The organism is Nocardiopsis rhodophaea, assembly GCF_039530945.1.
Taxonomy (GTDB): Bacteria; Actinomycetota; Actinomycetes; order Streptosporangiales; family Streptosporangiaceae; genus Nocardiopsis_C; species Nocardiopsis_C rhodophaea.
The window spans coordinates 1-55,250 of the sequence record NZ_BAAAPC010000009.1 but is presented as its reverse complement, the minus strand read 5'-3'; the positions used below and the strand labels follow the sequence as shown (position 1 = coordinate 55,250).

Annotated in this window: 53 protein-coding genes and 2 pseudogenes; 26 read left to right on the top strand and 29 right to left on the bottom strand. The window is 68.7% G+C overall.

What is annotated here, in order from left to right; all coding sequences use genetic code 11:
* Positions 1 to 190 precede the first annotated feature (190 nt).
* Together ABD259_RS11795 and ABD259_RS11790 are read right to left on the bottom strand one after the other, a co-directional pair.
* The gene (locus ABD259_RS11795; protein WP_344109349.1) at positions 191 to 391 is read right to left on the bottom strand and encodes a hypothetical protein; all 201 of its coding nucleotides are present in this window, start codon (positions 389 to 391) and stop codon (positions 191 to 193) included.
* Positions 392 to 583: 192 nt separating this feature from the next.
* A complete protein-coding gene (locus ABD259_RS11790) occupies positions 584 to 1,477 on the bottom strand; it encodes a DMT family transporter (RefSeq protein ID WP_344162251.1) in 894 nt (297 codons plus the stop codon).
* Between ABD259_RS11790 and ABD259_RS11785 the strand changes: the two genes are divergently transcribed.
* Positions 1,476 to 2,936, top strand: coding sequence for an aminotransferase-like domain-containing protein (locus ABD259_RS11785; protein ID WP_344109353.1), 1,461 nt, complete (start codon positions 1,476 to 1,478; stop codon positions 2,934 to 2,936). The two genes, ABD259_RS11790 and ABD259_RS11785, sit on opposite strands and share 2 nt — an antisense overlap.
* Positions 2,937 to 2,979: 43 nt before the next feature.
* Here the strand turns inward: ABD259_RS11785 and ABD259_RS11780 are convergent, their stop codons facing one another.
* The 3 genes from ABD259_RS11780 to ABD259_RS11770 all read right to left on the bottom strand — a co-directional run bounded on the left by ABD259_RS11780 (position 2,980) and on the right by ABD259_RS11770 (position 5,530).
* Entirely contained in the window at positions 2,980 to 3,141 is a 162-nt protein-coding gene (locus tag ABD259_RS11780; protein WP_344109355.1) for a hypothetical protein, read from the bottom strand.
* 53 nt (positions 3,142 to 3,194) lie between these two features.
* Entirely contained in the window at positions 3,195 to 3,830 is a 636-nt protein-coding gene (locus ABD259_RS11775) for a TetR/AcrR family transcriptional regulator (protein ID WP_344162248.1), read from the bottom strand.
* 146 nt (positions 3,831 to 3,976) lie between these two features.
* A complete protein-coding gene (locus tag ABD259_RS11770; RefSeq protein ID WP_344108832.1) occupies positions 3,977 to 5,530 on the bottom strand; it encodes an FAD-dependent monooxygenase in 1,554 nt (517 codons plus the stop codon).
* Positions 5,531 to 5,679: 149 nt separating this feature from the next.
* On the opposite strand from ABD259_RS11770, the gene ABD259_RS11765 reads away from it, so the two are divergent.
* The 4 genes from ABD259_RS11765 (at position 5,680) to ABD259_RS11750 (ending at position 9,826) form a co-directional block, all read left to right on the top strand.
* Positions 5,680 to 6,336 (top strand): TetR/AcrR family transcriptional regulator, encoded by a 657-nt coding sequence (locus tag ABD259_RS11765; protein WP_344108834.1) that lies wholly within the window; start codon positions 5,680 to 5,682, stop codon positions 6,334 to 6,336.
* A gap of 292 nt (positions 6,337 to 6,628) precedes the next feature.
* Positions 6,629 to 7,789 carry a macrolide family glycosyltransferase gene (locus tag ABD259_RS11760; protein WP_425573515.1) on the top strand — a complete coding sequence of 387 codons (1,161 nt, stop codon included), beginning with the start codon at positions 6,629 to 6,631 and terminating at the stop codon, positions 7,787 to 7,789.
* A gap of 376 nt (positions 7,790 to 8,165) precedes the next feature.
* Positions 8,166 to 9,689, top strand: coding sequence for a sodium-dependent transporter (locus tag ABD259_RS11755; RefSeq protein ID WP_344108839.1), 1,524 nt, complete (start codon positions 8,166 to 8,168; stop codon positions 9,687 to 9,689).
* The gene (locus ABD259_RS11750) at positions 9,689 to 9,826 is read left to right on the top strand and encodes a methionine/alanine import family NSS transporter small subunit (protein WP_344108841.1); all 138 of its coding nucleotides are present in this window, start codon (positions 9,689 to 9,691) and stop codon (positions 9,824 to 9,826) included. Before ABD259_RS11755 ends, ABD259_RS11750 begins: the two co-directional genes overlap by 1 nt.
* Positions 9,827 to 9,898: 72 nt before the next feature.
* On the opposite strand, the gene ABD259_RS11745 is transcribed toward ABD259_RS11750, so the two are convergent.
* The gene (locus tag ABD259_RS11745) at positions 9,899 to 11,344 is read right to left on the bottom strand and encodes an AMP-binding protein (protein WP_344162242.1); all 1,446 of its coding nucleotides are present in this window, start codon (positions 11,342 to 11,344) and stop codon (positions 9,899 to 9,901) included.
* Between the two features lie 686 nt (positions 11,345 to 12,030).
* Between ABD259_RS11745 and mtlA the strand changes: the two genes are divergently transcribed.
* Both mtlA and ABD259_RS11735 read left to right on the top strand, forming a co-directional pair.
* Entirely contained in the window at positions 12,031 to 13,107 is a 1,077-nt protein-coding gene (mtlA, locus tag ABD259_RS11740) for a mannitol-specific PTS transporter subunit IIC (protein WP_344108846.1), read from the top strand.
* On the top strand, positions 13,104 to 13,412 hold the full coding sequence (locus tag ABD259_RS11735; RefSeq protein ID WP_344108848.1) for a PTS sugar transporter subunit IIBC family protein: 309 nt from the start codon (positions 13,104 to 13,106) through the stop codon (positions 13,410 to 13,412). Before mtlA ends, ABD259_RS11735 begins: the two co-directional genes overlap by 4 nt.
* 55 nt (positions 13,413 to 13,467) lie before the next feature.
* Here the strand turns inward: ABD259_RS11735 and ABD259_RS11730 are convergent, their stop codons facing one another.
* Positions 13,468 to 14,415: a ribonuclease Z gene (locus ABD259_RS11730; protein ID WP_344108850.1), complete on the bottom strand. Its 948-nt coding sequence runs from the start codon at positions 14,413 to 14,415 to the stop codon at positions 13,468 to 13,470.
* A 332-nt stretch (positions 14,416 to 14,747) separates the two neighbouring features.
* Between ABD259_RS11730 and ABD259_RS11725 the strand changes: the two genes are divergently transcribed.
* Positions 14,748 to 15,845, top strand: coding sequence for a hypothetical protein (locus tag ABD259_RS11725; protein ID WP_344108852.1), 1,098 nt, complete (start codon positions 14,748 to 14,750; stop codon positions 15,843 to 15,845).
* 267 nt (positions 15,846 to 16,112) lie between these two features.
* Here the strand turns inward: ABD259_RS11725 and ABD259_RS11720 are convergent, their stop codons facing one another.
* Both ABD259_RS11720 and ABD259_RS11715 read right to left on the bottom strand, forming a co-directional pair.
* Positions 16,113 to 16,835 (bottom strand): zf-HC2 domain-containing protein, encoded by a 723-nt coding sequence (locus ABD259_RS11720; protein ID WP_344162239.1) that lies wholly within the window; start codon positions 16,833 to 16,835, stop codon positions 16,113 to 16,115.
* Entirely contained in the window at positions 16,832 to 17,380 is a 549-nt protein-coding gene (locus ABD259_RS11715) for a sigma-70 family RNA polymerase sigma factor (protein ID WP_344108859.1), read from the bottom strand. The genes ABD259_RS11720 and ABD259_RS11715 overlap by 4 nt, the downstream gene beginning before the upstream one ends.
* Positions 17,381 to 18,159: 779 nt before the next feature.
* Between ABD259_RS11715 and ABD259_RS11710 the strand changes: the two genes are divergently transcribed.
* Complete coding sequence (locus ABD259_RS11710; RefSeq protein ID WP_344162236.1) at positions 18,160 to 19,419, top strand: cytochrome P450 family protein; 1,260 nt, start codon at positions 18,160 to 18,162, stop codon at positions 19,417 to 19,419.
* 66 nt (positions 19,420 to 19,485) lie between these two features.
* Here the strand turns inward: ABD259_RS11710 and ABD259_RS11705 are convergent, their stop codons facing one another.
* The gene (locus ABD259_RS11705; RefSeq protein WP_344162233.1) at positions 19,486 to 19,797 is read right to left on the bottom strand and encodes a hypothetical protein; all 312 of its coding nucleotides are present in this window, start codon (positions 19,795 to 19,797) and stop codon (positions 19,486 to 19,488) included.
* A gap of 99 nt (positions 19,798 to 19,896) precedes the next feature.
* Between ABD259_RS11705 and ABD259_RS11700 the strand changes: the two genes are divergently transcribed.
* Both ABD259_RS11700 and ABD259_RS11695 read left to right on the top strand, forming a co-directional pair.
* Positions 19,897 to 20,766: a helix-turn-helix domain-containing protein gene (locus ABD259_RS11700; RefSeq protein WP_344162230.1), complete on the top strand. Its 870-nt coding sequence runs from the start codon at positions 19,897 to 19,899 to the stop codon at positions 20,764 to 20,766.
* Positions 20,763 to 20,963, top strand: a complete 201-nt coding sequence (locus ABD259_RS11695) for a DUF397 domain-containing protein (protein ID WP_344162227.1) — start codon at positions 20,763 to 20,765, stop codon at positions 20,961 to 20,963. Before ABD259_RS11700 ends, ABD259_RS11695 begins: the two co-directional genes overlap by 4 nt.
* Here the strand turns inward: ABD259_RS11695 and ABD259_RS11690 are convergent.
* Both ABD259_RS11690 and ABD259_RS11685 read right to left on the bottom strand, forming a co-directional pair.
* Positions 20,923 to 22,209 carry an MFS transporter gene (locus ABD259_RS11690; protein WP_344162224.1) on the bottom strand — a complete coding sequence of 429 codons (1,287 nt, stop codon included), beginning with the start codon at positions 22,207 to 22,209 and terminating at the stop codon, positions 20,923 to 20,925. The two genes, ABD259_RS11695 and ABD259_RS11690, sit on opposite strands and share 41 nt — an antisense overlap.
* 28 nt (positions 22,210 to 22,237) lie before the next feature.
* Entirely contained in the window at positions 22,238 to 22,882 is a 645-nt protein-coding gene (locus ABD259_RS11685) for an ArsR/SmtB family transcription factor (RefSeq protein ID WP_344162221.1), read from the bottom strand.
* 148 nt (positions 22,883 to 23,030) lie between these two features.
* Here ABD259_RS11685 and ABD259_RS11680 point away from each other — a divergent pair, with 148 nt between their 5' ends.
* A complete protein-coding gene (locus ABD259_RS11680) occupies positions 23,031 to 23,699 on the top strand; it encodes a class I SAM-dependent methyltransferase (RefSeq protein WP_344162218.1) in 669 nt (222 codons plus the stop codon).
* A 164-nt stretch (positions 23,700 to 23,863) separates the two neighbouring features.
* Here the strand turns inward: ABD259_RS11680 and ABD259_RS25855 are convergent.
* The 4 genes and pseudogenes from ABD259_RS25855 to ABD259_RS11665 all read right to left on the bottom strand — a co-directional run.
* Positions 23,864 to 24,061: pseudogene (locus ABD259_RS25855) on the bottom strand (DUF4158 domain-containing protein); the annotation flags it as partial.
* A 277-nt stretch (positions 24,062 to 24,338) separates the two neighbouring features.
* Positions 24,339 to 24,578, bottom strand: a complete 240-nt coding sequence (locus ABD259_RS11675) for a PadR family transcriptional regulator (RefSeq protein ID WP_344162215.1) — start codon at positions 24,576 to 24,578, stop codon at positions 24,339 to 24,341.
* A gap of 359 nt (positions 24,579 to 24,937) precedes the next feature.
* Positions 24,938 to 26,416, bottom strand: a complete 1,479-nt coding sequence (locus ABD259_RS11670; RefSeq protein ID WP_344162212.1) for an MFS transporter — start codon at positions 26,414 to 26,416, stop codon at positions 24,938 to 24,940.
* Positions 26,417 to 26,713: 297 nt separating this feature from the next.
* A complete protein-coding gene (locus ABD259_RS11665) occupies positions 26,714 to 27,058 on the bottom strand; it encodes a hypothetical protein (RefSeq protein WP_344162209.1) in 345 nt (114 codons plus the stop codon).
* Here ABD259_RS11665 and ABD259_RS11660 point away from each other — a divergent pair.
* The gene (locus tag ABD259_RS11660) at positions 27,057 to 27,239 is read left to right on the top strand and encodes a hypothetical protein (protein WP_344162206.1); all 183 of its coding nucleotides are present in this window, start codon (positions 27,057 to 27,059) and stop codon (positions 27,237 to 27,239) included. The two genes, ABD259_RS11665 and ABD259_RS11660, sit on opposite strands and share 2 nt — an antisense overlap.
* Here the strand turns inward: ABD259_RS11660 and ABD259_RS11655 are convergent.
* The 3 genes from ABD259_RS11655 to ABD259_RS11645 all read right to left on the bottom strand — a co-directional run bounded on the left by ABD259_RS11655 (position 27,214) and on the right by ABD259_RS11645 (position 29,278).
* The gene (locus ABD259_RS11655) at positions 27,214 to 27,561 is read right to left on the bottom strand and encodes a hypothetical protein (protein WP_344162203.1); all 348 of its coding nucleotides are present in this window, start codon (positions 27,559 to 27,561) and stop codon (positions 27,214 to 27,216) included. The genes ABD259_RS11660 and ABD259_RS11655 overlap by 26 nt on opposite strands.
* A gap of 35 nt (positions 27,562 to 27,596) precedes the next feature.
* The gene (locus ABD259_RS11650) at positions 27,597 to 28,370 is read right to left on the bottom strand and encodes a BTAD domain-containing putative transcriptional regulator (RefSeq protein WP_344162200.1); all 774 of its coding nucleotides are present in this window, start codon (positions 28,368 to 28,370) and stop codon (positions 27,597 to 27,599) included.
* A gap of 86 nt (positions 28,371 to 28,456) precedes the next feature.
* Positions 28,457 to 29,278, bottom strand: coding sequence for an alpha/beta fold hydrolase (locus tag ABD259_RS11645; RefSeq protein ID WP_344162197.1), 822 nt, complete (start codon positions 29,276 to 29,278; stop codon positions 28,457 to 28,459).
* Positions 29,279 to 29,369: 91 nt separating this feature from the next.
* On the opposite strand from ABD259_RS11645, the gene ABD259_RS11640 reads away from it, so the two are divergent.
* From ABD259_RS11640 to ABD259_RS11630, 3 genes are all read left to right on the top strand, one after another.
* Positions 29,370 to 29,924 carry a CGNR zinc finger domain-containing protein gene (locus tag ABD259_RS11640; protein WP_344162194.1) on the top strand — a complete coding sequence of 185 codons (555 nt, stop codon included), beginning with the start codon at positions 29,370 to 29,372 and terminating at the stop codon, positions 29,922 to 29,924.
* Between the two features lie 42 nt (positions 29,925 to 29,966).
* Complete coding sequence (locus ABD259_RS11635) at positions 29,967 to 30,557, top strand: AAA family ATPase (RefSeq protein ID WP_344162191.1); 591 nt, start codon at positions 29,967 to 29,969, stop codon at positions 30,555 to 30,557.
* 64 nt (positions 30,558 to 30,621) lie between these two features.
* On the top strand, positions 30,622 to 31,116 hold the full coding sequence (locus tag ABD259_RS11630) for an anthrone oxygenase family protein (protein WP_344162188.1): 495 nt from the start codon (positions 30,622 to 30,624) through the stop codon (positions 31,114 to 31,116).
* 142 nt (positions 31,117 to 31,258) lie between these two features.
* Here ABD259_RS11630 and ABD259_RS11625 read toward each other — a convergent pair whose 3' ends face one another.
* From ABD259_RS11625 to ABD259_RS11615, 3 genes are all read right to left on the bottom strand, one after another.
* A complete protein-coding gene (locus tag ABD259_RS11625; RefSeq protein WP_344162185.1) occupies positions 31,259 to 32,269 on the bottom strand; it encodes a helix-turn-helix transcriptional regulator in 1,011 nt (336 codons plus the stop codon).
* Between the two features lie 177 nt (positions 32,270 to 32,446).
* On the bottom strand, positions 32,447 to 34,084 hold the full coding sequence (locus ABD259_RS11620; protein ID WP_344162183.1) for a cation:proton antiporter: 1,638 nt from the start codon (positions 34,082 to 34,084) through the stop codon (positions 32,447 to 32,449).
* Positions 34,085 to 34,166: 82 nt separating this feature from the next.
* Positions 34,167 to 34,502 (bottom strand): hypothetical protein, encoded by a 336-nt coding sequence (locus ABD259_RS11615; RefSeq protein ID WP_344162180.1) that lies wholly within the window; start codon positions 34,500 to 34,502, stop codon positions 34,167 to 34,169.
* Positions 34,503 to 34,849: 347 nt separating this feature from the next.
* Between ABD259_RS11615 and ABD259_RS11610 the strand changes: the two genes are divergently transcribed.
* Both ABD259_RS11610 and ABD259_RS11605 read left to right on the top strand, forming a co-directional pair.
* Positions 34,850 to 36,277 carry an FAD-binding oxidoreductase gene (locus ABD259_RS11610; RefSeq protein ID WP_344162177.1) on the top strand — a complete coding sequence of 476 codons (1,428 nt, stop codon included), beginning with the start codon at positions 34,850 to 34,852 and terminating at the stop codon, positions 36,275 to 36,277.
* Positions 36,278 to 36,343: 66 nt separating this feature from the next.
* A pseudogene (locus tag ABD259_RS11605) lies at positions 36,344 to 36,744 on the top strand (zinc ribbon domain-containing protein); the annotation flags it as partial.
* A 59-nt stretch (positions 36,745 to 36,803) separates the two neighbouring features.
* Here the strand turns inward: ABD259_RS11605 and ABD259_RS11600 are convergent.
* Positions 36,804 to 37,346 (bottom strand): PaaI family thioesterase, encoded by a 543-nt coding sequence (locus tag ABD259_RS11600; protein WP_344162174.1) that lies wholly within the window; start codon positions 37,344 to 37,346, stop codon positions 36,804 to 36,806.
* 70 nt (positions 37,347 to 37,416) lie between these two features.
* On the opposite strand from ABD259_RS11600, the gene ABD259_RS11595 reads away from it, so the two are divergent.
* Complete coding sequence (locus ABD259_RS11595) at positions 37,417 to 37,875, top strand: winged helix-turn-helix transcriptional regulator (RefSeq protein ID WP_344162171.1); 459 nt, start codon at positions 37,417 to 37,419, stop codon at positions 37,873 to 37,875.
* A gap of 96 nt (positions 37,876 to 37,971) precedes the next feature.
* On the opposite strand, the gene ABD259_RS11590 is transcribed toward ABD259_RS11595, so the two are convergent.
* Both ABD259_RS11590 and ABD259_RS11585 read right to left on the bottom strand, forming a co-directional pair.
* The gene (locus tag ABD259_RS11590; protein ID WP_344162168.1) at positions 37,972 to 39,702 is read right to left on the bottom strand and encodes a DEAD/DEAH box helicase; all 1,731 of its coding nucleotides are present in this window, start codon (positions 39,700 to 39,702) and stop codon (positions 37,972 to 37,974) included.
* Positions 39,703 to 40,812: 1,110 nt separating this feature from the next.
* Complete coding sequence (locus tag ABD259_RS11585; RefSeq protein WP_344162165.1) at positions 40,813 to 42,111, bottom strand: purple acid phosphatase family protein; 1,299 nt, start codon at positions 42,109 to 42,111, stop codon at positions 40,813 to 40,815.
* Positions 42,112 to 42,886: 775 nt separating this feature from the next.
* On the opposite strand from ABD259_RS11585, the gene ABD259_RS11580 reads away from it, so the two are divergent.
* The 3 genes from ABD259_RS11580 to ABD259_RS11570 all read left to right on the top strand — a co-directional run bounded on the left by ABD259_RS11580 (position 42,887) and on the right by ABD259_RS11570 (position 45,949).
* Complete coding sequence (locus tag ABD259_RS11580) at positions 42,887 to 43,375, top strand: MarR family winged helix-turn-helix transcriptional regulator (protein ID WP_344162162.1); 489 nt, start codon at positions 42,887 to 42,889, stop codon at positions 43,373 to 43,375.
* A 6-nt stretch (positions 43,376 to 43,381) separates the two neighbouring features.
* Entirely contained in the window at positions 43,382 to 44,590 is a 1,209-nt protein-coding gene (locus tag ABD259_RS11575) for an MFS transporter (protein ID WP_344162159.1), read from the top strand.
* A gap of 1,101 nt (positions 44,591 to 45,691) precedes the next feature.
* Entirely contained in the window at positions 45,692 to 45,949 is a 258-nt protein-coding gene (locus tag ABD259_RS11570) for a Prokaryotic metallothionein (RefSeq protein ID WP_344109306.1), read from the top strand.
* A 295-nt stretch (positions 45,950 to 46,244) separates the two neighbouring features.
* Here the strand turns inward: ABD259_RS11570 and ABD259_RS11565 are convergent, their stop codons facing one another.
* The gene (locus ABD259_RS11565; RefSeq protein WP_344162156.1) at positions 46,245 to 47,696 is read right to left on the bottom strand and encodes an amidase; all 1,452 of its coding nucleotides are present in this window, start codon (positions 47,694 to 47,696) and stop codon (positions 46,245 to 46,247) included.
* A gap of 651 nt (positions 47,697 to 48,347) precedes the next feature.
* Between ABD259_RS11565 and ABD259_RS11560 the strand changes: the two genes are divergently transcribed.
* The gene (locus tag ABD259_RS11560; protein WP_344162153.1) at positions 48,348 to 49,088 is read left to right on the top strand and encodes a class I SAM-dependent methyltransferase; all 741 of its coding nucleotides are present in this window, start codon (positions 48,348 to 48,350) and stop codon (positions 49,086 to 49,088) included.
* Between the two features lie 466 nt (positions 49,089 to 49,554).
* On the opposite strand, the gene ABD259_RS11555 is transcribed toward ABD259_RS11560, so the two are convergent.
* On the bottom strand, positions 49,555 to 50,382 hold the full coding sequence (locus tag ABD259_RS11555) for an MOSC domain-containing protein (RefSeq protein ID WP_344162150.1): 828 nt from the start codon (positions 50,380 to 50,382) through the stop codon (positions 49,555 to 49,557).
* 454 nt (positions 50,383 to 50,836) lie between these two features.
* On the opposite strand from ABD259_RS11555, the gene ABD259_RS11550 reads away from it, so the two are divergent.
* Positions 50,837 to 51,448 carry a hypothetical protein gene (locus ABD259_RS11550; protein ID WP_344162147.1) on the top strand — a complete coding sequence of 204 codons (612 nt, stop codon included), beginning with the start codon at positions 50,837 to 50,839 and terminating at the stop codon, positions 51,446 to 51,448.
* Between the two features lie 38 nt (positions 51,449 to 51,486).
* On the opposite strand, the gene ABD259_RS11545 is transcribed toward ABD259_RS11550, so the two are convergent.
* Positions 51,487 to 52,128 (bottom strand): DJ-1/PfpI family protein, encoded by a 642-nt coding sequence (locus tag ABD259_RS11545; protein ID WP_344162144.1) that lies wholly within the window; start codon positions 52,126 to 52,128, stop codon positions 51,487 to 51,489.
* Between the two features lie 92 nt (positions 52,129 to 52,220).
* Positions 52,221 to 53,225: a GlxA family transcriptional regulator gene (locus ABD259_RS11540; RefSeq protein ID WP_344162141.1), complete on the bottom strand. Its 1,005-nt coding sequence runs from the start codon at positions 53,223 to 53,225 to the stop codon at positions 52,221 to 52,223.
* 204 nt (positions 53,226 to 53,429) lie between these two features.
* Here ABD259_RS11540 and ABD259_RS11535 point away from each other — a divergent pair, with 204 nt between their 5' ends.
* Both ABD259_RS11535 and ABD259_RS11530 read left to right on the top strand, forming a co-directional pair.
* On the top strand, positions 53,430 to 54,275 hold the full coding sequence (locus ABD259_RS11535) for a class I SAM-dependent methyltransferase (protein WP_344162138.1): 846 nt from the start codon (positions 53,430 to 53,432) through the stop codon (positions 54,273 to 54,275).
* Between the two features lie 83 nt (positions 54,276 to 54,358).
* The gene (locus ABD259_RS11530) at positions 54,359 to 55,213 is read left to right on the top strand and encodes an adenosine deaminase family protein (RefSeq protein WP_344162135.1); all 855 of its coding nucleotides are present in this window, start codon (positions 54,359 to 54,361) and stop codon (positions 55,211 to 55,213) included.
* The last annotated feature ends 37 nt before the right edge of the window (positions 55,214 to 55,250 follow it).

Sequence of the window (55,250 nt, the reverse complement as noted above, 5' to 3'; positions counted from 1 at the left end):
CAGCTGGGGGTCGCGTGCTCACCACTGCCATCATCGACCGTGTCCGAGTTTGTGCCATGAGTACAGGTACCCATGCTGATCTGCGTCTTCGCCCGGAACGGCGTGAGTAGGAGCCCCCTGGCCCGGAGCGGAGGGGGCAGAACACGCGCGTGGCGCCGGGCAGACGGCGCAGGAGGTGGGCGGCGCCCCATCACACGGGCAGGGCGACCAGAGCGGCCACGGTGAACTTCGCGCTGGCGATGGCCTCCCAGCCGCGGAGGGGCATACCGACTCCGACGAGTACCACGGCGTGCAGGACGTACACGGCATAGGCGTTGGCCGAGAGGAATCTCCCGACGCGTGCCTGGTGGTTGGCGCGCGACCGGAACAGCCCGAGCAGGGCGAAGATCATGCCGACGGAGAAGGCCGTCTCCCATGCCGCGACGGCCAGCTGGCGCCGTCACCGTCGGATGCGTGGAACGCGCTGGCCAGAGCGGTGCTTGGGGAACCCCGAGGAACCGCAGGCACGGACGGCGCCTGCTCGCGCATAGCCGCGGCCCGGCCGCGGACGTGGTCGGCCGGGCCACAGGAGTTCCCTCACCCATCAGCGGGCGCGCTGGGTGACGACGATGCAGCCCAGCACCACCATGGCCGTCAACGGCGCGGCGATCGACGGTTCCTCCCCCACCAGCAATACCGCCCAGAGGAGGGTCAGCAGTGGCTGGGCGAGCTGCAGTTGGCTGGCCTTCGCAACGCCGACCAGCGCCATGCCCCGGTACCACGCCACAAACCCGGCGAACTGGGTGATGACCGCGAGGTAGCCCACTCCGGCCAGGCTCGGCACCGTCAGGTGGACCGGCTCGACCGCCAGCGCGACCACCATCGCCGGAAGCATGACCGGCAGCGACACCACGAGGGCCCAGGCGATCACGTGCCAGCCCGGCATGCGCGCGGCCAGCCGTCCGCCTTCCGCATAGCCCGCCGCGCACAGCACCAAGCCGCCGAGCAGGTACAGGTCGCCCGCGTCGGGCGTGCCCCCGCTGCGCAGAACGGTGAAGCCGGTGACGGCCGCCGCCCCGACGAGTGCGGCCGCCCAGAAGGTGCGGGAGAGCCGCGTCCGGCTGCGAGTGGCGCCGATCGCAGCGGTAACGATCGGCAGGGCTCCGATGACGACCGCGGCGTTGGAGGTCGTCGACGTGGTCATCGCCAACGTGCTCAGCAGGGGAAAGCCCGCCACGCAACCCACAGCGACAACGAGGATCCCTGGCCACTGGTCGCGGCTGGGGCGAGGGGCGCGGGCCAGACGCAGGAACCACAGGGCGAGCAGTCCGGCCAGTCCGCAGCGCAGGGCGGTGGTACTCCACGGACCGAACCCGTGCAGCGCCCAGGCGGTCGCGGGGAAGTTCATCGAGAACGCGAGGACGCCGAGGGCGGCCAACAGGATTCCGCTGCGGACCGCTACTCTTTTAGAGGCGATAGCGCTATCATCTATCTTCATGAAACAGAGTAGCAGTGTGGCGGAGTTAGCTGCTGTGCTCCGCAGAGAGGTCAACCGCTACTCACCCGGCGAGAAGCTGCCGTCAAGCCGAGCGCTGGTAGAGCGCTACGGCGTGAGTCCGGTGACCGTCTCGCGTGCTGTCGCCGCGCTCGCCGCCGAGGGTCTGGTCGTCACCCGCCCCGGGGCGGGGGCGTTTCGCGCGCGGCGCCCCACAGGTGTGCGAAAGGCCGCCGACACCTCGTGGCAGGAAGTCGCGCTCAGTGCCGAATCGGCCTCCGCCTCCGGCGAGCCGATCCCCCGCACGGTCGACGCCTCCGGCGTGGACGCCACCCTGGCCGTCCCCGCGCCCGGCGTGATCGCCTTCAACGTCGGCTACCTGCACTCGTCCCTGCAGCCCGAGCGCTCACTGGCCGCGGCGCTCGCCCGCGCCGGCCGGCGCCCCGGCGCGTGGGCCAGCCCGCCGATCGAGGGCCTCGAAGAGCTCCGCGGCTGGTTCGCCCGCGGGATCGCCGGCACCGACGAGGGCGCCATCGGCGCCTCCGCCGTGATCATCACGGCAGGAGGGCAGAGCGCCCTCACCACCGCCCTGCGCGCCCTCGCCCCGCCCGGGGCACCCGTCCTGGTCGAGTCGCCCACCTACCCCGGGATGCTGGCCGTGGCCCACGCCTCGGGTGTGCGTCCCGTGCCCGTCCCGGTGGACGCCGACGGCGTGCGGCCCGAACTCCTGGAAGACGCGTTCCGCGCCACCGGCGCCCGCCTCTTCATCGGCCAGCCGCTCTACCAGAACCCCAGTGGTGCGGTCTTGGCCGAGGAGCGCAGGAGCGAAGTCCTGCGCATCGCCCGCGCGGCCGGGGCCTTCGTGGTGGAGGACGACTTCGCCCGCTACCTCGTGCACGCCGACGCCGGAGCCCCGCCCCGCACACTCATGGCCGACGACCCGGAGGGGACCGTCGTGCACATCCGCTCGCTCACCAAGTGCACCTCACCCAGCCTGCGCGTGGGCGCTCTGGCGGCACGCGGCCCGGCGCTGGAGCGGCTGCGCGCGATCCAGGTGGTCGACAGCTTCTTCGTCCCGCGCCCGCTGCAGGAGACGGCACTGGAACTGGTTGGCTCCCCCGCCTGGGGGCGCCACCTGCGGGCGGTCGCGGCCGGACTGACCGAGCGCCGGCGCGCCATGGCCACCGCACTCCTGAGTGAACTGCCCGACGTTCCCGCCCCCGCCGTTCCCTCGGGCGGCTACCACCTGTGGCAGCGCCTGCCCGAGGGCACCGACGAGACCGTGTTCGCCGCGGTCGCCCTGCGCGCCGGGGTCGCCGTCGCCCCTGGTCGGCCCTACTTCCCCGCCGAAGCACCGGCGCCCCACGTGCGGCTGAGCTTCGCGGGGACAGCGGGAACCACCGAGATCATCGACGGGGTCCGGCGGCTGCGCAGCGCCTTCGACCAGCTCGGCCTGCACTAGCGACGCGCGCCCAGCCCACGACGGACGGCGTACCGCCGGGCCGTTACCCCGCGACGGCGAGAACGATCTCGCGGCGGCCCGGCCGACTCTGGCCGCTCTCGTGTGCCGTGGCCGCCTCCTCCATCGGCGACACGGTGTCGATCCCCGCGTGGTCAGCCTCGATGAGCAGGCGGGGTTCGGCACGGCGGCGGCGCCGCGCCCGCACTTCCGGGCAATCCCCCGGAGTCTCCCCATGGGCGGCGACGCGTCGGCCGTCGCTTAGTCCGCGGGCCGCTCAGCGCGGGTCGCGTGGTGAAAGATATCGGCCAGCTCCCGGGCATGGGCCTCCAGGTTGTGATCGGGATAGGCCACCCAGTAGGCGAACATGCTGTCGATCGAGGCCTGCAGGCTGACCGCCATCACCCGAGTGTCGAACTCCCGGAACTCCCCCTTGGCCTGGCCCCCGCGGAAAAGGTCTTCGAGGCCCGTGTAGATCTCCTCACTCGCCGCGATCCCGTAGCGGGGCGAGCCGTCCGCGGTTCGGAAATTGACGAAGATCTCGCTCAGTGCCCGCAGGTGGGAACGGTGCCCGCGCATGAACTCCGCCACGGACAGGATGTGCGCACGCAGCATGTCGGCGGCCGTGCTCTCGCCCATGATCCGGGGGACCACGTAGTCGGTGGCGGAGAGGTAGATCTGCTCGACGACCTGCTCGATCAGCTCGTCCTTGCCAGCGAAGTGGTAGGAGATCACGCCCTTGCTGATCCCGGCGTGCTGGGCGATCCGCGCCAGGGAGGCCTTGGCGAAGCCGACCTCGGCGATCACCGCGACCGCCGCTTCGATGATTTGCGCCCGCCGCGCCTTCTCGATGAAGGAACGCTCCTGTTGGCCACCCTGCCCGACGTCTGGCCGCATGGCCAGAATCTAGCAAGCTTGGCTGGTCGCGATGTCGAACCGGTGACCCTTCGCCTGTGGCGGCAAGGTTCGGACGGCGTGACCGCTCAACGGGATACCGGCGAGTGCTGTCGCCGCTCAGTGATGTGCGGCTATGGCCTCACCTGTCAGGTCAATTCGGGAGCGCCGAACCACTGTTGAAGGGCCACGTCGAGCGTGTCCGCGGCTCCGTTGCCGTCCGTGGTCTCTGCCCAGGCGATGTGTCCGTCAGGGCGGATGAGAAGTGCCCTGGCGTCCACCGGGTCGATCGGGGTGGCCGCGAGGTGATCGACCCGGTCGCGCCGCCCTGCGGCCAGGTCGGCGTAATGGGGGGAGCCAGGGGTGAACTCCACCAGGAGGCCGTGTCCCGGGCGCAGTAGGTGGGACAGGCGGGTCGGGCCATGTGCGGTGTCGAGATCCAGGTCGGGAGCACGCTGCCCGATCAGCGGGTGTGCTGCGTGACGGACGGCGGTCGAAGCGTGGTCCGTGTCGGGCGCGGGACACGGCGCCGGATAGCGGACGTCGATCCCCGAGACCATCCCCGCCAGGCGCCGGTTGACGTCGGGCAGGCGCATGAGCTCGACGAACAGCTCGCGCAGGGCCCGCTTGGGCTCCTCATCCGTCCGGACGAGTTCCCCCTGGATCCGTGTGTTGTCCAGGACCTGGACGCCCACGGGGTGCCGCTCGGCCTCGTAGCTGTCGAGGAGATGGTCCGGGGCGTGTCTGCGCACGGCAGCGGATAGCCGCCAGCCCAGCGCGAAGGCGTCCTGCAGCCCCAGGTTCATGCCCTGTCCTCCGGTCGGGAGGTGGATGTGGGCGGCGTCGCCCGCGAGGAACGCGCGGCCGACGCGGTAGTGCTCGGCCTGGCGTGAGGCGTCGGTGAAACGGGAGGCGATCAGCAGCTCGTCCAGCTCCGCCTGGTCGCCGTACACGTCGGCCAGCACCTCGCGGACCTCCGGGGCCTCCACGGGCGCGTCTTTGCTGATGTCCTGGCGGGGTCCCATGAACAGCAGCCGGAAGGCGCCGCCGGGGAGCGGGTAGAGGACCGCGCGGCTGCGCGAGCCGCTCGTGAAGCGCTCACCGAAGTGTCGGCGGCGCTCCGCCGCACCGGCCGGGGCGCGTGAGAGCGTCACGTCGGCGGCCACCATCGTGGTGCGTCCGGGCAGTCCGGGAAACGGAATCTGGAGGAGGGACCGGACGGTACTCCGCGCACCGTCGCAGCCGACGATGTAGGCGGCGTCGACGCTCGTTGGCCCGCCGGGAGTGGCAAAGGCGGCGGTGACGCCATCGGCGTCCTGTTCGAGGCCGGTGAGGGTGTGCTCGCGGTTGACGGTTCCACCGGATCGGCCGAGCGCCGCTTCCAGCTCCTCCTCGACCCGCGCTTGAGCGACGATGAGCTGGTAGCGGTGGCGGGTCGGCAGCGTGGAGAAGTCGAGCGGGACAGGGAGCCCGGCGAAGTGCCCGGTGGGCACGCGTGCGGTGGCGTGCTGGGCGATGGGGGCCAGGAGGTCGCGCTGGTCCAGGATTTCGCAGCTTCGCGGGTGGAGGTTGCCCGCTTTGGATTGCGGGGTGCGCCCGGCGAGGCGATCGGCGACGGTGACGCGGACGCCTGCCGATGCGAGCTCGTTGGCGAGCATCAGGCCGGTAGGGCCGGCCCCCACCACGATGACGTCGGTGTCCATTTGGTCATCCTCCTCGGGTGAGGCCTCGGAGCGTGGCGAGACTCGCGACGCATGTCAGGACACAGGAGAGCACGAAAGATTAACTCGGTCAACTAAATTATCTGGTAATGTATTTGTCTAAGTTAATCGAGTGGCGCTAGGCTGGCCGCATGGGAGAGCAGGTGGGACTCAGAGAACGCAAGAAGCAGCGCACCCGCTGGGCCATCTCCAGTGCGGCGGTCCGACTCTTCCAGGAGTCAGGATTCGACCAGGTCTCGGTCGCCGACGTCGCCGCTGCCGCCGAGGTGTCCAAGCCGACGCTCTTCGCCTACTTCCCAACCAAGGAAGACCTCGTCCTGCACCGGTTCGCCGACCACGAAACCGAAGCCGCCCGCGTCGTGCGCGAACGTGCGGACGACGAGGCCCCACTGGCGGCCCTGCGTCGCCACTTCCTCGACGGCCTCGATCGCCATGACCCGATCACCGGACTCAACGACACCCGCGACGTGCTGGAGTTCCAGCACCTGCTGTACTCCACACCGGCACTCCTGGCCCGCCTGCCCGCCTACATCCTCCGCGGCGAGGAGGCACTCGCCGACGCGCTGGCCGACATCGACGGCACCGACCCCTTCGCCGCGCGCATCGCGGCCGGCCATATCGTCGCGACACAGCGCGTTCTGTCCACTCGCAACGTGGAGGAGATGCGCATAGGACGCACCGCCACCGACGTCCACCCCGAGGCCGTCGCGCGTGCCCACGCCGCCTTCGACCTTCTGGAGAACGGCCTGGGCACCGACTTCGGGGGCTCCTCGCCGGTCCGACGGTGAAGGGACGGCAGAATCTGTCCCTTCTGTCCACGCGGCCCGAAAATTCGTTACCGATCCGTCCCGAGATCGGCTACGTTGGCCGCCATGGCTTTCCTTCAGCTCTACGAGTGATCCGAGCAGCGGGCCGCGATCAACGCCCGCCCATGCTCCCGGCGCGTCTCCGCGCGGTCCAGGCCGCGGGCATCACCATCTCCTGCCCTGTTGAGCCCCACGCGCCGGTTCGATTTTCCTCGCACGCAGAACCGCCATGACTTCGTAAGGATCACCCGTGACTCGCCGTGCCCATATCGCCATGGTCTCCATCCCGGCCATCAGCCACGTCCTGCCCAGCCTGGAGGTCATCCGCGAACTGGTGGCCCGCGGCCACCGTGTCACCTACGCCAACGACCCCCAGCTGGAAGAGGTGGTGACGGGAGCCGGGGCCGAATTCGTCGGCTACACCACGACCCTGCCTATCGACGAGCACACCCATGACTGGCCCGACGACCCCATCGCCGCCATGGACCTCTTCCTCGACGACGCCATCGCCATGCTGCCGCAGCTGCGCTCCGCCTACGAGAACGACCGCCCGGACCTCTTCCTGATCGACATCTCCGGGACGGCGGCCCGCGTTCTGGCTGAACAGTGGGGCCTCCCCGTCGTCCAGCTCTCCCCCACCTATGTGCCCTGGGACGGCATCGAGGAGGAGGTCGGCGCGCCGCTCAGACAGCTCCCCGGGGCCGACGCCTACGTGAGGAAGTACCGCGGCTGGCTCACCGAGAACGGCATCGCAGTCCCCACCGACCCCGATGTGTACTTCCTCCAGCCGCCGACGCGGACCCTGGCGCTCATCCCGCGCGCCATGCAGCCGCACGCCCACACAGTGGACACCGACCTGGTCACCTTCGTCGGCCCCTGCGTCGGCGACCGCTCCGAGCAGGGCACCTGGAGCCGCCCGGCCGGCGTGGAGAACGTCCTGTTGATCTCCTTTGGGTCGGCCATCACCAACCAGCCCGACTTCTACCGGGAGTGCCTGTCCGCTTTCGGTGATCTGCCGGGCTGGCATGTGGTGCTGCAGATCGGCCGGGACCTCGACCCCGATGACCTGGGTGACATCCCGGACAACGTCGAGGTGCACCCGTGGGTGCCCCAGGTCTCCATCCTGGAACAGGCCGATGCCTTCATCACCCACGCGGGGATGGGCGGCAGCAGCGAGGGCCTCTACTGCGGGGTGCCGATGATCGCGGTCCCGCAGATGACCGACGGGTTCAGCAACGCCGACCATCTCGTCGAAGCCGGTGTCGCCCGGCGGGTGGACAACGAGGAGGCGACGGCCGAGAAACTGCGCTCAACTCTGCTGGAGCTGACAGCTGACCCCAAGGTCGCTGAGTGCTGCGCCGCCGCCCGCCGTGAACTCCGCGAGGAGGGGGGAACGCAGCGCGCCGCCGACACCATCGAGGGCATGCTGACCTGACGCGGCGGCGTCCCGCCTACCCGCCCCCGTGCGGAAGCACGCCGGAGCAGCGACGTGGCGCGGTGGCCCGGAGCCGATGAGCATCCCCCGGGCCACCACCCACCCGCGTTCTTCCGATCCAGCGCGGATGAGGCCTCCACGGCCGCCGAAGAGCGCTGGCTCCAAGGCGAAACCGTTTTGACAGAGGCCGGGGGCCACCTCGGCCCTGTCCCCATTGTCGTAGCGCAATCACCTCACCCGACGACGGGAGGCGAGACACAGATACGACCGGATCGTGATCGAGTGTTTCCCGACGTGGGGGATGTGTAGCAGAACACATTGCTGCTAATTTCGATCCGCTGTAATCCGGACGCACCTTTCAGAGGAGACCCCTGACATGGCAACGCAGCAGCGCGAGCAGTGGGGCACGCGCGCGGGATTCTTATTGGCGGCGATCGGGTCCGCGATCGGCCTCGGGAACATCTGGCGGTTCCCCTACGTCGCCTACGACAACGGTGGTGGGGCGTTCCTCGTCCCCTATCTCGTCGCGCTGCTGACGGCCGGTATTCCGCTGCTGATCCTGGAGTACACAGTCGGCCACCGGTTCCGGGGCTCGCCGCCCGCCGCCTATCGGAAGATAGCGCGACCGGCTGAGGCCATCGGATGGTGGCAAGTCCTGATCTGCTTCGTGATCGCGTCTTACTACGCCGTGATCATCGCCTGGGCGCTCCGCTTCGTCGGATTCTCGATCGGGCTGCAGTGGGGTGACGACCCCGGGGGCTTCCTCATGAGCGACTTCCTCCACGTCGCCGACGCGCCCGGGCCGATCTCGACCTACGTCACGGGCGTGGCGGTTCCGCTCATCGTGATCTGGGTGATCACCCTCGGCGTGCTGGCGCTGGGGGTCAAGAAGGGCATCGAGTGGGCGAACAAGATCTTCATCCCCCTGCTCGTCGTGCTCTTCGGCATCCTGGTTCTGCGGGCGCTGTTCCTCGACGGCGCCGCCACCGGTCTGGACGCCCTGTTCTCGCCCGACTGGTCGGCCATCACCAGCGGCAGCGTGTGGGTCGCGGCCTACGGGCAGATCTTCTTCTCGCTGTCGGTCGGCTTCGGCATCATGGTCACCTACGCGTCCTATCTCCGGCGCCGCGCCGACCTCACCGGCTCCGCCCTGGTCGCCGGGTTCGCCAACAGCTCGTTCGAGATCCTGGCCGGCATCGGCGTGTTCGCGACGCTGGGCTTCATGGCCGTGTCGGCCAACATCCCGGTCGACGAGGTCGTCGAATCGGGCATCGGCCTCGCGTTCGTCGCGTTCCCGCAGATCATCTCCGAGATGCCGCTCGGCGCGGTGTTCGGTGTGCTGTTCTTCGGCTCGCTGGTGGTCGCGGGGCTGTCCTCGCTGATCAGCATCGTGCAGGTGGTCATCGCGGCCGTCATGGACCGCACTGGCCTGAGCCGTGTGCCCACGGTGCTGGGCGTCGGCGGTGCGGTGGCCATCGCCTCCATCGTGCTCTTCCCGTCCGACCAGGGCCTGTACATCCTGGACGTCGCCGACCACTTCATCAACCAGTACGGCATCGCGCTCGCCGCGCTCATCCTGGTGATCGTGGTGGCCTGGGGGGTCCGCGGACTGCGGGGCATGCAGGACCACGCCAACGCCACCTCCGCGGTTCCGCTGGGCCTGTGGTGGCGCGTCACGCTGGGTATCATCACGCCGGTAGTGCTCGGCTGGATGATGATCGACAGCCTTATCACCGAGTTCAGCGAGAACTACGGTGAATACGAGACGTGGTTCGTCGCGTCCCTGGGCTGGGGCGTCGCCATCGGAGCGATCGTCATCGGCGTCGTGTTCTCTCTGCTCCCCTGGAAGCGCGGCGGTGCCCAAGAGGAATCGGACGTAGTCGAAGAAGGGACCCGCTGATGTCGGCCGGAGCCATCGTCATGCTGATCATCTCTATCGTGGTCGTGTGGGGCGGTCTGGCCACGGCCATATACCTGCTCCGCCGGCACCCCGAGCTGCCGGAAACCGATGAGGTCCCGGCCGACTCGGCAAGCTAGCCGACGAGAGGACACCGCACCACGGTGATTCGGGTGGCGCCCTGTTCGCTGGGGCGCCACCCTTCGGCGTTTTCAGAGCCGGAGGCCCCCGCCTCCGGCCGCAGGCGGGGGCAGGACCAGGGCACCATCGGTGCCGAGGCGGCCCTCGATGCCGATGCGCAACCATCCGTCGTCAAACGCGTGGCGGGTGCGTTCGGGGGCGTTCCAGTACTCGCGGAAGACTTGTGGCCCGCGCACCTCGATGCCGCCGTCGGGGGCCGGGCGGACCTGCACGTCCGGCAGTGGGAGACCGACGCTGTCGGGGCCGTGGCTGCCGCCGATGTCGAGGGTGAAGGGACCGCCCGTCTCCAGAATTCCGAAGCCGTGGACCACGGGCATCCCGGCGCCGGTGTAGAAGTGGGTGAGGCGCTGGGGAAGCGGTTCGACACCCACGATAAAGCGCAGCCGTCCGCCGAACCTCTCGCGGATGCGCGAGTACAGCCACTCGTGCATGGCGTGTGAGACGCGTCGCGCGATCCCTTTGCGTCCGGCCTTGCCGTATTCGACGGCGTGGTCGACCGCGGACTCGAACGCACGCAGATTGTCCCAGCCGGGGCTCTTCGACTTCTCCACTGCGATGGCGCGTTCCACCGAGCAGACCTGGTCGAGCAGGCGCTGCCGAGTGAAGAGAAACACCGGGCGGAACTCGCTGATCTCGCGCCGGAGCGGGGTGCGCCGGTGCGGAAGACCGACGCGGATGCGCGCCATGACGCAGGCGATCAGGACGGTCTGCCCGAACACTCCGGTCAGCGGCAGGTGCAGCAGCGTTGCGGGCGGCTCATCGGGGGCCTCATCGAGCAGCGGATACAGCCGGTCGACCAGCCCCTCGGCGGCAGCGAGGAGGTTGCCGTGGGTGAACACGACACCGTGCGAGCTCAGTGCGGTGGTCGGCGGGTGGATGATCGCCGCGAAGTCCTCACGGACGGTGTCCTGGCGGCGGAACAGGACGGCGGAGGGGTCCATGTACGCGCCAGCGGAGACGATCGCCCGCAGCCCCGAACCGCGGGAGGGTTCCGCACTGTCAGGTTGCAGGCCGTCCAGCCGCCAGACGCGCGTGAGCGCGTTGAGCTCGCCATGGATGTCGGCGACGGCCCGCAGGTGTCGGCGAGTCTCCACAATCACGGCGCTGGGTGAGGTGTCGCGCACGATGAACTGCAGACGCGCGGGCGAACACGCCGGATGGACGGGGACGAGGACGCCGCGCACCGCCCACACCGCGAACGCGATCAATGCCCACTCGTACCGCGTTCCACACGCCAAGACCACGCGATTCCCTGGCTCGATGCCGGTGGCGATGAGCCCTTGGGCAACGGCGGTGACGCCACTGGCGAATTCGTGGGCCGCGATGTATTCCCATTCTCCGTCCGCCCGGTACGCGAACCCTCCCTCGGCCGGCGTCGTTGCGGTCTGGTAGGGGAGATTGGAAAGCCCATGGAACCGCAGCGTCCACGGAAAGGGGTGAGCGCGCCGATCTCGCATGTCAGAGCAATCCTTTGCGCGGCAGGGAGATTTTCGGCGGTGCGGCGCCGCACCCTGCGAGCTTTCTAGGGTCAGGTGATGCCCTACTATTCCTGCTTCGTTTGCTGGAAGGCAAATCGTCCGACGCGGCGGATATTGAAATCTGAACTTATGGTGCCAAGGGTGGCGCCCGAACCGTGCGGAGCAGCTGTGCGCAGGGAGGCCGAGGTCCGGGGCGGCAGGGATCGAGCGTGCTAGCAAAGGTCTGGTATCCGGTCATTCCAAGACCACATCGCGATGTTTTGCAGCAGGCACGATGCTGCGTTCCGCACCAAAGCCTTTTCTCCCTCTCTGATCTTCGCCGAACTGGACACCAATACGCGTCCGCGTCTATTCTCCTGCACGCGCGACCGGCCAGGTGAAAGGTGAAGAGGATGGAGACGGTGGGGATCGGGATGGCCGCATCGGATGCCATGGTTAATCACCGACCTCACGCGCCCTGAACGCGCCCGGAGACGAATTCTGGCCGACACAACCGGGACGTTGACAAAAGCACAGGTGACCCCGTAGCCGCACGACCGCGCCCGAACGCTGACGATCGACCGCCTTCTGGCGGCGGATGAAACAACGGAACGCTTTCCGCGTCCTGCGCGCCCCTCCCCGCACGCGCGCCTCATCTCGGCCCCCGACCCCCCCTGGAGACCGCATTGACGGCACCCGCCCCTCTCCCGCACAGCTCCCGCATCCGCGCGGGCGTGCAGCGTATCGGCGGCAACCTCGCCGGGATGGTAATGCCCAACATCGGCGCGTTCATCGCCTGGGGCCTCATCACCGCGCTGTTCATCCCCACTGGCTGGTTCCCCAACGAGACCTTCGCCCAGCTCGTCGAGCCGATGATCATGGTGCTGCTGCCGGTACTCATCGGCTACACCGGCGGGCACATCGTGCACGGTCAACGCGGAGCGGTCGTCGGCGCCACCGCCACCGTCGGCATCGTCGTCGGCGCCGACGTGCCCATGTTCCTCGGCGCGATGGCCATCGGTCCGCTCGCCGCCCAGGTCGTCAAGCTCTTCGACCGCCTCGTGCAGCACCGCGTGCAGGTGGGCTTCGAGATGCTGGTGAACAACTTCAGCGCGGGCATCATCGGCGGGGTGATGGCCGTCGTCGGGATGCTCACCATAGGCCCGCTGGTGGAGACACTGGCTACCACCCTCGGGGCCGGAGTGCAGTTCCTGGTCGACCTGCACATGCTCCCCATCGTCTCGCTCCTCGTCGAGCCCGCGAAGGTGCTGTTCCTCAACAACGCGATCAACCACGGCATCCTGGGCCCTCTCGGAGCCGCCGACGCCGCCGAAACCGGCCAGTCCATCGCCTTCCTCATCGAGACCAATCCCGGCCCTGGCCTGGGGCTGCTGCTCGCCGTCCTCTTCTTCGGCGCGCGCACCGCGCGCACCTCCGCCCCCGGCGCGATCATCATCCACTTCCTGGGCGGGATCCACGAGATCTACTTCCCCTACGTGCTCGCCCAGCCCCGCCTGGTCCTCTCGGTCATCGCGGGCGGTGCGTCGGGCGTGCTCGTGTTCATGCTCAGCGGGGCGGGCCTGGTCGCCACGCCGTCCCCGGGCAGCATCATCGCCTACATGGCCGTCACCCCCAAGGGCGGCCACCTCGCCGTGCTGGCGGGTGTCGCCGCCTCCACCCTCGTGTCGTTCCTCGTCGCCGCCGCGCTGCTGCGCTTCGGGCGCACGGCCCGGCCCGCCACCTCACCGGAGGCTTCCTCATGAACACCATCAACGGATCCGACATCCGCCGGGTCATCATCGCCTGCGACGCGGGGATGGGCAGCAGCGCCCTGCTCACGTCGCAGCTCTCCCAGGCGCTGTCCGCCTTCGGGGTCACGGTGGGGCACGCGCCCGTCGACCGCGTCCCCGCCGACGCCGACCTGGTGCTGTGCCACCGGGCGCTGGCCGACCGCGCGCGGGCCAGTGCTCCGTGTTCGGTCGTGAAGACGTTCACGATGTTCCTCGGGGATCCGGTGTTCGCCGAGGTGGTGGAGTCCATCAAGGCGAACGCTCGGCTCACCGGATGACGCTGGTGCTTCGGTTGGTGGTCCGGGTCCGCCTGGACCCGCCCCACCGGCGGCGTCAGCGCCGACGGCGTGGAACCGCGACCCGCTGCAGGTCGGCGGCGAGCACGATATCGCCGTCGAACTCCGCCCCCGCCTCGGCGAGGAAACGGGAGTCGTCGGCGGGCTCGTAGCGCTCGGAGATGTGCGTCAACACCAGCCGCCGGACCCCGGCCTCCGCCGCGATCCGACCGGCCTCAGCCGCCGTCAGATGGGCGTAGTCCGCGGCCAGCGCGGCCTCGGACTCCAGGTAGGTCGACTCGATCACGAGCAGGTCAGCGTCTTGGGCCAGCCGCACCGCGTTGGCGCACGCCGCGGTGTCCATGACGAACGCGAACACCTGGCCCCGCCGTGTCTCGGCGCATTCTTCCCTGTGGACGAGGTGGCCCGCGGCGTTGCGCACTTGCCCCTCCTCCAGCAGTGTGCGGATCGCCGGACCATGGACACCCCGTGCTGCGAGCCGTTCGGGCAGCATGCGCCAGCCGTCGGGCTCAGCCAGCCGGTACCCGTAGGTGGGGAGCCGGTGGCGCAGTGGGCGCGCCGTCACCATGAGTTTCCCGCTGCCCGGCCTCTCGGGCTCCTCGGTCAGGACCGTCTCCTCGCCGACGACCGGCTGCTCGGCGATGACGTCGGTGTCGCCGAAGGCCGTGGCGTGGCGGAGGCGGCGCCAGTACTCCTCGCCCTCCCACGGAAACACCGCGTGCACCGTGTGTGGGACCTTGTCGCGCGCGATCCGCTGCACGACCCCCGGGACCCCGAGGCAGTGGTCTCCGTGGAAGTGGGTCACGCAGATGCGGGTGATGTCGTGCGCCGAGAGCCCCGCGTAGCGCATCTGCCGCTGCGTGCCCTCACCCGGGTCGAACAGGATTCCGTGGGAATCCCACCGCAGGAAGTAGCCGTTGTGGTTGCGCCGCTTGGTCGGCACGGCGCTGGAGCTGCCCAAGACCACGAGTTCTCGCGCTGACATGCGCGACATCATCGCAGTACAGCGGGGCAGGGACGAACCGGTTTCCGCCGTGGCGACCGGACGGCCGAAGGGTCCTGGGGGCCGGAGCCGGGAGGCGCCGCTTTTCCGCCGCGATCGGCCTCGCTCCGTTCGCCTCATCAACCTGCGCATTCGTCCCGCACACCTCCGTGAAAAAGGCGGGAATCCTGACACTCTCGGGCGATCTGCGGCAATTGATCTGAACCGTGCTGTCCACCTCTCCGTGTGGAGGTGGAACAAAGACGCGGCGGACGGCTTCGGACCGGATTCCCGGCAGACGTCCGCGGTGGCGACTCGACGGAGAGGACATTCCCGTGCGACGCACGAAAAAGCTCATGCCCCTGGCAGTCGGGCTCATCGCGACCCTGTTGCTCGCCGGCTGCCAGAACGGCGACGACGCGGAATCCCTGAACCCGGCCAGTGACGGCCAGAAGAGTGAAGCCGAACAAGACGGCTACGGGGACGGGAGCAACAAGAAGTCCGACCTGGCCTCCCCGACCAAGCTCAAGGTGAAGGACGACGCCGAGCTCGGTCAGGTCGTCGTCGACGCCAAGGGCTTCACGCTCTACCGGTTCGACAAGGACACCGCCGACCCGCCGACCTCCAACTGCGACGCGGAGTGCGAGCAGAAGTGGCCCCCGGTGTGGGCCAGCGACGAGATCACCATCGAGGGCGGTGACAACTCCAAGACCGGGACTGTGGAGTGGGAGAACGGCCAGAAGCAGGTGACGCTGGGCGGATGGCCGCTGTACTACTACGCCGGTGACACCGCCCCCGAGCAGACCAACGGGGAGGCCATGGGCGACGTCTGGTGGGCGGTCAGCCCGTCGGGCAAGAAGGCCAAGGACGACAACGGCGCCGGGGACGACGGCGGAAACGCGGGCGCGGAGGAGCAGAACAGCGCCGCCGACGGGGACAACGGTGGCGGCGGAGAGCGCCAGTGGACGCCCGGCACGACCGTGCTGAAGACCAAGAAGAACGACAAGCTCGGCGAGATCATCGTCGACGGCGAGGGCCGAACGCTCTACCGGTTCGACAAGGACACCGCCGACCCGCCCGCCACCAACTGCGACGCCGCCTGCGAGGAGAAGTGGCCGCGGCTCATGGCCGGCAAGGACGTCCTGTTGGACGGACAGAAGGTCAAGTGGGACGGCAGCGACTCCGAGATCGGCCTCCTGGAGTTCCCCGACGGGTCCTGCCAGGTGACGCTAGGTGGGTGGCCGCTGTACTACTACGCCGAGGACGAAAAGGCCGGCGACGTCGAGGGTGAGGGTGTCGGCGACGTCTGGTGGACCGTGAGCCCCTCCGGCAAGCGGGCCAAGGACGACGACGGCAGCGGTGCGGACGTCTCCGCCGGCAAGGGAGAGGGCGGCGGAGACGCCAGCAGCTACGGCGGTGGCGGCGGGTACTAAACCCCGCCCGCCCTGCCCCACCAGACCGGGGCGCCGTGCGGGCCTGGCACGGCGCCCCTCGTGTGTCCGAGGTCGGGCATCGTCGCTCGCATCCTGTGATGCCCCTCCCGGACACACGAACGTGGCGGCCCCGGTTTCTGTCCGGGGCCGCCGCATCCTTATCTCGGTCGGAGTCCCTTTTTCCTGTATCGCGCGGTCGATCGTCCCGGCCTATGGGAGGACCCTGTCGCCGCTCGTTGCGAACTGACTCGCCCCGGCGGGGCTAGGTCAGACCTCGACGCGGAGGAACCGGTCACCCTCGAAGTTCCACACCTCCACGGCCTCGACATTCTCGGGAGCGATGAGGGCCGCGGCGTCCAGGGTGGTTGCCTCCTCCTCGCCCGCGGCGGAGGTCAGCCAGCTACCGGCGACCTCGCGTTCCTTGTTCTTTCCCACCACGACCAATCGGCACTTCTCCCCGGCCGGAATCCCGGAGATCGCCGCGTTGACGCGGACCCACCCCTTGGCGGGCTCGATCGTCATCTCACCGTTGACTCCCGTCACCGGGTCCTCGCCGGAGACAGTCACCGTTCCCTCCGGCGCGTCCGGAGGTTCTGTGGGGGCGGAGGGGCTGGGGGCTGTCTGCGGTGGCACGTCGGGGCCCATGCTCCGGCCGGCCACCACCCCGCCACCGACGAGAACGGCCGCCGCGGCGGCCGCCGCGACCGACACGAGCACTCGGCGCCGCCGCCCCGCGCTCGCGCGCTCCTCGCGGACGCTGCGCAGTGTGCGTTGCAGCAACAGGTCGCCCCCCTCCGGCGGCCCGGTGAGCATCGCTTCTGGGGGCAGATCGCCCAGTGTCTCCTTCATTTCACGGAGTCCCGCCAGCTCGTCGCGGCACTCTGCGCAGTCCGCCGCATGCCGCTCCACGACGGCCGACTCTTGGGGATCCAGCGTGCCCAGAACATAGGCGCCGAGAAGGTAGCCGTCCTGGTGTCGCGTGCCGCTCATCCCGCTGCCTCCTTCAGCACGACTTCTCGGCTCCTGAACATGTCTCTGAGCGCTCTGAGCGCATAGTGGGACCGGGACTTGACCGTACCGGGCGGGACGCCCAGCGCTTTGGCCGCCTCTCCAACGCTCCGGTCCCGGAAGTAGACCTCGACCAGCACGTCACGGTGGTCGCCGGACAGCTGGTCGAGGGCCTCCATGACGACCATCGAGTCCACGACGGAGTCGGCGTGGTCGCTCTCGACGGCACTGATGGGAGTTTCGGCTACCTCCTTGGGGCGCGCCTCGCGCGCTCGTATGCGGTCGGTGATGATGTTGCGGGCGACCGTGAGGAGCCACCCGCGCACCGAGCCTTTCCCGCTCACCAGGGCTTCAGAATGGCGCCATGCCCGGATGAGGGTTTCCTGGACGACGTCCTCCGCGGCCGCCCGGTCGCCTGTCAGCCGGGTGGCGTAGGCCAGTAAGGCGCGTCCGTGCTCCTCATAGAGCGTCCGAATCAACGCCTCGTCGGAGGCCGTCATCCGGTCGCGGGACAACGCACGTGTCATCCCTACACTCCCTCCTATCCGGTGCGGATGGCACCGGCAGAACCGCGTCGGCTCGTGTGGGACACGACTGCGGGTCAGTTTCGGTTCAACGGGGGTGCGGCCGGTGAGCAGCGAATGTGGTGCCGAGGACCCGGCGTGCGGGCGGGGTCGTCGAAACCGCTCCGGCCGCCGTCACAGGGTGGGGTCGATCGCGAACGGTCGGGGAGGGCTCGGGGCGCCGGAGTATCGGATATCCGGGCAGGTCCCAAGCACCCCGAGGGCGTCAGTATGGCAACGCGACCGACCGAGCCGAGAGGGGCGACCTCCCTCGTCGGAGGGGGCCGGGACGTTCCCCGCCCAGGTCAGGCGCAATACCGGGGCAGCGCTGCAAGCGCTGCGGCGGCTGTACCGAGGCTGCGACCGGGTATGCCCAGTCCGTTGGAATCCACCCCGGCCGCCGACCGCCGCGGCGGCACCGGGACATGACAGATCGAAGGACACGACGATGTAGTCATGGGGGCTTCCCGTGTGGGGGGCTCGGGGGCGACCAATAATGGCAGCGTCTCCCCGTGATGGTCCAGAGGCTGGTGTTCCGCATGCCGGGAATCGACGTTAAGTCCCATGTGAACCTCTAGTGGAGTGATTCGGCTGCCGACCGCGGGGACGCGTTCGAGGGAACCGACCGTTGTCGGCAGCCCGCGAGAAGCATCGCGGCCGTGGTGGGGCCATTAATGGCGTGCAGGGGAATCTGGTCGGCGATAAAGTCCCTCCGTCCCCACCGACCGACGAGGAGTTATGCAATGACGGCCCGCACCGGAACCGACGCCGCAATCGACCTGGGCGCCCCCGAACTGACCCGCGACCCATTCACCGAATACGCGAAGCTGCGGGAGCAGGGCCGCGTACTGCCCGGAAAGCAGCCCATGATCGGCGAACCGACGTGGGTTGTCACGCGCTACGACGACGTCAAGGCGGTGCTGGCCGACGCGCGCTTCGTCAGTGACCGGGCCGCCATCCCCGGGTTCGAGCACGACGACACCCGCCTGCGGTCCCTGAAGGCGTTCGGGATTCCCGAGGAATACCTGCAATACATGGTGAGCCTGCTCCACATCGACGGCCCTGACCACGTGCGGTTACGCAAGCTCGTCTCCCGCGCTTTCACCGTGCGGCGGATCAGTGCGCTGCGCCCCCGCATGGAGGAAATCGTCGACGGGCTCCTTGACCGACTCACCGATCACGCGGACGACAATGGCGTCGTCGATCTGCTGAGCCAGTTCGCCCACCCATACAGCATGACCGTCATCTGCGAGCTGGTCGGTATCGATGAGGAAGACCGGGCAGCATGGCGCCGGTTCGGCACAGATCTGGGATCCGACGACCCCACACGATTCGCCGGAGCCGTGCGCGGCGTGATCGACCACGTCCGCGACCTGATCGAGCGGCGCCGCGCCGAACCCGCCGACGACCTGTTGACGGGACTCATCCGGACGCACGACGAGGACGGCGACCGGCTTACCGACACCGAGATGGTCACGATGGTCTTCACGTTGGTGATGGCGGGATACGACACCACCGCTACCTTCATCGCCAACGGCACGGTCGACCTGCTCACCCACCCCGACCAGTTCCGGCTCCTCAAGCGCGAGCCCGAACTCATGCCCCGCGCGGTACACGAACTGCTGCGCCGGGTTCCGCCCGCCCAGCTGGTCGGGACCCGGTACGCGACCGAGGACGTGAGGATCGGCGACACGGTCATCAAGCGGGGCGAGGCCGTGACACCGATCCTGGCCGCGGCCAACTTCGACCCGCGCCAGTTCGGCAAGCCCGACACTCTCGACATCACCCGCGAATCGGGAGGACGCCGGGAGACCCACGTCGCCTTCAGCCACGGAACGCATTACTGCCTCGGCGCCGCCCTGGCCCGTCAGGAGAGCGAGGTCGCCTTCGCGAAGCTGTTCGAGCGCTTCCCCGACATCAGCCTGGCGGTCGACCCCGCGGAACTGGTCCGCACACCCCAGCCGGGCGCCTGGCGTCTGGCGGAGCTTCCCGTGCGACTGTGAGGCGGAGGATCGTAACTGCCTGTGGGGGTGGTGCGCGAGCGCGCACCACCCCCACGCATGCCCGGCCTACTCGGGGTCGACAAGGGGGTTAAGCGGTGCGGCCGCAGAGGCGGCGGCTTCGGCCTGGGCTCGTGCCTGGGTGAGTCCGTCCACGATCGGGCCGACCATGGAGGGGTCGATGTCCAGAGTCACGCGCTCGTGCACCCCGAAGGACAGCGCGATCATTTCGCCCGCCCCCTCTGACCGGCAGTTCACGGTGGTACCGGCCGGGACGGTGATGCTGGAGTACGTGCTCAGGGAGTCGTCGCTGAAGAGGCTGGTCACGGCGTAGACCTCGCTTCCGGCGATAGGGTCTGGCTGCGCTGAGCAAGGAGCCATAAGGGTTAAGGATCCTTATCTCTGTTTAATCCTTACGATAGGATGACGCTGAGTTTTCCGCCAGTGGTTCTGCGAATTCCTTCGTGGTGGAGGTAATCGATGGGGAACGCCAGGCCGACCGTCGCACGACGGCAGCTGGGCCTGACATTGCGACGGCTACGAGAGCAGGCTCGACGTTCGCAAACACAGGCCGGAAACGCCATCGGCCGAACCGCCGCCAAGATCAGCCAGGTGGAGAACGGTGTCGCGGCTATGGCCGTCGAGGACCTCACCACGCTCCTGGACTACTTCGAGGTCGATGAACATGAGCGTGAGACGGTTCTTTCGCTCGGAGTGGAAGCGCGACGTCGCAGTCGCCGGAGGACCTACACCGATAACTTGCCCGGCTCGTTTCAGCGTCTGTCTGACTTGGAGGCCGATGCTGCCGAGATCTGCTCCTATGAGCCAGGTATCATCCCGGGGCTCGCGCAGTCGCCCGACTATCTGCGTGAAGTGATCCGGTCGTGTGATGGCGTCTGGTGGGAATCGTCGGAGGTGGAGGTCGAGAAGCGGGTCGCGTTTCGTGAGAGGCAACAGCGCCGAGTGTTCGCGGTATCTCCGCCCAAGCGATTGGCCTTCGTCGTGGGCGAGGACGCGCTGCACCACGAAGTCGGAAGTCCCTCAGTGATGCGCGGTCAGATTCTGCACATGCTCCAGCTGATGGAAGGACATCCGCACCTCACCGTCCAAGTGGTTCCAAAGGAAACCAAGAGCAACCCACTATTGGGTGGTGGGATCATCGTACTCGGGTTCGACGTCGCCCCCCGGATCGGTTGCGCCACGGTCATTTTCGGGCCCTGCACTTACTATGACAGTGAAGAGGACACATCATCTCTTATGCGGGCATTCCGTCGATCTACGGAGATCGCGTTGACGGTGGATGAGTCCCGTTACCTCCTGCTCCGGTATCTGAAGGAGAGTTGGGCATGACCCGCACGACCGATTGGTTCAAGAGCAGCTACAGCGCCGGGGCGAGTAACGCCTGCGTAGAGGTGCGTATCTCTCCCAGAGGTATCGATGTCCGCGACTCGATGAATCCGACGAGCACGAACCTCGCCTTCAGCGGCACAGAGTGGCAAGCGTTCCTCACGTCCTGGGCTCTCGGGGGCGGGACACATAAGCAATGAGGGGCAGAAGCCCCAGAGCCACCACTCCCCCGCCGATGGACAGCACCGCGTAGCTTCCGGCCGCCACGACGAACCCGGAGACCAGACCGCCGCCTGCCCCTGAGACGGCGATGGCCACGTCCACCCAGCCCTGGGTCTTGGCGCGGGTGGTGACGGGCACGGCGTCGGTGACGATTGCGGTGCCGGCGACCAGCCCGAAGCTCCATCCCAGGCCCAGCAATGCCAGGGCCACGGCGAGCAGCACCACCGAGTCCGGGGGTGCGAAGGCGGCCAGCAGTCCGGAGGCCAACAAGGTCAGGCCCGAGGCCGCCGCTACGGGGAGGCGTCCGAAGCGGTCGACCAGGTATCCGCTCAGTGGCGAAGGCAGAAACATCGCGGCGACGTGGATGGAGATGACCACCCCGGCCGCTCCGACCGAGTGGCCGTGGTGGGCCATGTGCACAGGTGTCATGGTCATGATCGCGACCATGACGAGCTGGGCCATGACCATGACCGCCGCTCCCGTCAGCAGGTAGCGCACGTCGCCGGAGGGAACGCCTTCCACTGCATCCTGCACACCCTCCGGCGACGTCGCGACGCGCGGAGCAGCGGTCTCAGCCGCAGCCAGCGCTCGGGCGGTGGCCAGTGGGTCGGGGCGCAGCAGGAACCACAGCACCACCGCGGCCGCCGCGTAGGCGACGGCGGCCAACATGAAAGGCCCGGCCAGGGGCGGGATACCCACCGCATCGGCCATTCCGCCCAGCGGCGTAACGAGGTTCGGTCCGGCCACCGCGCCTAGCGTCGTGGCCACCAGCACTATGCTCACCGCCCGCGCGCGCCGCGATGGGGCGGCCAGGTCGGCTCCGGCGTAGCGGGCCTGGAGGTTGGTGGCGGTTCCGGCGCCGTAGACGAACAGCGAGGCGAACAGCAGAGGCACGCTGCCGAGGGCGGCTGCGGCGACCACACCAAGCGCGCCCAGCGCACCGCCGGCGTAGCCTCCGGCCAGGCCGAGTCGGCGTCCGGACCGCTGAGAGGCGCGCCCGATCAGGACGGCAGCGGCCGCCGATCCGATGGTGAACAGCGCGCTGGGCAGCCCGGCCAGGCCGGTCGCGCCGAGCATGTCCTGGGCGAGGAGAGCGCCCACGGTGATCCCTGCTGCCAGTCCGGCGCCACTGAGGACCTGGGCTGCGATCAGCACGGCGAGGATGCGCCGCTGGTCGGGGTGGGCCGCCTGGGCAGGGGCGGCAACGGTGGGCGTGGTCGTCACGGACGGGCCTTTCGGTCGGGGGTGAGGATCAGCTGGTGACGGGAAGGCCCGCCGAGCGCCATTCGAGGATTCCTTCGTCCAGGAGCGCCGCATCGCGGCCGTGGGCGGTGAGCAGTCGGACGGCGTCGTACGACATCACGCAGTAGCGGCCCCGGCAGTAGGCAACGACCTCGGTGTCCTCGGGAATCTCGGCCAGCCGATCGGCCAGTTCCTCCAGGGGTACCGACACCGCGCCGGGGATGTGCCCGGCGGCATACTCGTCGGCCGGGCGCACATCCAGCACCATCGCCTGGCCGGAGGCGGCCGCGGCCATGAGTTCGTCGCGGCCGACCATGCGCAGGTCGGTGTCGTCAAGGTGGGCGCGGCGTGTGGCCTCAACCTCGGCCCGGTGGGCGTCGGCCACCCGGCACAGTAGCGACGTGAGTGCGGCGACGTCGTCACCCGCCAGCCGGTAGAAGATCTTGGTCCCTTCGTTGCGTGCGGCCACCAGCCCGGCCTGGCGGAGGACCTGCAGGTGGGCCGAGGCCGTCGTGAGTTTCAACCCGGCGGCAGTGGCGAGGTCCTGGACGGGCCGCTCAGCCTGGGCGAGCAGTTGCAGGATCTCCAGGCGCTTGCCGTGCGCGAGGGCCTTGCCCGTGGCAGCCATCGCGTTGAAGAGGTCGGTGTGGTCCATGCTCCCACCTCGATTTTCCATAGTTCCATGGAATATTATGCGATTGGCTGCTGAGGCGCCAGCCGACCGGTCCCGCCGACGCGGTACGCGGCTGGGGCCAGATCTCGGCCGCGGCGCCACGACCACGAGACGAGGAGGGACGGCGACGATGGACGACGAACTCGGTGCGGCCCAGCGCGAGCACTGGCAGGACGTCTACGGCCACAACCCGCACATGTACGGCTCCCACCCCTCCGAGGCCGCCCGGCACGCCGGGAGGGCGTTCACGGCCGATCGTGCGCGCAGGGTGCTGGAGCTGGGCGCCGGACACGGCCGCGATGCCCTGTGGCTGGCCGAGCGGGGGTTCATCGTCGAGGCGGCGGACTTCAGCGCCACCGCCCTCCGGCAGCTGCAGTGCGCGGCGATCAGCCGCGGCGTCGGCGAGCGCGTGCGCACACACGTCCACGATGTGCGCCATCCCCTCCCCTTCGCCGATGCCTCCATGGACGGGGTGTTCGCCCACATGCTCCTGTGCATGGCACTGTCGACAGCGGAGATCCGCGCCGCGGTCGCGGAGATCGGCCGGGTCATGCGGCCGGGAGGGCAGCTGGTCTACACGGTCCGACACACCGGAGACGCCCACTACGGCACCGGCATCAGCCACGGCGACGACATCTACGAGCACGGGGGCTTCGCCGTCCACTTCTTCGACCGGCCCCTGGTCGACAGCCTCGCCCGCGGCTGGCATCTGGAGGAGCTCCACCCCTTCACCGAGGGCGAGCTGCCGCGCCGACTGTGGCGCGTCACCATGGTCAAGGGCGCGGCGGCCGAGGAGTGAAGCTCCCTGTGCGTGGGCGGTAGGGCAGGCGCCACCCCGCCCTTAGCGCTGATCCCCCGGAGCTCGGGCAGGCCGCGCACCTGTGCTGGCGCGGCCGTGGGGGCGGCGGCCAGCAGCTTGAACTGGCGCAGCGCCACCCGCTCGCGTACCCCGGCGATGAGGCGTTCCAGGGTGGTCACGCCCGGCAGCAGGATCTTGGCCTCCACCAGCCGGTTGGTGGCCAGGTCGAGCAGGACGCTGGGGCGTTCGTTGCCCGCCCAGGATCGGCGGTAGGCCCAGATGCCCAGCAACAGCCACTGGCCTGGTCGGCCGTCGCCCGCCTGACCGGCCGCGGGCGGAGCATCGTGGTGGGCACGCCTCACCCCATCCGGTCCAGGGCCCACCGGGCCCAGTCGCGGCGCGCGCGGTGCATGCGCAGGCCGAACTCTGCGGCCACGCGGCCGAACTGCGGGCGTTCGCCCGGATGTGCTTCGCGTCGAGGGCGGCCGTGATCTCGGCCAGCTTCTGCGCCTCGCGGTCGCTCTCGTCGGCGTGCATGCGCAGGAGCTGCCGCGCGTCGTCCGGCTCCAGTTCCGAGAGCAGGAACAGGCGTAGGACGTGAACGTTGCGCGCCCGCTCTTCGTCTTGGGGGGTGAAGAGCTACTGGCGGAGCTCGGCGCGTCCGGCCTCGGTGGCCGCGTAGGTGCGGCGTCCGCGGGCTCCCTCGTCGGTGACCTCGATCAGGCCCTCATCGGCGAGCTTGACGAGTTCGGGGTAGATGCGGGTGTGCGGAGCGTGCCAGGCGTACTCCCCCAGCTCCCCGTCGAACCTCTTCTTCAGGTCGTAGCCGCTGAAGGGCTCGTAGGCCAGCATGCCGAGGAGTGCGTAGCTGAGTGACATGGCTCAGCCACACATGTCCTGGATTAACGTGTACAAACTGTACATGTCATGTTGGCGGGCATGACGATCACCCTTGTTCGGTGCAGTCGGACGCTGCGCCGCCGGGTGGTGGTGACCAGCATGGCGAAGAGTGTGCCTTCAGAGCGTGCGCCGATATTGTGAAGTCCTACCTAGCGTTTTCGGCGGGCAGTATTTCGGCCCGGCCGCTGCCGTCTTACCGCTCCCGTGCCCGTAGGTGTCCGCAAGGTCGGGTTGTTGAACGTGGACGTGAGGCTTCACCCCTCGTGGCTGCATGAGGTGTACAGGGAGAGGACGAGGCGGCGGCACCCGGCCCGGTGCCGCCGCCTTGGCAAACTGGTTTACCCGGTCTGGCTGCTCGGGCGCTTGGGCAGGCAGAACATCAGCGCCCACATCAGGGCGAGGAGGCTTGCGACCCACCACAGCACGGTGAGGAACGCGCCACGGTTGAGTGCGGCATCCGGTGAGCCGTCGGTGGTGGCGAAGAACACCAGGGCGGTCAGCGCGGTACCGAGGGCGATGCCCAGGTGCATGGCGGTGTTGAACAGGCCCGATGCGGCCCCGGCGTTGTCGTGCGGGACCTTGGCCAGCGACATGTCGGCGAGCGGGCCGCTGACCATGCCGAGGCCGAAGCCTATCAGTACCACCGGGGCTGTCATCCCCAGCAGGGTCAGGTCCGCCCGGCCTGCTGCGATCTGGAGTCCGTAGCCAGCCATCGCGGCGATCGTGATCAGGGCTCCGGTCTGGGGAAGGCGGCGGGCGAAGCGCCCGGCGCTCTTCGCCGCGATCGTCGCGCCGGCCAGCTCTCCGAGGGAGAGCAGTACGAAGGCCAGGGCCGCGTGGAAGGGGCTCATGCCCAGGCCGCGCTGGAGGTAGAGGGCCCAGGTCATGAAGAACAGCCCGCACAGCAGGCCGTGCATCAGCTGCGCGGCCATGCCGCCGGGGAACTGCCGCCCCTGGAAGAGGGACAGGGGCACGAGGGGTGCGTTGTTCTGCTTGCGCTGCTGGTGGCGCAGGAAGACGCCGAGCGTGAGAAGACCTGCGGCGAGCAGGCCGAAGCACCACATCGGCCAGTGGTGGAGGTGCCCCTCGGTGAGCGGAAAGATGATCAGGACGATGGCTAGTGCGGACAGCGCCATGCCGGTCAGGTCGGGCCGGTCGGCCATCTTCTCGGTCGACTCGGGGATGAACTTGCGCCCCAGGAGGATGACGGCGAGGCCGACGAGCACGTTGACCAGGAAGATCGGCCGCCAGGACAGCCCGAACAGATCCGCTTCGGTGAGCAGGCCGCCCATCACCGGCCCCAGGACGTTGGCGACCGAGAGAACGGCCCCGTAGAGGCCGAACGCCTTGCTGCGGTTCTGCCCCTCGAAGGTGACATGGAGGGTGGCCAGGACCTGCGGGATCATCAGCGCCACTCCCACGCCCTGAAACGCGCGGGCGCCGATCAGCACGCCCGGCCCGGCGGCGAGGCCGCACAGCAGCGAGGCCGTGGTGAACACGACGGTGCCAATGAGGAGGAGCCTGCGCCGGCCGTAAAGGTCGCCGAGGCGCCCGCCGGTGATCAGCCCGATGGCGACGGGCAGGGAATAGCCGGTGGTCAGCCACTGCAATGCGGCCGGTCCGGCGCCGGTCGATTCCTGGATCGCGGGCAGAGCGGTCAGCACGACCGACTGGTCGAGGATGTCCATCAGCTCGGCGGTCAGCAGCACCAAGAGGGCGATCCGGGCCGCCAAGGCCATATTCGGGTGGTGAGGTGCTGGGTGGTCTGGGGACTGGGTGGTGCGCTGCGGCTCGTTATCGAGCGCGGAGGAAGACACGACGGGAAACTCCTGATCCTAAGGAATCGGGGAGCCCTGCCGACAGCCGCACCGGGGCCGGAAAACACGAAACCCGGGGCAGACGGCAGAGCTGCACCCGGGAAAGACAGAAAACTGCGGGGGTGACGCAACTCAGGCCAGCGCGACGTCCGCCCCCGGACACGTGCGACAACAGAGCACGCGGGGAACGCGGACGACTACATGGCCTGGTTAATAGGACGTCACCTCATGATCGACACAGAAGGAACAGGAGTCCGGTCACTGCCACCGACACCTCGGCACAGGAACACGCCCAACCTACGACACCTCGACCCCCGACGCAAACCAGATAGTGGACCCGCGCCTGCCCGGGGTGAGCCAGAGCAGGTCCGCAGTTCGACAGGCGGGCATCACCGTCGACGGACAGCAGAACGAACTCAGGGGTTTATCTCTTACGTAGGCCGGATCGTCGAGGCGCGTGTCCAGGCGCAGGACCACACCTGGCGCGAGGTCCACCAGGCAGCGCCGGGTGGTGAATTCGGCGGTGTCGCAGTCCTCACCCGCCACTGGCTGACCCCAGGTGAAGGCGACGACGCCAGGATCCGGGGCGGAGATGCTGACGGTCTCGATCCGGGCCTGTGCTGTCACCACGGTCTCTCCCATGGCCTTCCACTACCCGCCGACCTGGCCGTTGCCCCTTTCAGGCCTATCTTGTCTGCCACCACTGGTCGACAGCCTCGCCCGCGGCTGGCATCTGAAGGAGCTCCACCCCTTCACCGAGGGCGAGCTGCCGCGCCGACTGTGGCGCGTCACCATGGTCAAGGGCACGGCGGCCGAGGAGTGAAGCTCCCTGTGCGTGGGCGGTAGGGCAGGCGCCACCCCGCCCTTAGCGCCGATCCCCCGGAGCTCGGGCAGGCCGCGCACCTGTGCTGGCGCGACGGTACGCGCGACGCACCGCCGCGCAGCAGGGCGAACCGGTCATCCAGGCGGCGGCAAACATCGGCGACCGACATGACGCGCACCCGCGCCGCCGCCAGTTCGACCGCGAGCGGAAGGCCGTCAAGGCGGCGGCACAGGTGCGTCACCTCCGCAGACGGCAGGTCGGCGTCGGGGCGGACCGCCCGTGCCCGCTGTTCGAACAGCTCGACGGTGGTCGCCAAGCTCAACTGCGGCAGCGGATAGGCGGCCTCGGACGACAGGTTCAGTGCCGCACGGCTCGTGGTGAGGACACACAGGTTGGGGGCCAGGGTGACCAGGGTGTGGACCAGGTCGGCGACGCCATTGATGACGTGTTCGCAGTTGTCGAGCACCAGGAGCGACGAGCTCGGCCCCAGCGCGTGGACGATAGCGGTGCGGAGGTCCTCCTCGCCGCTGGGGCCCAGGCATCAGCCGCGCCCAGAACCGAGGTGACTTCGCCGAGCACATCGGCGTTGGAGGTGATACCGGCGAGCGGGACGACGTGCACGACCCGGTGTTCGACCTGTCGGCTGACGGCGTGGGCCAGGCGCGTCTTGCCCAGACCGCCGGTGCCGACGATCGACGTGACGCGGGAGGTCCGCAGCAGTTCCGTGACGGCGGCGATGTCGGCGGCGCGGCCCAGCAGCGGGTTGGGCTCGTGAAGAACACCGTGGCGGGAGGCGGGCGTCTGCGCCTCCAGCGGGTGCTGATGCACCTCCCGCAGCTGGGGGCCGGGGTCAGTGCCGAGTTCGTCGCGTATGGACCCGCGGTAGGCGTCGTAGCGTGCCAGGGCGGCAGAGGGCCCGGCCGTTGCCGCCTCGCAGCGCAGCAGTTCGGCCAGGACCTCTTCGTCGCGGGGATGGCCGTCGGCCGGGGCGATGGCGTCGACCGTGAGATCGGGGGCGGTCGGCCCCGCCCACATCGCGAGCCCGGCCTCGGCGTGGGCGAGTGCCGCCGCGTGGTCTCCGTCGCGTACACCACGCGCGACCCGCGACAACAGGGTCAGCTGGATCTGCACGCGGCGAAGCGCAACACCGGCCGGGCGTGTGGACCGTCGCAAGAGCTGGAGGAGTTGGAAGGGCGGGGACCCTCCTCGGGACCGCTTCACTCGCGGGCGAGCAAGTCGCTGATGAGCCCCGTCACGCGTGCGGGGGCATCTTCCTGGACGAGGTGTCCGGCCTGGTCGATCCACCGCAGCACGGCATGGGGGATGTGCTCTGCCAGCCGCACGGCGTGGTCGGGCGAGAGCCAGGTGTCCTCTCTCCCCCAGGCGACGAGGACCGGGAAGGCCAGCTCGTGGTACCGGTCCTCGACTTCGGCGGTGTAGCGTTCGTCGGCCTGCGCGATCTGGCGGTAGAAAGCCGACCGTCCCTCGTCACTGAGCCAGGGGGCGACCAGCGCGTCCAGCACATCGGTGCGCAGGCCGGGATGGCTGGCCGTGGCGATGTAGCTGCGGACCAGTGCCTCGTGGAGGTGCGGCGGGAGGGCGGCGAAGACCTTGGCGTGCTGGTTGACCAGTCGGAAGAACTCGCTGCCCCAGGGGCGCAGGCTCACCGCGTCGAACAGGGCGAGGCGGTCGTAGCGGACGCCGTCGAGCAGTGCGGTGCGCAGGGCGACCGCTCCACCGAAGTCGTGGGCGATCACGGCGGGGCGGTCCAGACCCCAGTGGGACAGCAGAGCGGTGAACACGGACTGCTGGGCGGCCAGGGAGACGTCCTGCCCGTCGTACTTCGCCGAGCTGCCATAGCCGGGCATGTCCCACAGGTAGACGGAGTGCCGTGTGCTCAGCGCCGCGGCGATGTCGCGCCACACGTAGGAAGAGAACGGTGTCCCGTGCAGGAGGACGACGGGGCTGCCCTGGCCGTGACACGCCCAGCGGACGGTGCCGTGCGGTGACTCATATCGCTCGGGAAGCACGTGATCCATGACAGTGCCCACCTTTCGTTACCTATTGGCGACTTCTGCCAGTAACAACAGACGTTACCACCATAGCCTTAAAGCCAGTAACGTGGAGTCCATGCCCTACACACGCCCATCGGCTCCGGGTGCTTTGGAACGGATCGAGACGTTCTGCAACTCGGCCCGCTTCCTCTACGGCGAGGACGCGTTCACCGACCAGGACTCCGCCCGCGCCTGGCTGCGCTCCCACGGATGGGCGGAGGCCGGCGACGCTCTGGACGCCACGGACCTCGGCGAGCTGGTGCGGCTCCGGGAGGCCCTGCGAGAGCACATCGAGAACGGGGAGCCCGCCGCGTCCGCGCGCGCCGTCCTCAACGACTACGCCCGCGCCACTCTCCTTCCGCCGCAGTGGAGAGGTGATGGGGAGACAACGATCCCCATCACCGAGGGAGCCACCGCCACCACGGCCCTCGTCGGCGCGCTCTTGGCGACCCTCACCACCGAGGAGCTCGCCGGAAGCCGCCCCCGCCTCAAGGTGTGCGCCTCCCCGGAATGCCGATGGGTGTACTACGACCGCTCTCCCGGAAACAACAGCATCTGGTGCGCCATGGACATCTGCGGCGCCCGCCACAAGATGCGCGCCTACCGCAGCCGCCGCCCCGCGGACGACTGAGCCGACGGGCATGTGGCCGGTACGCCGGTATAGCCTCCCGCCATGCTTATCTGGATCAACGGGGCTTTCGGGGCCGGAAAGACGCAGACCGCCTTCGAACTGCACCGGCGCCTGCCGGGCAGCTTCGTCTGTGACCCTGAGCACCTCGGCTTCGGGCTGCACCGCATGCTGCCCAGAGGCTGGCGCGGCGACTTCCAGGACATCGCGGCGTGGCGGCAGGGCGTGCACGAGGTCCTCGACAGCCTCCTGCGTGGGTTCGACGGGACCATCCTCGTGCCCATGACGGTGGTCGTCCCGAAGTACCACCGCGAGATGTTCGGACGGCTCCAGGAATCGGGGCACGACGTCTGGCACATCTCCCTCATGGCGTCCCCGCAGACGCTGATGCGGCGCATCCGCGGACGCGGTGAGGGGCGGAACAGCTTCGCGGCTAGGCGGCTTGAGCCCTGCCTCGCCGCGCTGCGGCAGCCGGACTTCGCCGCGCACCTGGAGACCGACGACCTGTCGGTCGCGTCCGTCGCCGAGACCATCGCCGACGAGGCAGGACTCCACCTGGCCCCTGACTCGGGCAGCGCCCTGACGCGTCGGGCGCGGCGCTGGTGGACCACACTGCGGCACATCCGCTTCGACTGACGGCACGGAACAGAGGTCACAGCGGCCCTAGAGGGAAGCCCCGCCGCCCCGCTTTACTTGTCGCATGGATTTCGAGACGCTGCGCGGGATCGCGCTGATGGCGGCCGCACTGACCACCGGGCTCGTCGCGGGGCTCTTCTACGCCTTCTCCACGTCCGTCATGCCAGGTCTCGGCCGCGCCGAGGACCGCACGTTCGTCGACGCGATGCAGCGCATCAACGTCGCGATCCTCAACGGGTGGTTCGCCCTCGCCTTCGGGGGTGCCCCGGTCCTGATGATCGCGGCAGCCGCAGTTCAACTTGGTGCCGGTGGAAGGACGGCGGTGCTTTCCTGGATCGTGGCCGCACTCGTGCTCTACGCGGCGATGCTCGTCATCACCTTCGCGATCAACATCCCCCTCAACAACCAGCTCGACGCGGCCGGAGCACCGAAGCAGATCGATGACGCGACATCCGTCCGCCGACAGTTCGAGGCCACATGGGTGCGCTGGAACATCGTCCGGGCGGTGGTATCAACGGGTTCCTTCGCCTGCCTGGTCTGGTCTCTCATGCTGTTCTGAGATATCTGAATTCCCTGCGGCCTCCCGTGTTCGCGAAGAAGGTGTGCGCATGAGCGATCAGCACTACCGATGGGTGCCTGGAACCACACCGAGCGGGCGTGACGCGGCCAAGGTTCAGGCAGGTCGAGCCGAGGCGCGCGCTTCAATGCTCTCTCTCCGGGTAGAGGGCCGAAATCGCGGCCGCGCCTCGGGCCAGTTCGTCGCGTGCCTCGGGCGGGCTGAGGACTTCCAGGGTGGCGCCGAACTGGAGGAGTTGGCGGACACCGCCGATGACGGGATAGGTGAGTTCGATGGGAATCCACGGGTCGTCCTCGGGCTCTCCCGGGCAGTTGACCCCGTCCTCCTCTGTGTTCGGAACGGTCGACGGGGACACGAGGGGCGGTGAGCCGAGGATGCGGACGGCCAGGTCGAGTCGGGAACGTCGGATCCGCGCCCGGACGTACACCCCCTCCGGTGGGTGCTCTACCTGATTCCGCAGCTCTTGCCAGACCTCCTCCAGTTCCACGCCCGCCTGCCGACGTACGGGCATATCGGTGACGATCGCGGCGGCGATCCGATCGGCGCGGAACAGGCGAGGCCTCCCCCGCCGATCGGCGACCAGGTACCACACCCCCGCCTTGGCCACCAGGCCGTAGGGGTCCACCGTGTAGGTGTGCAGGCGGGTGTCGCCGCTGTGGCGGTAGCGGATGCGCAGTCGGCGGTCGGCGAAGACCGCGTCGTGCAGCGTGTCAAGGTCGGCCGTACGGCGCGGGCCGCTCATCCATCGGTCGGGGTCGACGAGGATGCGGCGGCTGGTCAGTTCTGCCGCGGGACGGTGCGGAGCGGGCAGCGCGGCCATCACCTTGCGCAGCGCCGAGCCGAGAGCCCCGTCCAGACCGAGCGCGGCGTGCGCGCCCTGCGCCGCAAGGACGAACAGCGCCCGCGCCTCGTCCGACGTGAGGCCGGTGACGTCGGTGCGGAATCCGGGGAGGAGAGCGATCCCGCCGTTCCTGCCGCGCTCGGCGTACACCGGGACACCGGCCGCCGACAGCGCGTCGACGTCACGGTAGATGGTCCGGGGCGAGACCTCCAGACGCTCGGCGAGTTCGGCGGCGGGAACGCGCCCCCGCGTCTGCAAAAGCAGCAGGATGGACAGGAGTCGATCGGCTTTCACGCCTTCCAGCTTGCCCCAGGGAAATCAGCGCGGGCGCTCGGCTTCCAGAGCCCTCATCTCGCTCCCGCGCTGCGAGCGGCTGTCGAGCTCGGTGCTGCTGTGCCGACAGGGCAACGGCTCCAAGAAAAACGGCTGCACTGGGCGTTCAGAACTGCACCAGGCCGACAACTGGCCGAATCAGCTTTCGTCGGGATTGGTGAGGCCGTTAAGGGTGTCGAGGGCGGCTGTTGCGGCGAGGGAGAAGGGTTCGAGCACGACGTCGGCTCCTGCTGCCCACAGTTGCTCGGCTTCACGTGGGTTGTGAGCGGTGAGCGCGATCTTGCCGGTGTAGTGGTGGTGACGCAGTCCGTGCAGGAGGGCTTTATTGGTCTCGAGAAACGGGACGGTGCTGATGACACAGCGGGCCTGGTCTAGGGGCAGGGTCTCCAGAAAGTGCACGTCCTCGGCGCTGCCAAAGACGGCAGTGACGCCCTGGCGGTCGTTGCGTGCGACGCGGTGCGGGTCGAAGTCGATGGCCAGGACCTGGCGTCCCGCGGCGCTGAGCCGGTCGGCCACGTGTCCGCCGAAGCGTCCGAGGCCGTAGAGGATGACGTCCACGCCCGCCTCGTCTCTCTCCAACTTGGCCTTGCGGCTGCCGGTTCGTTCCAGAGGTGACAGCCAGCGTTCGAGTCGGCGGTAGAGGGCGTGGGAGTACAAGATCATGTAGGTGGAGCCGCCGATGGTGATCAGACCGACGACGGTGACCAGGCTAACCGTGGCGTTGGTGATATGGCCGAGGCTGAGCCCGAGGGCGGCAAGGATGAGGGAGAACTCCGAGATCTGGGCGACGGTGAGACCGGCGAGGAAGCCCACGCGGACCGGGTAGCGCATGACCACCATGATCGCGATGACGATCAGCGGGTTGCCGACGAGCACGAAGACGGAGAAGATCAGGGCGCTGCCGAGCTGCTGGGCGGCGTCGGTGAACTCCAGCATCGCGCCCAGTTCCAGGAAGAAGAACAGCAGCAGGAAGTCGCGCAGGCTGACCAGCCGGGCCCCCAGCGCGTCGCGGTAGGGGGTGCTGGCAAGCGAGACTCCGGCCAGGAACGCGCCGACCTCGGAGCTGAACCCCAGCCCTTCGCTCAGCGCGGCCACCGACACCGCATAGGCAACGCCGAAGAGGACCAGCAGTTCCTGGGAACGGGCGATCTGGTGGAGCAGCCAGGGCAGCACGAACCGCATCAGCAGGCCGACCGCGGCCAACAGCCCCAGCCCCTTGGCGAGCACGCTCGCGATACCCAGTGGGAGGCTGTTATCCATCGGCTGCGCGAACGCCGTGAGCGCGATCATCACCAGGACTACGATGATGTCCTGGACGATGAGAAATCCGACAGCGATGCGTCCGTGCAGCTGGTCCAGTTCTCGTTTGTCGGACAGGAGCTTGACGATGATGATCGTCGAGGAGAAGGTGAGGGCGACCGCGACGTAGACGGCTGTCACGGTGTCCATGCCCAGTGCAATGGCGATCAGGTAGCCGATAATCGAGGTGAACAGGACCTGTCCCAGGCCTGTGGCCAGTGCGATTGGGCCGGTAGTGCGGATTAGGTGAAGGTCCAAGCGCAGTCCAACCAGGAACAGCAGGACGGCGATGCCCAAGCGGGAGAGCACCACGATGATGTCATCGGCGGTTACCCACCCCATCCCCGCGGGCCCGACCAGGACCCCGACACCGATGAACGCGACGATCAATGGCTGCCGCAGCCGCGTGGCCACCAGGCCCGCAGCAGCCGCGATGGCTAGGACGACGACGATCAGAGGAAAGTCATGCAGTTCCATGGCATCCGGCCGTTCTCGCTGAGCGGTGGACCTGCGCTCCTCGTGCGGTAGAGGCAGGGAGCGTTACCAGAGGACGCTGCGGTCACCCGTGGGCTCCCCGGACGACGAGCACAACTGATGGAACAAGCCGCATCACATACTGGGCAACGGTGTCGGGTAACGCGAAGCCGATCCCGGTGCAGGCTGCGCTGCCGGCCACCCTGAGGTCTGCCCCGCAACACTCGTCCAGCTTGGCAACGACCTCGGTCATGACCTCCGCGGCGACCTTGCCCGAGCGTGTCGTGATCTCTTCCCGCCCGCGCCGTCCGTGCTGGTCGACATCCGCCCATGGCCGTGCGCACGTGAACCCGGTCAGGTATTGCGCGGCGAGCTGTGCCATGGAGCCCGTCTGCTCGGGCAAGTCAGTTGCTAGCAGCATCTGCCGGGGCACCGCATGCATAGGACAGCCCTCCCGCATTGCTCGGCCTGCACCAACAGGCTAACCGTCCTGACCGGAATAGGACATGAGGAACAACAGCACCGGATTGCTCGTAGCGCATCCCGACGCCGGGCAGCAGGATCTCGGTCCGTCCATTGGCCGTCAGGCTTCTCGTTTTCTCGATCAGTAGAAAAATATGACGGAACATGTCAACTTAAGTCGGCATCCTCGCTGCGGACACCGAGGTGAAGAGCGGTGACAGAGCTGCGCATCAGCATCAGCTCAACCGCATCCCATCACCTTGTCGGGACTCTGACCTGCACGCGATACGAGGACTTCAACTGACCATGACGGACACCCCTGGTATGCCGACTGACACCATGTGCGCCTCGACCAGCACATGCGACACCGTGAACACGATCGATACGCTCGTCGACCGGGTGCGGGGGCCGGTCCTGCGCCCCGGCGACGAGGGCTACGCCGAGGAATGCTCCGGCTTCCAGATGGCATTCCAGCAGCGGCCGAGCGTGGTCGTCGGCGCCACCGGCGCGGATGATGTGCGGGCAGCGGTGGAGCACGCGGCCGCGTGCGACCTGCCCGTCGCAGTCCAGGCCTCCGGGCACGGAGCACCGTTCGCCGCCGAGGGCGGGATGCTGATCACCACCGGTCGCATGGACGGGGTCCGCGTGGACGCCACAGCCCGCACCGCGCGTCTGGAGGCGGGAGTGCCGTGGGAGCGGGTGGTCGCCGAGGCGGCCCGCCACGGCCTGGCCCCATTGAACGGCTCGGGCCCCAACGTCGGCGCCGTCTCCTACACTCTCGGCGGCGGACTGGGCCTACTTGCCCGCAGCTACGGCTACGCGGCCGACCACGTCCGCGCGATCGAGGTCGTCACCGCTGACGCATGCCTGCGCCACGTCACACCCGACAGCGCCCCGGACCTGTTCTGGGCGCTGCGCGGCGGTCGGGACAACTTCGGCGTGGTGACCGGCCTGGAGGTCGACCTGGTGCCGGTGGAGCGGATCTACGGCGGGAGCCTGGTGTTCGACGGTCCGCTGGTCGAGGAGGTGCTGCGCACCTACCTGGAGTGGACCCGGTCGCTTCCCGAGGAACTGACCTCGTCGGTGGCGACGATCGTCTACCCCGACATGCTGCAGCTCCCCGATCACCTACGCGGACGCTACGTGGCCCAGATCCGGATCGGCTACACGGGCGACGCGGCCGAGGGCGAGCGGCTGGTGGCACCGCTGCGCGCCATCGGGCCGCGACTCCAGGACACGGTGGCGGAGATGTCCTATGCGGAGTCGGCCTCCATCTATGAGGAGCCGACCACGCCACACGCCTACTGCGGGGACAACGCTTTGCTCCGCGAGCTCGACTCCTCGGTCGTGCGCCCCCTCATGGACCTGACCGGACCGACCGCACCTGTGATGTGCGTGTTCGGAATCCGCCACCTGGGTGGCGCCCTGTCACGCCCTCCGTTGGCGCCCAACGCGGTCGGCCACCGTGACGCCCGCTACCTGCTGACCATCCTGTCCCCTCTGGACGGCGACGAGGACACCGTGCGGCCGGTCCACCAGGGGGTGTTGGCGCAGGTCGAGCGGTGGACGATGGGCACGAGCCTGAACTTCGTCTTCAGCCGCGGCGAGCCCTTGACGCCCGAGCGCGTCCGCTCCGCCTATGAACCGGGAGACTACGACCGCCTCACGGGCCTCAAGGCCCGCTACGACCCGGCGAACACCTTCCGGATCAACCACAACATCCGGCGGAGCTGAGTTCGGCGCGGCCCTGAGAAAACGGAGCATTCCTGCAGCGCGCTGTGGGGTGCGGACCGGTCCGCTTCCAAACGCATTGCGGCCGAGGCTGAACGTACCTCGCGCGGAATCGACCTGGAAGAACCGACGGGGATCCGGCAGAGGGTACGGCTCCGCAAGCTCCGACGGGTCACACTGCACTCATGGGCGTTCGCTCAACTGGGACAGTTCATCACCTGCAAGGCGCACCGGGCCGGTGTGCCGGTGGTGTTCGTTGATCCTGCTCACACGCGCAGACGTGCGCCGAGGGCGGCCCCGTCGGCAAGCGCAACCGTGTCGACCAGGGGATCTTCGTCTGCCGGGGATGCGGCGTCGTTGCGCACGCGGATCGGAATGCTTCCCGCGACATCGCCCGTCGTGGCGCGGTTGCGTGGGATACGGGGCGGAAGTCACACGTCCCACCCGCGAACCTGAGGGTCTGCGGGTAAGAGGCGGTGAGCTCTTAACAGCCAGTCAGGCGTTTAGCTGCAAGCTAGGTCCTTTAGGACTAAGAAGCTGACAACTCGAAGACCAGGCAACTTCCGGACGCCGTAGCGAGCACCTTTCCTTCGGCATCGGTTACCTCCCCCTCGCCGAAGGCGACGCGACTGCCCGGCTTGGTGACCCAGCCGCGGGCCCGGATCTCTCCGGTGTGGGCGTGGATCGGGCGCAGGTAGTTGACCTTGAGTTCGATCGAGGAGTATCCGGTCCCGGCGGGCAGGGTGGTGTGGACTGCGCAGCCGATCACGGAGTCGAGCAGAGTGCACACCACGCCGCCGTGGACGAGCCCGATGGGGTTGTAGACCGACTCGTCGGGCGTGCAGGCCATCGAGACCTCGCCCTTCTCGGCCACCATGCCGTTGAAACCGTTGCCGAGGAGCGTGCTAATGGGCGCGGGCGGGAGTTCGCCCGCCGCGACGGCCCGGAGGTAGTCAAGTCCCGCCATCTGCGCGCCGGCCTGGGCCGTGGCGAACGGGTCGTGCCACGTCACGGTCTTGGTCCGGGGCTCGCCCCATTCCTCCGGCGTCACGGGCGTCTCTTGGTTACTCATGAGAAGCACCGTATCATCTAAGTTTGAAAATTGAACTCAGATGATCAGAAAAAATGAGGAGGATGCCGGAATGCCCGATCCCCGGGTGTGCTCGGTGGCCCGAACACTGGACGTGGTCGGGGAACGCTGGTCGCTGCTGGTGCTGCGGGAGGTCTTCCTCGGCGTGCGCCGATTCGACCTGATCCACAACGCCACCGGCGCGCCGCGCGCGGTGCTCACCGAGCGGCTGCGCCGCCTCGTCGACGCCGGGATCCTCCGGCGCAAGGAGTACCAGGAGAAGGGGACCCGCCCGCGGTACGAGTACGAGCTCACCGACGCCGGGCGTGAGCTACGACCGGTGCTGACCGCCCTCATGCAGTGGGGCGACCGCCACCTCGCCGGCCCCGAGGGGCCGCCGCTCCATCTTCACCACGCGGACTGCGGCGGTCGCATCCGAACTGCCTTGATCTGCGAGAACGGCCACCAACTCCCCGACACGGGAGAAGGCCTCCGGGCCGTGCCCCGCCACCTGCCGCAGCGGGAGACCTGAGACGGATCCATGCCGGTGGCCATGCCTCCGCGGCCTGGTCGACGCCGTGAGCGGGCCCGCGCGTTGCCGACGGACAATCCGTCGGCAACTGGGCCTCTAGCGGACCATCCGCTCCCGCGCGGCCCCCGGCTGGCGGGCGTCGCGGCGGACCAAGGTCTTGCGCCCCTTGATGGTGGTGCCCTTCATCGCGGCGATAACCCGGTCGGCGTCGGCCGCCGGGACCTCCACCAGCGAAAAGCGGTCCGCGATTTCGATGGCTCCGATGTCGCGCCCGCTGAGGCCCGCCTCACCGGCGATCGCTCCGACCAGGTCCTGCGGTCGGACCTTCGCGCTCCGCCCGGCGCTGACGAACAGGCGGGTCACCCCCGCCGATCCTCCACGGGGGCGCCGCTCGCCGCGCGCCTCACCGCGCCGGTCGCCCTGCGGGGCCGTGCCCCGCCGGCCGCGCTTGTCGGGGTCCGGCTTGAGGGAGACCGTGGGAATGTCCCGCTCGTCACTCGTCGGGTGGAGCGCCTCGTGAGCGAGCTTCATCGCCGTCAGGGCGACGTCCGCCACGTCGTACTCCTCGCTGAGGGATTCGAGTACCGAACGGAACTCCTCCAGTCCACCGTCCTCGCCCAGGTTCTCCAGCAGAGCGGCACGGGTCAGTTCCAGGCGCCGGGCCCGCATGTCCGCAACGGTCGGCACCTCCTCCACGGGAATCGCGTAGCCGGTCGCCCGCCGGATGTTCTTGAGCGCGCGGTGCTCGCGTGGCTCCATCAGAGTGACCGCCACACCCTCGCGACCGGCCCGCCCGACCCGGCCCACGCGGTGCACATAGGACTCCGGCGCCGAGGGGACGCTGTAGTTGACCACGTGCGTGAGCTGGTCGATGTCGAGCCCACGCGCCGCGACGTCGGTGGCCACCAGCAGGTTGGCCGATCCGCCGCGCAGCCGCCCCATGACGCGGTCACGCTGCTCCTGGCTCATGCCGCCATGCAGGGCCTCGGCACGGTGCCCCCGCTCGTTCATGGCGCTGGTGAGCTGATCGACCTCTTCGCGGGTGCGGCAGAAGACGATCGCGGCGGCGGGCCGCTCGGCGTCCAGCAACCGACCCAGCGCCGCTGGTCTGTACCCGCGCGGAACGACGTAGGCGGCTTGACGCACCCGCGGCTGCTCGCCCGGGGCCTGCTCCTCGCGTGCGATCTGGATCCGCACGGGGTCGCTCTGGTGGCGGCGGGCCATCGCGTCGATGCGCGCCGGCATCGTCGCCGAGAACAGCACCGTCTGGCAGTTCGGCGGCGTCTCATCCAGGATGGCCTCGATGTCCTCGGCGAAGCCCATGTCGAGCATCTCGTCGGCCTCGTCGAGGATGACCATCTCAAGGGCGTCCAGCGGCAGTGTGCCCCGGCGCAGGTGGTCCAGTGCGCGGCCCGGGGTGGCAACCACGACGTCGACGCCGCGCTCAAGGCTCCGGAGCTGTCGGCCGATCGGCGTGCCGCCGTAGACCGGGAGCACCCGAGCGCGCAGGGAGCGACCGTAGCTGTCGACCGCCTCGGAGACCTGGACGGCGAGTTCGCGTGTCGGGACCAGGATCAGCGCGACGGGCACGCTCCTGTCACGGTCGGTGCGCAAGCGCTGGAGCACCGGGAGGGCGAACGCGGCTGTCTTGCCGGTACCTGTGGCAGCTTGGCCGAGCAGATCACGGCCCTCGACGAGGTGCGGGATCGCTTCACGCTGGATGGGAGTGGGCTGCTCGTACCCCAGTCCGGCGATAGCGTCGAGCAGCTCCCGCCGTAGCGGCAAATCTTCGAAGCCGTTCGACGCGTCGGTGGGGTTGAGGGCCATGTTTCTTCTCCTTGTGCAGCTTGTGCAGGGTGATGCTGGTTGGTGGTGCGTGTCCGTGTCGGGAGCGGGGCGGGGTGCCGGAGCGCCTGCCGGTACGTGGCCACGACAAGATCGGGGCCTGTTCCAAACGCAGGGGTGGCGCGGTGGGGGCGCCCTTCATGTCGGAGGTCGGCGACCCTCGGGTGGTCGAGTGGCAAGGCGAGTCAGAGGCACACCAAAAGTCGTGGACGATGCAGGCCGACTCGACTGTGGCGCGCAGGCGCGCGTACCCGACGCGCACTCCGGCCGCCCCGAGACGGAAGCGGTGGCGGCGTAGGGGCCATCTCGTCGAAGAGGGTTTGCTGACCGGCGGCCGCTACACCAGGGTAGGTGATCCTCGCACCCCGGGGGATCAGCTCATCGCGTCACTGCCGACGTTTCGGTGCTCGGAGGCGGCACGCGGTCCGCGGAGGTGAGTTCGATGGCCTGGGAGTATCGGTCCCGTGTGGCCTGTACGTCCCAGTCGAGACGATCACCGGAAGGATGACTCCGGCCGAAAAGACCCGCCGCGGAGTGCCGATGAACACAGCCGCACCCTTCAGACCCCGCGGCGTTCACGGCTTTGTCTTTCGTGATATCGACTTGGCCGAGGAGGCCCAGAGGTTTCCCGCACCATCACGGCATGTCGTGCTGCGACGGCGAGCTGTATACCGTGTCCCGTCACCTTCGGCGAGGGCCGGTGAACGGGGGGCAGGCAACGGTCCCCAGTTCACCCGCGGCCGCTCCCCGCCAGCGTGATCTTCGAGGACCCCTCCCAGGTCACGCTGGCGGGCTTCCTGCTCCCCTTCGCGATCCGCCCACCGCTGCCCGGCGCGGCCTTCGACTCGGCCCGCCGCCGGTCCTGGGCGTCGCGTTGTAATTCCAAGCCGGCAACGCCTAAGCCGTGCACGACGCACTCGCCGCTACCGGGGGGCGATCGTCCGCCCCGTGGAGGACGGGCCGTTAGGTACGGGGGTCGCCTTCGTCGCCTCGGGGGAGTGTGTCGCCACCGCTCACGAGGGTTAAGGAACCCAGAGCTGGTGTTTTTCGCCTGTGCCCTTGGTGCCCGGTGGTAGCAGCGGCCGGAAGCGGCTAGTGGCGCGGCGTGGAGACGTCGGTCACGTGCTTGCCGCCGGCGCCCTTGGTGATGGTGAAGGCGTCGACCACCTCGCCGTCGGCGGTGGAGGCGGTGTAGTCCATCCGCTCACCGTCGACCGTGATGGCCTGGTAGGTCTGGGTGTCGGCGCGCTGGACGCGGGCTTCAGCACCGTTGCGGACCCAGTTGGTGTCGCTGACGTCGTACATCTTGGGCCCGGTCACCGCGACGACGTAGACCGGTCCGGTCTGGACAGCGGGGTCGTCGGTGCGGTTGGCGACGAGGTTGCCGCGGCCGTAGCTGTGGTCGTGGCCCTGCAACACGAGGTCGACGTTGTAGTCCTCGAAGACGTCGAGCCAGTAGCGCCGCAGAGGTTCATTGTCGCGGCCGGGGCGGTTGGCGAACAGCGGCTGGTGGAACGTGACGACGGTCCAGCGGTTGGGGTTGTCGTCCAGGACGCCGCGCAGCCAGCGTTCCTGGTCCCCCAGCCAGTCGGCGTAGGAGAACCAGGGAGCGTTGGTGTAGCTGGCGTTGAGCACGATGAACCGGACGTTCTGGTAGTCGGTGTAGTAAGCGGTGTGGTCCAGGTCTTTGTTGTCGGGCCCGTTTCCAGCGCCGGGGAACTGCAACGGCCAGTGGGGGCTCAGCTGCGAGCCGGAGTACTCGTGGTTGCCAGGAGCGGCCACCTGGTTGATGGCAGCGGTGGCGGGGGCGAAGGCGCCGTACCACTCGTCCCACTCGTCGTCATCGCTGCCCTGGTTGACCAGGTCTCCGGCGTGGAGGGCGAGGCGGGCGTCGGGGGTGTCGGCGAGGGCGGCCTTGACGGTGGGAGCGGCGCCGCGGGTGATGTCGTTCTGGACGTCCCCGAAATAGAGGAACGTGAAGGGGTCGGCGCTGTCGGCGGCGGTGGTGAAGGTGTGCCAGTCGCCGCCCGCGCCGCCGACGCGGTAGCGGTACTGGCTTGCGGGTTCGAGCCCGTCGGCGGTGGCCCGGTAGTAGACGCCTGAGGCCTCGCCGGTGCGCTTGCCCTCGATGCGGCGGATACGTTCGGTGGCACCGGTCGGCGCGATCTCCAGGACGGGTGCGCCGTCGTCGGGGGTGCGCCAGGTGACGGTCTGCGAGGTGCTGGGGTCGGCGGTGGGCGAGAGGGTGACACGTTCGGGGGCGGCTGCGGCGGCAGCCGGGAGTGGCGCGGCCACGGTGGTGGCCGCCACCACCACCGTGGCCGTGACGCCTCTGATCAGGGCGAGAGCCCGGCGTGTGGGGGTGCGGGCGTGGTGGTTTCGTGCGGACATGAGGCCTTCCCGCATATACGAGGGTTAGGGCCCGAATGACGCTAATCTTCCCGCAATAACGGGTGGTGAATATATGGGGACTTCTGGTTGCCATCCCGTTCGTGCTGACGCCCCTCCTGGGCGCCCGGCAATGGCCCGGGCAGGGGACGTGCGGGGACCAACGCGCGGAGCTGTCGGCGCCGCGGGTTCCCGCGTCAAGGCGGTCACTGCAGGATCCTGGGTATCTTCATGTCCTATGCCCGCCGGACATGCGCCTGGGCACGTGGACCGTGCCATCTATGTGGGCGCGCCACTCGCGACGATGACGCCGTTGTCGAGACCGCACTCCATGGTCGATGTCCCCCGCCGGAGGCACGCGGCTGCGGACAGGCCAGTCAGCGTACCCGTTGTCGAACCGCTTGCCGTCGATGCCGCCGGTGAACGATCCGGTATTCGAGGCCCGTGTCCCTCGTGCGTCCTTGGCGCAGCAGCTGTTCCAAACCCGTTAGAGCCTCCTTACCGGGCGGAGTGGGACCGCCGAGCAGCGCGTCACCGCTCGCCGTATCGCTGGCCGGTCGCATGCAGACCGCGAACTTCCCCGCTAGGGCCTGTCTGGAGTTCGGGTTATGAGAGCGGTGCGAGGCTGCGGAGCCAGAGCATCGCACCGCACAGGTGCAGTCCGGCCTCGTAGCTCTCCGGGGTCTCGTCGAAGCGGGTCGCACTGCCCCGCCAGTTCCGCGTGGTCAGGCGTGCGGGGATTTGCTTAGTTAGGCTAGCTAATCATAAGATCGCGGCCGTGTCCTCCGAACCCCACGACATCGCCCATGACCTCTCGCGCATCATGCGCGACCTGGTCACCCTCATCCGTCGCGCCACCGACCCCAATCTCCTGTCCGCACCCCAGATCAGCATCCTCAGCTCCCTGGAACACGGCCCGCGGCGCATCACCGCCCTCGCTGGTGAACACGGCGTGCGCACCCCCACCATGACCACCCACATCACGCGGCTGGAGGCCGCGGGCACCGTTCACCGCGGCACCGACGCCGCCGACGGGCGCGCCGTCGTCGTCGAGCTCACCGACCACGGCCGCCACCTCCTCGCGACCGCCCGGCAGGCCCGCATCGACCACCTCGCGGCCCGCCTCAGTCACCTCACCGAGGACGAGCGCTCCACGATCGCCGCCGCTCTGCCTCACCTCGCCAAGCTCACCGCAACGCCGACCCCGGATCCCCTGCCCCCCGCCGCCCGCACTCCTCAGGAAGATCAGGAAAACCAGGAGAACTGACGCACGATGACTGCCACCGAACCCACTGCTTTATCCACCCCACCCCGCCACCGCAGCCCGTGGCACCAGCCGCTGTCCGTTTACGCCACCGCCTTCGCCGCTGTCGTCGCCTTCATGGGCATCGGCCTGGTCGACCCGATCCTGCCCTCCATCGCCGAGGGGCTCGACGCCTCCGCGAGCCAGGTGTCCCTGCTGTTCACCAGCTACTTCCTGGTCACCGCGATCGCGATGCTGATCACCGGCTTCATTTCCAGCCGGATCGGAGGCAAGGCCACCCTGCTGCTCGGGTTGGCCATTGTCGTCGTCTTCGCAGCCCTGTCCGGCAGCTCCGCCTCCGTCGCCGAGCTCATCGGCTTCCGAGCGGGCTGGGGGCTGGGCAACGCGCTGTTCATCGCCACCGCCCTGGCCGTGATCGTGGGTTCGGCCTCCGGCGGCATGGAGGCCGCCATCATCCTCTACGAAGCCGCTCTCGGTGTCGGCATCGCGTCCGGCCCACTCCTGGGGGCCGTCCTGGGCGATTGGCACTGGCGCGCCCCGTTCTTCGGCACTGCCACCCTCATGGCGGTCGGCTTCATCCTCATCGCCACGCTGCTCACCGCCCCCGCCCGCCCCACCACCAAGACACGACTGAGCGACCCCCTGCGCGCCCTGGCCCACGGCGGGCTGTCCACCACGGCCGTCACCGCGCTGTTCTACAACTTCGCCTTCTTCACCATTCTCGCCTTCACCCCCTTCGTGCTGGGCATGTCGCCCTACGGCATCGGCGCGGTCTTCTTCGCGTGGGGTGTCCTCGTCGCCGTCTCCTCGGTGGTCGTCGCCCCGCGGCTGCACCACCGCATCGGCGCTGTGCCCACGCTGCACACCGCACTCGCACTCCTGCTGCTCCTGCAGGCCGCCATCGCCGTCGCCCTGCTCGCCGACGTTCACCCGGCCCTCATCGTGCTGGTGATCGCCACGGGAATCCCCATCGGCCTGAACAACACCGTGTTCACCGAGGCCGCGATGGAGGTCTCCGACGCGCCGCGGCCTGTGGCCTCCGCCGGCTACAACTTCGTCCGCTGGCTGGGCGGGGCCTGCGCCCCATTTGTCGCCACCAAGCTCGGTGAGGACATCAGCCCCGTGTACCCCTACGCCCTGGGCGCTGCCTGCTGCCTGGTGGCCGTGGTCATCCTGCTGCTGCGCCGCCACCATCTCGCGGCGCTGCGTGCGGTCTAACGCGCGTCTCCCGAGCGGTGCTCGCCGATCGTCGGCGTGGGTTGCCGCTCACCGGCGCGCGGGATGTCATCGCTGGTCACATGTGTGATGGCCGGTGGTGGGCCGGTTGGCCCACCACCGGCCATCCGCTTTCCCGCAGACATGGTGAGCGATTTGTCCGTTTTTCCGTGGGAGGCTAGCAAAAATCGAGGCCACAGAATTGCCATGAGCGGCACAACAGAGTGGCCTGAAGGTAAGGACACGCCCGCCGGGGCCCAAATGATCTCCGCGCGACTCAGCGGCTCGATCTCGTTTTCACCCCTCCCGGCGCTGAGCTGAATAACGTTGCAACGCTTCTCCGCCTTCCTGGGGCGCCGCCCCACCCCGTTGGGTCCTGGCTTCCGATAAGGCCCGCTTATCGGAAGTCAGGATTCCCACCCCTTCGGGGTTTAATTCCGTGTACACGAAACTAATTACGTATAATAAATAACGTTACTCTACAACGAAACGAAATGGGTTGAGTGAGTGGCGTGGGCAGCACCGTGGGCCGGACCGCGCCACGCGCGTCGGCGGACACTCTCGGGACGCCGCAACTCGGCTCTGGGACACCCCCTGGCTAGCGCCCGCAGCGGCCCCTCCGGGGATCACGCCGCGCAGCGCCATCGTGGACTACTGACCGGGTCGAACGCTAAGCGTTGGATTTTGCGCGAAAACTACCGGGACCCCACGACAGGCGATCATTTACGCAAATGAATATCACTTCCGTCATAGAGAGGATGATGGAGAAGTTTGAGGAAACGAGAAAGTCGTGGGGCGCGCGTCGAAGTCGCAGGAGGCGCATCAACACCGGGGCTAGAAGTGTGACCGTGCTTTGGGCGACCGGAGATACGCTTCTGTCGCCTCCCCTCGGCCCCTCACCTGCGCCTCCGCTTGACAGATGCTCCCTCACCATTCGCGATAACCCCGGCCAGGATGCGTGCGGATGCGCCGACGACTGACTAGGTTCGGACGTAGTAATGCCGGTCGGCTCCGTTTCCGTCGTCGGGAACCGGAGGCACGACGGCCAGACACTCGTCGGGAACGGGTCTGAGCGAGGCGCGTCCCGAGAGGAGGGACGTATCAATGGCTATCTGCGACACCTGCGGAAACGACTACTGGATGGCGTTCGAGGTCACGACAGTCAGCGGGGACCGGTACACCTTCGACTGCTTCGAATGCGCCATTCAGCGACTGGCCCCGACATGCGAGCGCTGCGCCTCGCGGATCATCGGCCATGGAGTCGAGGTAGAGGGGCGATTCTTCTGCGGCGCCCACTGCGCCCGGGAAGGAGCCTCCACCATGGGCCAGCAGATTCGCGACTCTGTCGGTGCCCACCCCTAGACGCAATGTCGTTCAGTTAGGGAGTCCGGCCTGCCCTGTCAATCCCGGCCCCTGATCTTTGACACATGAAGAAGGGGTTCCTTGGCAGAACAGCTGTATCTCACCCCAGCCAACACCAAGAAACCCCTTGCCCGCTCATTGTGCCACGACCCGCGACGTTCCGCTCCGCCCCTGGCTATCTGGGCGAACTCGCCCAGATCGTGCCTTTCGAGATGGTCGACGCCGCGCTCGGTGCCAGGCCCCAGCCTCGTTTGTCATCCGCACCTCGTCCTCGACGGACACCCGGTAGTACGCCCTATGTCGGTACCTGGAAGCCGCCGATCTTCTGCTCCAGCAGTTCGGCCAGCCGCAGCGGGGTGCGGTCCTCGAACATCGGACCGATGAGCTGCACTCCCACCGGCAGACCCGCGGAGGATCGGCCCGCTGGTATGGCAGTGGCGGGCAGGCCAGGCATGGTGGCCAGACCGGCCCAGACAAGCTGGTCGAAGTACGTGTACAAGACGCCATCGATGTCGATCCGGCGTTCCAACAGATCGGGGTTGTGGTCGTGCGGGAACGCGGGAGTCGGCGTGATCGGGCACACCACGGCGTCGAACTCGGCGAAGAGCTGCCGCCAGCCGTGACGGTGGAGCTCGCGATGGTTGTTCGCCTCGATCCAGTCGCGGTGGCTGAACACCATCCCGCGCAGCCGCGCCGCGTCGAGACTCTGGTCGTCCGCGCTCAGTCCGGCGGCGCGGGTCCGCAGCTGCTCGTACGCTTCGACGGGAAAACGCGCAACGGAGCCCGAGAACAGCAACTTCGTGTAGAGCGTCGCGGCTTCGGCCAGGTCGGGCAGTAGCGGACTGTGCCGTTCGACGTGGGCGCCGTCGTCGCTAAGTGCGTCGGCCACCCGGTTCACGCCGGCGCGCACAGCCGACCCGGTGGGAATGAGCGGATGCTCGTCGACGACCAAGACCCGGAAGTCGCCGAGCCGCTCGTGACGTGCGGGCGGCAGCGTCAGGTCGTGCGCCTTGCCGAGCGTCAGTGGGTCCGGTCCGGCCATGACGTCGAGCAGGAGCGTGAGGTCGCGGGCGGTGCGCGCCATTGGACCGACGACGGCGAGGTCGAGGTCCACCGGCAATGGCGGTGCCGGCGGCGCGACCATGCCGCGGGTTGCCGCCAGTCCGAGTGTCGGCTTGTGTGCGTAGATGCCGCAGAAATGCGCGGGGGTGCGCAGCGAACCGGCGAGGTCGGAGCCGATGGACAGCGCGCAGAATCCGGACGCCAGGGCCGCCGCTGATCCGCCGGAGGATCCGCCCGGCGTGCGAGCATGATCCCACGGATTGTTAGTGGTGCCGTAGATCTCGTTGAAGCTCTGGATATCTTGCAGCCCCAAGGGCACATTGGTCTTGCCCAGCACCACCGCGCCCGCGGCCTTGAGCCGCGACACCTGTACCGCGTCCTCGGCCGGCACATAGTCCCGGTGTTGCGGCATCCCCCAGGTCGTGGGCAGCCCCGCCATGTTGTAGGAGTCTTTGACCGTCACCGGAATACCGAGCAGCGGCCGGACCTCGCCGCGGGCGCGCTCCTGGTCGGCACCGCGCGCGGCGGCCCGCGCACGCTCGAAGTCCGGCACACAGATCGCGTTGATCACCTTGTTGTCGCGCTCGATACGGGCAATCGCCTCGTCGGTCAGTTCCGCCGAGGTCACTTCATTGGCACGCAAGGCAGCCGCGAGTTCTTCTGCAGTCTGAAATTTCCACTCCATGAATCCGACCGTACTGAGCTCTGGCAGAGGCAATAAAATGCCGATTCGCACAACGGGATAGATGTCTCAACTCATCATGTTGCTCTCCGGCCACAGAAAAGTCGTTCGACCGCTGGCCATGGCGAGGCGCGGCGGTCGGGCACACCTACGGAGATGGTCAGGACGGAGGCGCCCCAGCGCCCCGATCGCTGCCGATATGACACGGGCGCCCACCCCAACCAACGATTTCCGCGCACCGTGATTGTCGTAAATGAACGGTTGTGAGCGGACCGCGAGAACCCCCAATCGTGCCCCATTTCCCCGGTGATCGGTCGCAAAAGTCCTCTCTAAACTCGTACGTTGTGCGAGAGGATTCTGAGAGGCGTCCGGCATGGAGCGGACACCCGAGCAGGCCGCCAGCGCGGTCGAACGCCACGACTGCCCAGCATGCCGCCGCGAGACGACGGCCGGGGCGGGGTCACGCCCGCAGGCGCGCACCCTCTCATAGGCTTCCCGGTTTCCGTACACGAGGCCAGGACGACGTCCGTATCTTTGTGGCTTCCGCCACTACGACGGCCTGCGGGGGTACGGGAGACTGCCGCAAGAGACGGCGGCGTGCCCCGGGGCGGGGCCCAGGCCAAGGACATAACGAAGCACAGGGGAGGCAGCACGGTGAGCGTGCAGCAGTACGACGAGATAGGTGAGGCCTTCGAGGGCTTCAAATCTCTGCTGCTGGCGCACTACGCGGAGGTACCCGGCTTCCTGGCCCTGGTCGGGGACGTGCGCGGCACGTCCGTCCTCGATCTGGCCTGCGGCACCGGCTTCTACAGCAGGGAGTTCAAGCGGCGCGGCGCCACGGAGGTGGTTGGAGTCGATATCTCCGATGAAATGGTCGCCGCGGCACGGGAGATCGAGGAGCGCGATCCGCTGGGTGTCCGCTACGAGGTGGGCGATGTGTCCGAACTGCGGCCTCTCGGGCGGCGCTTCGACATCGCTACGGCGGTCCAGCTGCTCAACTACGCGGAGGACGTCGCCGCCATGGAGCGCATGTGCCGCAACGTGCACCGGAGCCTGGTGCCCGGCGCCGAGTTCTTCGTGCTCGCCCAGACACCCGATTACCGCTTCGGCGGGCCGTCCATGCGCAAGTACGGCTTCCTCTGCGAACCGACCGGCGAAGAGGCCGAGCTCGGACCGCGAGTGCGGATCACGGCGCTGCTCGACCCGCCGATTGAGTTCGTCACCACCTGCCCGCGCCGCGAGGCCTACGAAGAGTGTTTACAAGCGGCCGGGTTTACCGAGGTGACCTGGGTCCCACTGGAGGTCTCCGACGTCGGCGTGCGCACCTTCGGTGCGGACTTCTGGGCGGACTTCCTCGCCAATCCCCCACTGGTGATGCTGCGCTGCCGCGCCTGACGAGCCACCGGCCATCCCGGCGATACCGCCGCCGCTGGTACCGCCGGTTCGCCTGGCACACACCGACCACTGTGCGGGCTCGGGAAAGTCGATCGCGTATCGGGCCTGGATGCCGGTCATCTGGCCAGGGCCCTGCGCACCTATGGGAAGCGCCGCCGACGGCAGGCCATGCTGGCTTCCTCGGTGGCCTTCCGGTGCCTCGCGACCTGCGGGCCGCGAACCCTATTCCGGAGCGGGGCAGCACTTCGCGCGGCCTCGGCTTGCATCTCCGGCGGCTTGGCGACCAGGTCGTTCGAGGCGCTGATCCGAAGGGGGAGCGACCGGTTCTGGTGCCGCGGCTCCCGGCCCACGCCGACACGCTCATTGGCGGCCGGTGACCAGCGTGAACGCCACGCGGCGCCTCGTCGGTGGCGGGGACGGCCGGGCTGCGTCCATGCCGCATGCCCCGAACGAGACAACGAGGAGACTACAGGGCAACCGGTGATGGGCCGCTGACGTCATCCCCCGTCGATCCAGACGCCCGGACTGCATCCCCTACCGTGATCACCCCCGGGGCGCGGGGGCCGCCGAGGCGGCCGAACATGATTTCGGGACTGCCGTCGAAGGCCTGGGTGCGGTAGGCAGCCAGGGCGCGCAGGGGATCGGGCGCTTTGCGGGCCGAGTCCTGGTCGATGTTGATGATCACGCAGCGGGCGCAAGGGCGGACCAGATCGATCTCGACCGTGCCGATGCGCAGTGTGGACACCGTGTCCTCGCCATAGGCCCCAAGGCCCTCCAGCACGATGTTGGGTCGGAAACGATCCATCGGCAGTGGGCTGCCGACACGTGTGTTCAGGTCGTCCAATGACTCACGGGACAGGATCGACAGCGGGTAGCCGTCCGCGAACCGCAGCGATCCGTCGTTGCGCAGGGTGCGGCGTTCGCCGGTGAACCGGACGAGGCGACAGGGGCGCCCCAGCGCGTCGGAGAACCACGCGGCCGGGGCGTCGCCCTGATCGATGCCCCGGCATGGCCGCCCGTGCACGGTCACCTCTGTCACTGGTCCATCCACTGGCGCATGGATGAGGGGAAGCGCGGCGTGCGGCGCGTGTACGGTGAGCTTCACTCCGTCGTAGTCGGGCCGCAATAGAGCGAGTTTGGGTGCCTCGCGCTGCGATATGTGCCGCCGGTCCGGGCGGATCAGCATGAATTCGCGGTCGTGGACCAGCCCGGTGGCACACACCTCGGCACTGGTCAGCGAGATTCCGCCCATGCTCTTGAGCGGAAAGACACGCAGTTCGCGGACGACGGCCATTGCTTTCTCCCCCGGACCACACGGTGTAGCGAGCGGAACGGCCGAGCCGCGGCGCGGCCCCGCGGCGTCCGCGAATCCCGTATCGGACGGTAGTCCCAGCTCTGGGCCGAGACCAGGGCGGGTGTGCCCTTCTGACAGAACTTCGTCAGCTTGCGGGCTGCGGGAGGACCACGACAGGTAGGCACGGCGTTGTCCGTCGGGGCGGCTTTTCCACAGAAACGCACTGCGGCCTGGAGTCGTGCGGGACGGTGCCTCTAGCGTGGTGGCAGCGTCGAAGAAGCACCATCGACATCCGTCCCGGGCGGCGCGTTGAGCAGCGGAGCGGTGCCGAGCACGCAGCGCCCTTGTCCGCTCCACTCGCCCATCGGTAACGAAGGGGTGCTTCGGCACAATGCGTGTCTCTTCTCCGACAGCTTCCCCCTCCCCCGAACACGCGGCCCCTGATTCTTTCAGCGTGCCCGACCTCCGTCACCGCGGATGGTCGCCCGCGATGATCCGCGACCTGCTTGGGGAGCCCGACCACATCCGGCCCAACCCCCTTTTCCGCGCTGGCGCGCCCATGGCGCTCTACCGGGTCGCGCGAGTCGAGGATGCTGAGTCCGGCCCCGACTTCGCGGCGCGCGCCGAGCAGGCTTCCCGCAGGGCCGCCGCCGCACGGCACAACGCCGAGCGGCGGCGCGAGGCGACCCTGGGGATGATCCGCGCGGCGCCCATCGACATCCCCGATCTGGATCGACGCCTGCTGACCGAATACGCGGTGGCCCACCGCAACCGTCGCGTCGACTCCGGCGCCGAAGCCCCGGGCCTTTTTCCTTCCCCGGCCCGGATGGAGGACGTTCCTATCGCGGTCCGGCACCGCTGGGAGGTCAACTACCTGCGCCACGCCCGCACGCCCTATGACTCCCTGCTGACCGCGCTCCGTGGCCGGGTCGGCCGTGTCCAGGCCGAGTTGCTGCTGCGCCGCCGCGTTTACGCGGCCATCGCCGCCCGCTATCCCGACCTGGCCGGAGAGTGCGACCGCCAGCTGGCCAGACGCATCATCATCGATGGGGGTGAACCGCCGTGAGCCCCGTATTCACCGCGACCGGTATCGGGTGCCCCGGGTCACTGCGGACTGGCCGCGAAGCGGCTGCGGGCGCGTAGGGCCGCGACCGCCTCGGCCGGTGCGGTCACACGTGACCCAGCCGAATACGGTGGCTGAGGGTCGTACTCGATCATGAGCTGGATCTCCTGGGCGGCCTTGTCGCCAACAATGCGCCCGGCCAGGGACAGCGCCATGTCGATGCCGGACGACACTCCGGCGGCGGTGACGTACTTCCCGTCGAACACGACCCGCTCTTCGCACGGCACCGCGCCCAGCGCGGGCAATTCCCCCGGCGCGAGCCAGTGGGAGGCGGCGCGCCGCCCACGCAGGAGTCCGGCCGCGGCCAGGATGAGCGAGCCTGTGCATACCGCGGTGGTCCAGGTGCTGGTGGTGTCGGCGCCGCGCAGCCACTCGTGCACCGGCCCTTCGGCCATCAGGTCGGTCTGCCCACGACCACCCGGTACGACGATGATGTCGGGGTCGGGCACGTCGGCGAGTTCGGCGTCCGCGGTCAGGCCGAGGGTGCCGGCGCAGGTGCGCACTTCTCCTCGACGCTCTCCGACATGGACTACCTCCGCCCCGGGAAGGCGGCTGAGTACCTCGTAGGGGCCGACCGCGTCGAGTGCGGCGATTCCGTTGTACAGCAGGATGGCGATACGCATGGCGGACGTGCGTTCCTTTCGGTTCGGTCGTGCAATGCGAGGTGACGCTCGTTTGGTTCGCGGTGTCGTTGATGTGGCCGTGGTCCGCCCGGTCAGTGGGCCGCCGGGCGGAATCGGCGCCGGTATTCGGCGGGTGAGACACCCAGTTCGCGGAGGAACGCCCGCCGCATCGCCTCGGGCGTTCCGTAGCCGCACGCATTGGCGGTGCGCTCGACTCCGCCGTCGCTGTCCTCCAGGAGGCGTCGCGCCGTCTCCAGTCGCATCTGGTCGACGTAGCGGCCGGGGGTGACTCCGACCTCCGCGGTGAAGACGCGGGCGAAGTGACGCGGCGACAGTTGCACGCGGGCGGCCAGCGCCTCCACCGACAGATCCGCGTGAAGGTTCCCGGTGATCCAGTGCTGGAGTTCCCGCAGTGGTGCGCGTGCGGCGGTCTGGGCGGCCAGGTGGGCGCTGAACTGGGCCTGGTTGCCGGGTCGGCGCAGGTAGACGACGAGATAGCGGGCGGTGGTCAGAGCCGTCGACCGGCCCAGGTCTTCCTCGACCAGGGCGAGGGAGAGATCGATGCCGGCGGTGACGCCTGCCGACGTGGCAATGTGTCCGTCGCGTACGAAGATGGGGTCGGGCTCCACCGTGACGCCGGGGAAGCGCTCGGCGAGCGCGGCGCACTGCGACCAGTGGGTCGTGGCCCGGCGCCCCGTCAGCAGGCCGACTTCGGCGAGGAGAAATGCCCCCGTGCACACCGATGCCACGCGGCGGGCGCGCGGGGCGTTGTCACGCAGCCACTCGACCAGCTCCGGGTTCGGTGCGTGCGCCCCTGCCCCGCCGGGAACGACGAGGGTGTCGAACTCCCTGACCTCGTCGATCGACGTCGTTGGAACAATGGCGAGCCCGCTGGAGCTGCGTGCCGCCGCGCCATCGACGGAAGCGGTGACGATGTTGTACGCGGAGGCTGTGTGGTGCGCGGCGTTGATGTCCGGGGAGCTGGTGCTGTCCTCCCCCGCCACCCGGTTCGCGGTGTCGAAGACCTCCAAAGGGCCGGTCACGTCCAGAGATTGGAAATGATCGAACACCGGGATCACGACGGTTCGGCTTGCCATGGCTCTGATCATGATGTGTCCGTCAGGCGACTGCAAGGGCGATTTCCCCACTCTTTCTGCCATGCCCTCACGGTGGAGAGCCGTCCGCGCCGAACCGTTGGCCCACCGTTTTTCTGGGGAGTGGTCGGGGCAGGCCAGTGGGTGATCGACCGTGCGGGCCACGCTGTGTGTCCGCCATCGGACACGGAGAGGACAAGCCCTGCCATGACCGACACCTCCCCCACCGAGGGGCGTGACGCCCTGCTCGCCTCCATGTACGGTGTCGAGGACCTGAGCTCGTTCTCCCTCTTCTCAGGGAACTTCATCAACTTCGGATACTGGGCCGACGACGTTCTCGCCACCGGCGAGCCCATAACCGTGGCCCAGCGCACCCGCAGCCAGGAGGACCTGTACCGGGTGGTGGCGCAGCGGCTCGCTATCGGCCCCGACGATGTCCTCCTGGAGGTCGGATGCGGTATCGGCGTGGGAAGCGCCCTCGTGCTGAGCGAATTCGATCCGGCCGAGGTCCACGGTTTGGACCTGTCACCTGACCAGTTGGCCCGCGCCGAACGACTCAACTCCGAGACACTCCGTGCCCATCCCAAGCGCCTGGTGTTTCAGCGGGGGTCGGCGCTCGACATGCCCTGGCCGGACGGATCGTTCAGCGGCATCTACTCCGTGGAGGCCGCTCAGCACTTCGGCGGTCTCACCGCCTTCGCACGTGAGGCGTATCGGGTACTGCGGCCCGGCGGGCGCCTTGCGCTGGCGACCTTCTTCAGCCCTGATGGCCAGGGCCCGGCGCACCTGGCCGCGCTGATCGCGACCGTGCGTAGCGGTGTTGACGTGGTGCGCCCGGTGGGCTCGTTCACCACCGGTCTCGCCGACGCGGGCTTCGTCGACGTACGCGCGGAATCGATCGGCGACCACGTCTGGCGCGGCTTCGACACGTGGATGGACCAGACCGAGCACCGAAACAGCTGGGGCCGCAACTGGCTGCGCGGCTACCGAGAAGGCTGGATCGATTACTACCTTGTGACGGCTCGCGTCGCCGCGGACGCGGGAACACGTTGACGTGGACCCTGCCCGGAACATGCGGGCGAGGGTAGGCGAAAAGACGTGGCCAACGCGACCGACGACTCCCTACACTCCCGGCCATGCGCGACCTGGCTCGTCTGCCCAAAGCCCACCTGCATGTCCACCTGGAGAGCACGGTGCGGTGGACAACCCTGCGCGAGATCGCCGCGGGCAACGGGATAAAGATCCCCGACCTTCCCGGCCACGGGCGTCGGGCCTTCAACGGTTTCCGTCAGTTCGCCGATCACAACGCGCTCGTGCGCAGCTGCCTGCTCCGGCGCGAGGACTTCGCCCGCATTGCCCGGGAATTCTGCGCGGATGAGGCCGCCCAGGGCACACGCTACGCCGAAGTCACCTTCACCGCCGCCGCACACGGCGAACGGCTGAGCGAACCGGAGATGCCTCTGGAGGCGGTCCTCCACGGGCTGGCCGAGGGACAGGCGGCCCACGACATCGAATGCCGCGTCATCCTCGACCATTCCCGCCGACGCTCCGTGCAACGGGCCCGACGCACCCTCGACCTCGCCACCCGATATGCCGCTGGCAGCGGTTCCGGAGGCGGCGGGGTGGTCGGCCTCGGCATGGCCGGTGAGGAGCGCTTTCCGCTCGCGCCGTTCGCTGAGGTCGTCAGCGCTGCCCGGGACGCTGGACTGCACATCGTGCACCACGCTGGCGAGGCATGCGGTCCCGCCAGCATCCGGGAGGCCATAGGGCTCGGGCGCGCGGAGCGCCTGGGACACGGGATCCGGGTGCTCGACGATGGCGACCTCGTCGCGGAGATCCGCGACCGGCGGCTCCCCCTGGAGGTGTGCCCGTCGTCCAACGTCGCCCTCGGCTTCGCCGAGCGGAAGCTGTCAAATCAGTTGAGACGTTCTATGCCGCGTGTTCTCCCAGGTCGGAGTTGCTGCCCTCGCCCTCGGGGCGGGGCGGGTTGATGTGGACGGCCTCCGGCAGCGGCGGCGGTAGGGGCAC

Bases quoted from the DNA above. Each gene is read 5' to 3' on its own strand.
- ABD259_RS11795 (WP_344109349.1), bottom strand. From the start codon at position 391: ATGATCTTCGCCCTGCTCGGGCTGTTCCGGTCGCGCGCCAACCACCAG.
- ABD259_RS11785 (WP_344109353.1), top strand. From the start codon at position 1,476: ATGAAACAGAGTAGCAGTGTGGCGGAGTTAGCTGCTGTGCTCCGCAGA.
- ABD259_RS11790 (WP_344162251.1), bottom strand. From the start codon at position 1,477: ATGAAGATAGATGATAGCGCTATCGCCTCTAAAAGAGTAGCGGTCCGC.
- ABD259_RS11775 (WP_344162248.1), bottom strand. From the start codon at position 3,830: ATGCGGCCAGACGTCGGGCAGGGTGGCCAACAGGAGCGTTCCTTCATC.
- ABD259_RS11770 (WP_344108832.1), bottom strand. From the start codon at position 5,530: ATGGACACCGACGTCATCGTGGTGGGGGCCGGCCCTACCGGCCTGATG.
- ABD259_RS11765 (WP_344108834.1), top strand. From the start codon at position 5,680: ATGGGAGAGCAGGTGGGACTCAGAGAACGCAAGAAGCAGCGCACCCGC.
- ABD259_RS11760 (WP_425573515.1), top strand. From the start codon at position 6,629: ATGGTCTCCATCCCGGCCATCAGCCACGTCCTGCCCAGCCTGGAGGTC.
- ABD259_RS11755 (WP_344108839.1), top strand. From the start codon at position 8,166: ATGGCAACGCAGCAGCGCGAGCAGTGGGGCACGCGCGCGGGATTCTTA.
- ABD259_RS11750 (WP_344108841.1), top strand. From the start codon at position 9,689: ATGTCGGCCGGAGCCATCGTCATGCTGATCATCTCTATCGTGGTCGTG.
- ABD259_RS11745 (WP_344162242.1), bottom strand. From the start codon at position 11,344: ATGCGAGATCGGCGCGCTCACCCCTTTCCGTGGACGCTGCGGTTCCAT.
- ABD259_RS11735 (WP_344108848.1), top strand. From the start codon at position 13,104: ATGAACACCATCAACGGATCCGACATCCGCCGGGTCATCATCGCCTGC.
- ABD259_RS11730 (WP_344108850.1), bottom strand. From the start codon at position 14,415: ATGTCAGCGCGAGAACTCGTGGTCTTGGGCAGCTCCAGCGCCGTGCCG.
- ABD259_RS11720 (WP_344162239.1), bottom strand. From the start codon at position 16,835: ATGAGCGGCACGCGACACCAGGACGGCTACCTTCTCGGCGCCTATGTT.
- ABD259_RS11715 (WP_344108859.1), bottom strand. From the start codon at position 17,380: ATGACACGTGCGTTGTCCCGCGACCGGATGACGGCCTCCGACGAGGCG.
- ABD259_RS11710 (WP_344162236.1), top strand. From the start codon at position 18,160: ATGACGGCCCGCACCGGAACCGACGCCGCAATCGACCTGGGCGCCCCC.
- ABD259_RS11705 (WP_344162233.1), bottom strand. From the start codon at position 19,797: ATGGCTCCTTGCTCAGCGCAGCCAGACCCTATCGCCGGAAGCGAGGTC.
- ABD259_RS11700 (WP_344162230.1), top strand. From the start codon at position 19,897: ATGGGGAACGCCAGGCCGACCGTCGCACGACGGCAGCTGGGCCTGACA.
- ABD259_RS11695 (WP_344162227.1), top strand. From the start codon at position 20,763: ATGACCCGCACGACCGATTGGTTCAAGAGCAGCTACAGCGCCGGGGCG.
- ABD259_RS11685 (WP_344162221.1), bottom strand. From the start codon at position 22,882: ATGGACCACACCGACCTCTTCAACGCGATGGCTGCCACGGGCAAGGCC.
- ABD259_RS11680 (WP_344162218.1), top strand. From the start codon at position 23,031: ATGGACGACGAACTCGGTGCGGCCCAGCGCGAGCACTGGCAGGACGTC.
- ABD259_RS11675 (WP_344162215.1), bottom strand. From the start codon at position 24,578: ATGTCACTCAGCTACGCACTCCTCGGCATGCTGGCCTACGAGCCCTTC.
- ABD259_RS11660 (WP_344162206.1), top strand. From the start codon at position 27,057: ATGGCCTTCCACTACCCGCCGACCTGGCCGTTGCCCCTTTCAGGCCTA.
- ABD259_RS11665 (WP_344162209.1), bottom strand. From the start codon at position 27,058: ATGGGAGAGACCGTGGTGACAGCACAGGCCCGGATCGAGACCGTCAGC.
- ABD259_RS11645 (WP_344162197.1), bottom strand. From the start codon at position 29,278: ATGGATCACGTGCTTCCCGAGCGATATGAGTCACCGCACGGCACCGTC.
- ABD259_RS11640 (WP_344162194.1), top strand. From the start codon at position 29,370: ATGCCCTACACACGCCCATCGGCTCCGGGTGCTTTGGAACGGATCGAG.
- ABD259_RS11635 (WP_344162191.1), top strand. From the start codon at position 29,967: ATGCTTATCTGGATCAACGGGGCTTTCGGGGCCGGAAAGACGCAGACC.
- ABD259_RS11630 (WP_344162188.1), top strand. From the start codon at position 30,622: ATGGATTTCGAGACGCTGCGCGGGATCGCGCTGATGGCGGCCGCACTG.
- ABD259_RS11620 (WP_344162183.1), bottom strand. From the start codon at position 34,084: ATGGAACTGCATGACTTTCCTCTGATCGTCGTCGTCCTAGCCATCGCG.
- ABD259_RS11615 (WP_344162180.1), bottom strand. From the start codon at position 34,502: ATGCTGCTAGCAACTGACTTGCCCGAGCAGACGGGCTCCATGGCACAG.
- ABD259_RS11610 (WP_344162177.1), top strand. From the start codon at position 34,850: ATGACGGACACCCCTGGTATGCCGACTGACACCATGTGCGCCTCGACC.
- ABD259_RS11600 (WP_344162174.1), bottom strand. From the start codon at position 37,346: ATGAGTAACCAAGAGACGCCCGTGACGCCGGAGGAATGGGGCGAGCCC.
- ABD259_RS11595 (WP_344162171.1), top strand. From the start codon at position 37,417: ATGCCCGATCCCCGGGTGTGCTCGGTGGCCCGAACACTGGACGTGGTC.
- ABD259_RS11590 (WP_344162168.1), bottom strand. From the start codon at position 39,702: ATGGCCCTCAACCCCACCGACGCGTCGAACGGCTTCGAAGATTTGCCG.
- ABD259_RS11585 (WP_344162165.1), bottom strand. From the start codon at position 42,111: ATGTCCGCACGAAACCACCACGCCCGCACCCCCACACGCCGGGCTCTC.
- ABD259_RS11575 (WP_344162159.1), top strand. From the start codon at position 43,382: ATGACTGCCACCGAACCCACTGCTTTATCCACCCCACCCCGCCACCGC.
- ABD259_RS11570 (WP_344109306.1), top strand. From the start codon at position 45,692: ATGGCTATCTGCGACACCTGCGGAAACGACTACTGGATGGCGTTCGAG.
- ABD259_RS11565 (WP_344162156.1), bottom strand. From the start codon at position 47,696: ATGGAGTGGAAATTTCAGACTGCAGAAGAACTCGCGGCTGCCTTGCGT.
- ABD259_RS11555 (WP_344162150.1), bottom strand. From the start codon at position 50,382: ATGGCCGTCGTCCGCGAACTGCGTGTCTTTCCGCTCAAGAGCATGGGC.
- ABD259_RS11545 (WP_344162144.1), bottom strand. From the start codon at position 52,128: ATGCGTATCGCCATCCTGCTGTACAACGGAATCGCCGCACTCGACGCG.
- ABD259_RS11540 (WP_344162141.1), bottom strand. From the start codon at position 53,225: ATGGCAAGCCGAACCGTCGTGATCCCGGTGTTCGATCATTTCCAATCT.
- ABD259_RS11535 (WP_344162138.1), top strand. From the start codon at position 53,430: ATGACCGACACCTCCCCCACCGAGGGGCGTGACGCCCTGCTCGCCTCC.
- ABD259_RS11530 (WP_344162135.1), top strand. From the start codon at position 54,359: ATGCGCGACCTGGCTCGTCTGCCCAAAGCCCACCTGCATGTCCACCTG.